A 57,671-nucleotide genomic window follows, 5' to 3' on the forward strand; every position below is an offset into this window, starting at 1 on the left:
CGTCAGATTTTGAACTTCGGGGTGCGTAAGTTAACAGAACGTATTTCGGGTCTAATCCAAGCCGGGCAGCAAGACGGTTCAATTCCAGTGCATATTGACGCTGAAAAATGGCACAGACGATGTATCACCTGTGGTTGGGAGCAGCTTTATTGGCAAGATTGGCCCAAGATAAGCAGCCTCTTTACCTTGCTTTGGAAACCACTCAACAACTATTACAACCGATAAAGGAATAGCAAATGCAAAGTATTATTCATCACCATTTTGGTGAACCTGTTGACGTCTTGGAAGCTGCAGATATGCCGCAACCTGAACCGAAAGCGGGTGAAGTACGTATTAAAATGATTCTATCGCCAATGCATAACCACGATGTGTGGACAGTGCGTGGTAGTTATGGTTATAAACCCACACTGCCTGCAATTGGTGGTAGTGAAGCTGTGGGCGTGATTGATGCGCTTGGTGAGGGTGTACAAGGCATATCGATAGGGCAGCGTGTAGCGGTTGCAGGAATTCATGGCAGTTGGGCTGAGTATTTTATTGCGCCAGCGCATGGCGTTGTGCCTTTAACTGATGCGATTGATGATGAAACGGCAGCGCAGTTGATTGGGATGCCGATCAGTGCACTGATGCTTTTAGATTTTATCGATTTACCAGTAGATTCGTGGTTGATTCAGAACACTGCCAATGGTGCGGTGGGTAAAACCGTGGCAATGATTGCAAAAGCGCGTGGTCAAAAGGTAATTCATTTGGTTCGCCGTATTAAGGCTGTAGCTGAAATGCAGGCCTTAGGCATTCAAAATGTGGTAGCAACAGACCAAGCTGATTGGAAAGAACAAGTCAAAGCGATTCATGCAGATCAGCCACTGATCGCAGGTGTAGACTCCATTGGTGGTCAGGCCAGTGGTGAAATGTTGGCTTTGCTGAGTGAAAATAGTCTATTGGTTTCATTTGGCAGCATGACGGGTGAGACCATGCAGATTTCTTCGGGAGATCTGATTTTTAAACAAGCCACAATCAAAGGCTTTTGGGCGAGTGTGGTGAATAAGCAATTGTCTGCTGAACGCAAAAAGGCGTTAATTGTAGAGTTATTGACGCTTGCTGCACAGAAAAAATTACTGCTGCCTGTTGAAGGCATCTTCAGCTTTGCACAAATTAAAGATGCAGCACTGAAAGCGACGCAAGGCGCACGTCAGGGTAAAGTACTTTTGAAACCTTAACTGTTTTTCGACCTAGATCAGCTGTGAAGCTGATCTAGCATCATTCATCAAAAATAAGGATAAAGCGTATGATGGGACAAATTTTGATTGCTTTAATTGCACTGTTGCATGTGTATATTTTAGTTTTAGAGATGTTTTTATGGGATAAGCCATATGGCTTAAAGGCCTTTGGCAATACGCCTGAAAAAGCACAACTGACCAAAGTTATGGTGCAAAATCAAGGCTTATACAATGGTTTCTTGGCCGCAGGTCTATTTTGGGCGTTATGTGCACCCGAAACTTATGCACTGCCACTGGCCAATTTCTTTTTAGGCTGCGTTTTGGTTGCAGGGATTTATGGTGGCCTGACCGCCAGTAAGAAAATTATCTACATCCAAGCCTTACCTGCGGCTGTGGCGTTACTTGTGGTGAATTTTCTCTAAGCCAAAAGAAAAAACTGCTTGAATTCTGCATTAAAAAAGCCAACGTCTCGACGTTGGCTTTTTATTGTGAGTGATGACTTATTTGACTTCAGGCAAATCAAACCAAATCACTTGTGCATCTTCTAAAGCTTTAACGTCGCTTGCTTCTAAGAACGCAATCGCGTCACCTGCATGAAGAGTATGTTCTGCAATTTGGATTGAACCTGAAATCACATGCATATAGTTAATATGCTGTGTAGCTTTAACTTCTAGTATTTGATCTTTCTCAATCACAGCCGTTTTGACTTCGGCATCTTGACGAATATGCATTGCAGCATTGTCATTTGGACCACAGATCACATGCCATTGATTTGGTTGCTCATGTGGATCAAGACGAATCTGTTGATAGGTTGGCGCTGCATCTCTTTGATTTGGGGTAATCCAAATTTGTAGCAAATGTACTGGCTCATCACCCTGATTCATTTCACTGTGCTGTACACCCGTACCTGCACTCATCAGTTGCCATTCACCTGCAGAAATACCGCCGTGGTTGCCCATGCTGTCTTTATGGGTGATGGTGCCTTTGATCACACAGGTCAAGATTTCCATATTGTCATGGGGGTGTTGTCCAAAACCTTGATGGCCCGCGATCACGTCGTCATTGATGACACGTAGAGCACTCACGCCCATATATTTAGGGTTATACCAACTGCCAAAAGAAAAGCTGTGTTTAGACTCTAGCCAACCGATATTGACATGACCGCGGTCTTGACTGCGATGAATGAAAGCATCCATTTTGAACTCCAATCTTATTTTTAATCTATGGAGTAATTTTAGCGTTTTATATTTATCGCTAAAATAGTGAATTTGCAATGTTGCGTTTCAATATTGAAATGATTAAACGCAACATAGCAGTCTTAGTCTAAATCACAATACCGCACACGGAAATCTTTCCAGACGTAGTTTTTGCCTTGAGCATATTCAGCTAAAAATTGTTGATGCAACTTCGGCTGCTGTTGCATCCAGTCATTGCCCCATTTCACATCGAGTGGAGCTGCTTTGTCTTTAAAAACAAAATAGTCATCAAGGCAAGTACTGCTTTCAACGGAGAGTGGTACATCTTGATCATCGAGATAATTTTCATAATTAATCGAGTTGGGTGGATTCTTTAAGAACACTTTGTCACTGGCGGTGAGCAGAACTTTTTGTTCAAAGTGCTTCAATTGACCTTGTTTGTATTCATAGCGGGTTTCAAGGTTATAAGGGTGTACGGTTTGGTAGTCGCCTGGGTACTTGGTGCTGTATTCCAGTATTACATTATTATAATCCGATGAGTCCTCGTCCCATTTGGGGCCAAAACTCATCCCATCTTCAATGGCAGGAGCCACAAATTGTACGCGGTGAAGCTGTTTGCCATTCGTGTCGATTTCAATAATTTCATAGCTGTATCGGTAGCGATTGTTGGCATAGATGGCGTTCATGGCGGTATTGGCTTTTAACTCTGTAGGAGTATAGGCATAGCGAGTACGAAAAATCAGTGCGAGATGCTTCGCGACGGGCATAATCGAAAACAGTTCATGATCTTTGACTGTATTGTTGAGTTGGGGCTGTAGGATGATTTTTTCTCGATTTTCAGCATAAGCCTCGCCTATTGAAAAAACTGCCGAGTGGGGCTGGTTTAAATAAAGCAGTTTAGGCTTTTGCCTCGTTCGAATCGCGTAATAGTGAATCGGAGATTTGCCTGCGATGACGTAATAGCGTGCATTCAAAAGTGGCTCTCTGAGGCTATCTTGCTCTGGAATGTATTGGGGGTGACGGATTTTTTCATGATCATTCAGACTGTCAAATGGATGGTCAGATTCCACCACATAAGCAGAAGCATCCACGCTGGTCACTATTTCTTCATCTAATTCGGCAAAGCTATAAGTTGAGAAAGATAGTAAGCAGACTACGGGCAGTATTATTTTTAAAGCATTCATCGTCATTTTTATATTGTTGTAATTGAAAAAAGGTGCTCTCAAGAGAACACCTTTTATAGCGTAAATGCCTTAGAAAGCCAATTATTCTAAGAATTTAACCGTTACACCTGACTTCACTTTTTTGCCAAGATCATTGGCATCCCAGTTGGTCAAACGGATACAACCGTGCGATGCTGTTTTAGAAATAGCTGAAGGGTTTGGTGTACCATGAATACCAAATGATTTTTTGCTTAAACCAATCCAGATATTCCCTACAGGACCATTTGGACCCGGTGGTAGAGAAAGTGGTTTTAAGTTTTTGCCCTGTACAAAGTTACTTGGTGAGTAGCTATACCAAGGATTTGGCGCAACACCAGTGACTTTATAAGTACCCGTTGGAGACGGAGTATCTGAGCTACCAATGGTTGCAGGGAAAGAACCGATCATTTGGTTGCGGCTGTTAAATAAATACAGCTGTTTTGCACCTTTGTGCGCAACGATCAAATGAATGTCTTCTGGCACTTCATTGCGGATATTGGCCACAATAATTTTTTCGCCCGCTTTTTTGAAGGTCGCTTTTGGATTTAACTTCTGCAAGAAGTCTTCATCCATATGGAACTTTTCACCCAACATTTCAGTCACACGGGTGTAATACAAACCTTTCATTTTGGCTTGTAGTGCATAATCGCGTGGAATTGATGCAGCATAAGGACCTTTTAGGTCTGCTTCGGTAATGGTGTATTCAATAAATGCAGGCTTAGAACCTTGGCTTGCCAGTAAGGCATCCCAAGTTTCTTTGGTTAAGGTGCCTGTTGCTTTTAAACCGCTCATTTGCTGGAACGAGGCAATGGCTTTGAGGGTATTTTTACCGCTCATGCCATCAATTGCACCCGGAGACGCATGTGCATTATTCAACATCACGTGAGCACGTGCATAGACAGGGAATTGGCCTTTACCAATGTTGTCAAACCATTCTGCACTGTTTAAACCATTTAATGTCCACGATGCTTTTGCTGCAGCAGGATTGGTCGTCGTGGTGGTCGGTGCAGTGGTGGTTTTGCTTGGTGCAGCACCAACGTCAGCTGTTTTATCTTCAGATTGTTCAAGTTGATCTAAAGTTTGCGAAGCTTGGTTTAAGTCTGCTTGTTCTTTTGCTGTAATTTGGCTATTTGCAACCGCAGTAGAAGCTGAAGCGACATCTGTTGCTAAAGGATCAATAGGATCTTGAACTGAAGTACCAATGATCTTTTTGGGCGTCAAAGGTTGTTCAGTAGTAGATGCAGCAAACGCTGTACCAGCAAGAATGCAACTTAAACTCATCGCGAGTATTGTGCGAACGAACATGTAATTCAACCTTAAGAATTATTCATTTACAAAGTAAAAACTAGTCAAGTATTACAGAAAAAAGATGGAGATGCAGTATTTGTTTTGTGTAAATATTCGTTTGCATCTTTGTCCTGATCGAATTTTAGTGTTATGAGAAGTTATTAAAAATTCGACCTTTTTGTTATGATGGTGAGCAAATTTAATTGAGATGGGAAAGTAAATGACGACGCTTAAAAATGATCGTTTTCTACGTGCTTTATTACGTGAACCTGTAGATACCACACCCGTCTGGATGATGCGTCAAGCAGGGCGTTATTTACCTGAATATCGTGCAACCCGTGCACAAGCGGGTGATTTCCTTTCGCTGTGTAAAAATAACGAATTTGCGTGTGAAGTAACTTTACAGCCTTTACGTCGTTATGAGCTCGACGCTGCCATTTTATTTTCAGATATTTTAACTGTACCCGATGCTTTGGGTTTAGGGCTTTATTTTGAAGCTGGGGAAGGGCCTAAATTTCATAAAACGGTTCGTACTGAACAAGATGTGGCGAATTTACCTCAGTTTAATGCTGCATCTGATCTCGACTATGTGATGAATGCAGTCAAGACGATCCGTTCAGCGCTTGGCGGCCAAGTGCCATTAATTGGTTTTTCAGGCAGTCCTTGGACGCTAGCAACTTATATGGTTGAAGGTGGTTCGAGCAAAGATTTCCGTTTCACCAAACAAATGATGTATGCGCAACCTGAAGTTTTACATGCGCTGCTCGATCGTTTAGCTGATGCGGTTATTGACTATCTAAATGCGCAAATTGATGCAGGTGCTCAAGCCGTACAGATTTTTGACAGTTGGGGCGGGGCATTGGCACACCGTGAATATTTAGAATTTTCTTTAAAATACATGCAAAAAATTGTTGCGGGTTTAAAACGTGAAAATGAAGGACGTAAAGTGCCTGTGATCTTATTCACCAAAGGTGGCGGTCAGTGGTTAGAGCCAATGGTGGCAACAGGGGCAGATGCTTTTGGTCTAGATTGGACTACGCCATTAAATGTGGCTCGCCAAACGGTGGCTGGCCGTGCGGCACTGCAAGGCAACCTAGACCCTGCAACATTATATGGTTCACATGAGACCATTGTGAAAGCCACCAAAGCCATGTTAGATGACGCTTATGCAGGCGGTGAGAAAACGGGTTATGTTGCAAACTTAGGTCACGGCATTACTCAGTGGGTTGACCCTGAAAACCCGAAAGCCTTTATTGATACTGTGCATGAATATAGTGCCAAATATCTCTAAGTTTCACAGCTTCAATTCAATTAGGGTTCATGCGTGATCACGATTTTAAAATCATGTTTTGAGTTCTCATCTAAGGCAGCTTCGGCTGCCTTATTTGGGATATTACTGTTATTGGCTTTTGCGTTCACAGCCAGTATGGGAAGTCAGGAATATTTCGGTTTTTTCCGTTATGACTATCTATTGTTTTATGCCGTGTTGATTCAGGTAGGTCTGCTGTATTTAAAACTCGAGTCTTGGGCCGAAGCCAAAGTGATTGCGTTATTTCATGTGATGGCGATGGTGATGGAAATCTTTTTGACCCATCCGCAAATTGCATCTTGGCAATATCCGCATCCCGCCGTGTTTAAAATTTTAACAGTGCCGTTGTTTGCAGGTTTTATGTATTCGGCTGTAGGCAGTTTTTTTGCGCGCTCATTACGTCTCTATCATGTTTCTTTTGAACACTTACCCCGTTTCTCAGCCATGCTAAGCTTGGCGGTGTTGTCTTATATCAACTTTATGTCCAAGTTTTTTATTCCCGATATTCGTTATCTTTTGTTTGCGTGGAGCATAGTGCTGTTTTGGAAAACCAAGATTGGTTTTGAATTACAGCAGCACCGTTTTCAACTGCCGATGTTACCCGTACTTTTACTGTTGGCCTTTATTATTTGGATTGCGGAAAATATCAGTACGTTTTACCAAATCTGGCTGTACCCAAGTCAAGTCGATGCATGGCATATGGTCGGTTGGGGTAAGTTGGGTTCTTGGTATTTATTGCTACTGCTCAGTCTGGTGTTGGTGCTGAAGATTTTAGGGAAACGAGACTTACGTGGCAGTTGGTCTTTATACCGCTAAAGCACATTTTTAAATATTCACTTCACTTTAGTATAATTTGTTTTGCGTTATGCGCTTGTTACCGCTATCTTACAAAGGTGTAGCTCAAAATACACACAATGGGAACAATAAAAATACTCGGAGATAATCGAGTCTGGAGAAACCTTATGTTGAAAAAAATAGCATTGGCTGCGGTTTTGGCTGTTGGTTCTACCGCTACATTTGCAGATAATGACGTCGGTTGTGGTATTGGTTCACAAATTTGGGCTGGCCAGTCTGGTAAAGTCGCTAAAATTTTAGCGGGTACAACCAATGGTCTTTTTGCTAACCAACTTTTCGGTATTACCTTTGGTACTTTAGGTTGTAGCGGTACAGGTACTGTGACTGCTCAGGCAGTAACATTTACCAACGAAAATGCGGAAGCATTGGCGCGTGATATGGCAGTCGGTGAGGGCGAAAGTCTAAATGTACTGGCTGAATTACTGAACATCCAGTCTGAAGATAAAGCACGTTTCTTTGAAGTGTCTAAACAAAACTTCGCAAAAATCTATTCAGCTGAAAACCAAGATGCGCTTCAAGTATTAGCATCTTTACAAGCAGTCATGGCAACGGATAGCGTATTAAAAGCATACGTTTAATTGCACCATAAAACCCTGCCATTCAGGCAGGGTTTTTCATATCTAAAAAAGAAGAATAGCTAACACTGCATGAAATCTGTTGTCCTCCTCTCAAGTGTGCTATTCAGCACCAGTATCTTTGCTCAAGCACCTAGCTCAGCCGAGTTTTATATTGAAAAAGCACAGCAGCTTAAGCTTGCTTCAAATGTGACGTGGCAACGTTTGATGTATGCCAATGCTTCAGGACAAAGTGAAGTCACCTACCGTCCATTTTTTTATAACGAATACGGACAAACTCAGCTCAAACAAGAGCTTGATGCCAATATTGCTGCACTTTTTACCCCAGCCGAAGCCAATCAATCGATTCAGTGTCGCTTTCCGGCACGTTCAAAATGGCTCATAGGACAACTGAATATTGCATCAAACCAACTGCCTAAAGCCTTATGTCCTGAGCTGGATGAGTGGCTTGGGCAAATTAAGCCGTATAAGGCGACTTTAATTTACGCCACGGACTTTATGGGCAATCCCAGTTCGATGTTTGGGCATACCCTGTTAAGGCTCGATCCTAAAGACCAAAAACAGCTGAACTTAGTTTCTTATGCCGTGAATTATGCAGCGACAGTGGCCAATAGTGACAGCTTTTCTTTTGCATGGAAGGGCTTAACCGGGCAGTACCCAGGTGAGTACTCACTCATGCCGTACTATCGAAAAGTGAAAGAATATGGTGATTTGGAAAGTCGCGATTTGTGGGAGTACGAGTTAGCCCTGACGCCAGAAGAAACCAAAACCATGGTTGAGCATATTTGGGAACTCAAGCATGTGCAATTTCCTTACTATTTTATCAGTGATAACTGCGCCTATCGTTTACTGGGTTTAATTGATTTGGTGCGGCCAGAGGTCAACCTACAAAAACAATTTAAAACCGCTGCGATTCCTGTTGAGACTATTAAGGCGGTCGATGAAAACCATCTAATTGCAGAAAGTGTTTACCGTCCAGCTTTAGAAACTCAGTTGTTGGCACAAGCCAAACAACACGGACAAGCCTTGGCAGCGGCTGCGCATCAGGTTGCGCAACTTAAACCTGCTCAAATGCAAGATTATTTGAATCGCTATGCCTTGGTGGATCAGGCACGTATTTTAGAAATGGCCTATGACCATGTGTATTTACAGTTAATTGCACAAAAGATTGCGGCAGAAGACGCCCAACCGCGTATTCGACAACTGCTGGGTTTGCGGAGTCAGATTGACTTGGAAAAGCAACGTCAAGTGGTCGAAGCGCCAAAAGTAGATCCAGTAAAAGGCCACCATGCGCGAACCGTTCAGCTTGAAGCAGGTGAGATACAAGGTGACACTTATTTCCGACTGAGCCATCGTCAGGCCTATCATGACTTGATTGACCCACAAGGCGGCTTTCGTTTGGGTACACAGCTTAAGTTTCTAGAAGGTAGCCTCGAATATCGCGATGATCGACTAAAACTGCAAGAACTAAATGTGCTGAAGGTCAATGCCTACAGTCCACTGACTGCCTTTAAAACACCATTAAGCTGGGGTTTTAACATGGGTTGGCAACAAGAGGCACTACTAGATCGAGATGGTGCATTTAGTGAACAGGATCAACACGGTGTATTCAATCTATCCAGTCAGTTTGGCTATAGTGTGGCAGATCAAGAGCGTCAACATTTATGCTATGCACAATTGCAAAATCATGTTCAAGCAGGCAAAGCTTTAGACCGAGGTTGGCGCGTGGGACTTGGGCCAACGGTAGGCTGCCAGAACATCTGGAGCGAACATATCAATAGTTTGGTACAGGTCGAGCTGCCATATTGGGAAGATAGCCATCAATGGCAAGTCAGACTGAATACACAGTTGCAATATTTATTCAATCAGCAAAATGCGTTGAGGCTTCATTGGCAGTATCAACAGCAAAAAGGCAAAGATTGGGATCAGACGGGTTTGAGTTATCTCCATTTCTTTTAGTTCGATCCTCTTTTCAAAGCTCCAATAAAGGGGCTTTTTTTATGAAAGTCATTGCTGTTAAAACAACCAAACGTGAGCCTTGCTTTTTATAAAGCGCTGAAAATGAAAGCTGATGGTGAAAATAAGTATTGAAATTTGTTATATTAATCACATAAATATCTAGTAAGTCTCAAAAATATATAATAGGTAAATTTTATGAATGATGAATGCATGGCTAAATTGGCCGAGCAATGGGGGAAAATTTGCCAACATTATTCAGTGAATGATCACGTTAAAGCGCAAAATTTTATTCAGAAGCATTCGTCTGTATTGGTTAATGAATTTTATAGCAATATTGTCTTGGAGCCTGAGGCTGCAGATTTTTTAAAGATGACATCATTCAACAACGTTTAAAAAACAGTTTAAACCAATGGCTCATTGAAAGTTTCGACGTGGCCGTGAATGAAGCTTATTATGCAGCAGTTGAAAAACAACAAAAAGTTGGGCAGGTACATGCGCGGGTGGGCATTCCTTCTTGGTTGATCATGCGCGGTATTCGTGAGATTGAGAACAAGATCTTGGAACTCTTGGCTGGACTTCCGCTAGAAAATAACCACCACATGCTAAGTTATATGCTGCAAATTATGGGTTTTGCGACAGAAATTATGTGCAGATCCTATGAAGCCAATACAGAGCGAAGCCATGAAGTTAAGCATAGCTATCGCTTATTTTCTGCAATGCAAGATGTCGCGGTACAAAAAGATAAGCAGCGCAGTATTTTGCTCGACTGGGAAAATGAGTTGATGTTCAAAGTCTTCTCCGAACACCCGCAGTTGCAACACATTGCTTTGTCTAAGTCGGAATTTGGTCTATGGTTTGTGCATAAAGCAGCGTATGCGTTTACAGGTGCAGAGCAGGTGGAGACCATTATCAGGCTGATTCAACAGGTCGATACCCTCAATTTTGACGTGCTCGACTGTCAGGATCAGGCTCAGAAGGTAGAACGCATTCAAGAAATTCGTGACGTGAACCGACAGATTCAGCATTTGGTCGATCAACTGTTTCAAGTGACCGAATATATAGACTCAGGCAATGACTCACTGACTCAGCTGTTAAACCGTCGTTATTTAAGTACGATTGTGTCGCGTGAATTTAATTTTGCCCGTAAAAATGATGCTGCGTTGAGCCTACTAGCAATTGATGCGGATTATTTCAAACGTATCAACGATAAATATGGGCATACCGCAGGGGACTTGGCACTGCGTTTTATTGCGGAAGTCTTGTTAGATGTAGCGAAGGGCAGTGACTATGCCTTCCGTGTCGGTGGCGAAGAGTTCTTATTGCTGTTGGTCGACAGTGATCTCACGCGTGCTTTACAAGTCGCTGAAACGATTCGTATGCGGATACAGGAAACCCCAATTCGCACCGCTCATGGGCAAAGTTTTAGTTTTACCGTCAGTATTGGCTGTACGGTTTATAATGGTCATCCTGACTATCAGCGCTTTTTAGACACTGCTGATTCGGCACTCTATGCCGCCAAAAATAAAGGGCGTAACTGTATTCATGTGACTGAAAAAGTCCTGAGTGTTTAAATCTCAGACTTAAACACGAACTGTTCTAAGACGTTTCAAATCGGTTGTTGAGGTGCTTATACCTCAACAATCACATAGTATTTTTTTACAGCTTCAACCACTTCAAATGTGCCGATAAAACTCGGTGGAATAATTCCTGCCTGACCTACTTTGACTTCAATGTAGTCTTGAGTGTGGGCATCATGAATACGGATGCAGCCTTCCATCACTTGAAAGAATTCTTGTTTATTGTCGGCAAATTGAATATTCCATGAGCCAACTTCACAGTGCCAAATCCCGCAGCCCATGTGTGGATGCTCGTACAGATTATAGGTCAAGCGCTGTGGGTTACCTTGAACTAAACGGTCTGAACGTGGAAAATCAATACTCTGTTCGCCTTGGGTCAAACCATGACCTGCTAACCAAATTGCTGACATTGCGTATTCCTCTAAACAAAAAATGAATCGTTCAATGATATATGCATAAAAAAAGCCCCAACAGAGGTTGAGGCTTTATGTTTCAATTAATAGCTTTCAGGGACTGCACTTAAAAACTCACGACGCTCTTCTTTATTGGTTTTAAAGTCACCAATAAAGGAAACGGTACGTGTAGTCGATTCTTGCTTGCCGACGCCGCGCATCATCATACACATATGTGCAGAATCAATCATAACCGCCACGCCACGTGCGCCTGTCACTTCTGCAACCGCTTCTGCAATCTGCTGCGTCAGATTTTCTTGAATCTGTAGACGACGTGCAAACATTTCTGTGATGCGTGCAAATTTAGAGAGTCCAAGGACATTGCCTTCAGGTAAATACGCAATATGTACGCGACCATAAAAAGGCAATAAATGATGTTCACAGAGTGAATAAAATTCGATATTTTTAACCAGCACCATTTCACGGTTGTCCGATGGGAACACCGCATTATTGGTCACTTCTTCTAAGCTTTTGCTATAACCAGACGTTAAATACGAAAAAGCTTTAGCAGCACGCATAGGCGTATCGAGGAGACCTGGACGGGTTAGGTCTTCACCAACGGCAGTTAAGATGTTAGCGTAGGATTGCTGCATAGACATAAGACGTGTTCACTTACACTGATATTGAACAAGGACGGCATTGTAGCAGAAAACTATTCCAATGCCTTATTTTGGACAAAAATCCGATTACTGTTTAAACTTTGGGTTCTTTTCAGCACGTTTTAGCAACACTAAAACTGCACCTGTGCCACCTTGTTTCTCTGGTGCACTTACAAAAGCCAATACATCGCGGTGTTGACGCAGCCAACCATTCACATAGGTTTTTAAAATGGCTTCTGGACCTTTGCCGTGTACAATTTTAATGACATTTTGATTTTCATCTTTGGCCATTTGAATGACTTGTAAAACTGCGACACGGGCTTCTTCAACGGTGCAACCATGCAAGTCGACTGCTTCAAACCAACGGATGTTCCCCGCTTTTAAATCTTCAAATACTTTGTGTTGCAGCGTAGCAATGCGATAACTGAGCGCGGCTTGGCTTGCTACAGGGTTGAGCATCGCTTGAGTATCGGACAGCTCAGTTGCATCGGTATGTATTGGGCCTTCAGCCGCTGCACGTTTTGCTAAAGTTTGTGCATCGATTTTTTTCTTTGGATTTTTTTCTATTTTGGCAATGTTCGCGGTCTCCATCTTTTGGACACCTTGCATTTGTTTTTGAAACAACGCGAAATCATCTTCTGGCTCGGGTGGAGCAACTTGAGCTTGGGCCTCAGACTGTTTGATGGCAGTCGAATGCGGATTGGTGATTTGCTTTTTAAAGTCTTTCAGTAAATTAAACTGTTCTTTAGAAAGCGATGAATCATGTTTGCTCATAGTGTCAGAAAAATACGCAAAATAAGAAATTAGGCGATAATTATAGTCTGATTTTCCCTATATTTGAACTGAATTGCATTCATAGAGATTTGCAAAAAATTGCATATCAAATGGCGAATAGTATTCTGCGGGGTGCTCAAGAGCACTGCTGTTCTGGAATAACTTAAAATGATTGAACCCGAGCAACCATTCTATCTAGATAGACAAATGATCCACTCGGGTTCAGGTTTGGCGTGCTAAGTCAGTCGTGACTTAACTTGCGCGTAAAGTACGGATGATTTTATCCAGTTTTTTATCGATTTGGTTACGATAAAGGTCAGGCAAGACCCGCGAAATTTTCGCAAGAATACGTGCTTGAGTACTTGGAATAATCATAAATTGGGATGAGAAAATGCCGTTGTAAATTTCCTGACAGGCCTTCTCTAGTGGGAGGCTGCCGCCAAGTTGTTTTAATGCCGCTGTGACTGGTGAACCATTTTTACGTTCGTCAAATACCATCGGTGTTTCAATTTCTGGCGGGCAAACCACGGCAACTTTAATTTTCTGACTGCGCAGTTCCATACGTAGCACTTCAGCCAAACCGACCACGCCAAATTTAGATGAGCAGTAACCCGTATAACCATAGCAACCGACCAACCCAGATGCTGAAGCAATGAAGACAACTTTAGGGCGTCTGCCTTGTTGGGTAGTTTGTTTTAAATAAGGTAATGCAGCATGAGCAACGTTACGGCTACCGACCAGGTTAATATTAATTTGACGTAAAAACTCTTCAGAACTCATGTCTTCAAAAGATTTTGCAATCACAATACCAGCAGAATTGATTACAAGATCAGGTGTACCCGCTGCAGTAACTGCTTCAGCAAATGCCTTTTCCAAATTGCTTTCATTTTGTACATCAATTTCAAAACCATGTACCGATGGTGACTGTTTTTTTAATTCAGTTAGTGCTTGCTCAATACCCGTATGGGCAAAAATACAAACCTGATATTTATCTTTTAATAACAGTTTGCTTAATGCAAGGCCGATACCGCTGCTGCCGCCTGTTACCCATGCTGTTCTAGATGTATTGTTTTTCATTTAAGAATCCTTCTAAATGTTTTAAGTTGGTTTTAAACAACTTCTTCTTTTAGCAAAACATCGCTAAATTTTGTACGAAGTTCTGCCTTCACAATTTTACCTGTACCGTTGATTGGCAGTGCATCTACAAAAATCACCACGTCAGGAATCTGCCAGCGGGCAATCTTATTATCAAAGTAAGCCAGCGCTTCTTCTTCAGTCAGTGTTGAGTTTTCCTGTCTTACGGCAATCAAAATTGGGCGCTCATCCCATTTCGGATGACGTGCTGCAATTGCGGCAGCCATGCGAATTTCAGGGTGACCTACGGCAATATTTTCAAGTTCAACCGAAGAAATCCATTCACCGCCTGATTTGATCAAATCTTTGGCACGGTCGCAAATGGTCATATAACCGTCTGCATCTAGGGTCGCGATATCCCCAGTGTCGAACCAACCATCGGCTGTGGTGGCACTTTTTTCTTGATTGAAATAATGATCGACAATCCAAGGCCCGCGGATTTGAAGATTACCTTGAGTATGACCATCGTTTGGTAAAGGATTTAGGCTACCCGAAATAGCATACCAAGATTCTAAATGACGGTGGTTGTTCCACGCGATCGTTGCAAGACGATCACCTTGGTTAAGATTAAATGATGTGAAAGCATTGGCTAAACGTTTGCTATTCTGTTGGACCTGTAACCAATTGGTGGTGGTCATTTGTCCAGTTACTTCACGTGAAAAAATAGAAGTATCTGCGTGGTACTTTGCCGCATGTTCGATTAAATTACTAATCAATAAAGATTGGTGCATCATTTTGCCAAACATTTCATTTATCCTTGGTGACTATTTTTCTAATAAAAAAGGCTATTTGCTGAAGCAAAAAGCCTTTTGGAATTTATTTGTCGCTAAATACAACATCCGAACCTGGTTTAATATAACGCGGCATTTTTTGCCCTGTATGTTCAGCCACGACGTGAAGAGTGAGCTCGATCCAACCTGCATCCATAATAAACATCAGTGAATCATCATCATTTAAGTTGACGTTCGCACCATTAATGACCATAAAGCCTTCAGCACCTTCTGGTGTTGCTAAAGTATGGATCGAACCTGCTGGTTCAAATAAATAGCTGCCAGCCGTTTGAACATCTTCAGGATATTCGACATAATGCCATGAACCTGCTGTTGTATAGAAATGTACAACACCGGTATGGAAGTGACGTGGAAGGATAGTACCCGGTTCAAAACGGGCATGAATGACCCAGACGCCATTATCAGGGTCTAAAAAGCAAGGTGTGACATGCACACCCGGTAGTGCATTTTTGATTTCGCCATCTTTGATGTTAATCGTTAATAATCGATCCTGATGTTTAACTGATTGTGCGATGCTCATGACAAACTCCTTGTATGTCTTGGAATCAGAATATGATATGAGATATCAATATCTAAGATTTCCTTAAGCCTGAGCATAACAATGTTTCAGAAAATGCAAACCACTCGAAAGAATGGAATTTACATTGTTTGATAAATGCGCGAATGAACAGTTTAAAATAGGGATTGGAATGGTTTTTGATGCTATTTCATATTGCTTAACTGCGGTGCCCCTACTAATTTATAAGTGTTTTAGACTGATGAACGGCATAACATGATTCGTAGAGGATGATGTTTTGCCAAATGCAAAATTCAGGGAAATGAATGTTGCAGATGTAATTGAATAAAAAGATTGGATGAATATACATGCAAGTGTTGAAGACTAAACTCAGTCGTCCGAGCATGCTGAATGGCAGGGCAATGCAACGTCCCCAACTGTTAAGTCAGATCGTGGACTATTGTCAGTCTTCTTTGGTTTTTATTCACGCCGCGGCGGGTTATGGAAAAACCACGCTGATGCATCAACTTTCAGAGTCTCTTTTAGCAAAGGGAAAGAAAGTCTGTTGGTTAACTTTGGATGATGATGAAAATGATCCTATTCGACTCTATCAATACTTGCGTTTAGCGCTTTTAGATTTAGAACCACCGCATTCGATCTCTTATGGACAGATCCATAAACAACACATCATTGAACTGACGCAAAAAGTTGCAGAAGAGGATGCTGACACAGTTTTATTTATCGATGAGTTTGAAGCATTAACAAACCCAGAATGTTTAAATATCTTTTGGTGGTTATACCAGTCTTTACCTGAAAATTGTCATTTGGTGATTGCTTCAAGGGTCAAACCCAACTGGAGTTTCGCGAAAGAATATCTATTAGGTCGTTTAAAGTGGGTCACAGAGTCTCAGCTGAGTATCAAACAGCAAGAAAGCAGTGCGCTTATTCAGTTTTTACAACCGCAGATTCAAATCCCAAGTGCGACACATTTGTAGTTAGTTGAAAAAGTTAGGTGTATTCGTAGAATCATTGGACTTTTTCAACTCGCAATTGGAAAGCACACAATGAAGAAATACACCCAACTTTCTCAAGATGAAAGATACGAAATTTATGCTACTTTGAAAAGTAAAAGTTCAATCGCTACCCTTGCTCGGGAGTTAGGGCGTTCACGATCAACCATCTACCGTGAATTAAAAAGAAATACTGGACAACGTGGATATAGAGCTCAACAGGCAGCTAAATTTGCAAGTCAAAGACGGTACCGTCCTTCATCACCCATGACAGCGTTTGCCTTCGCTTATATTGATTATTTGATTGGCTTGGACTGGTCACCAGAACAAATTTCAGGTGCTTTAACACAACGCTGTTGGCTGGATGTACCTTCACATGAGTGGATTTACCAGTACATTTATCAAGATAAATCAAAAGGCGGTAAACTCCATCTACACTTAAGGCATCAGAAGAAATATCGAAAACGAGGTTACAAAAACACGGATCGTAGGGGTCAAATCATTGATAAAACAAGTATTCATTGCCGAGACCAGGTCATTGATCAACGACAACGTTTAGGAGATTTCGAAGGTGACACGGTGATTGGTAAACATCATAAAGGTGCTTTATTAACTCTCGTTGATCGAAAGAGCCTGTACGTACATATTGTTCATTTAGGGTCAACGAGAGCATCCTCTCAAACGATTACTTGTGCATTAGATCGTTTACAGATGAGCCATGCTTATAGTGTGACATTTGATAATGGCAAGGAATTTTCCGAACACAAAAGAATTACTGATGCTGGCATAGATACGTATTTTGCTGATCCTTACAAGTCTATTCAGCGAGCTAGAAATGAAAATACGAATGGTTTAATCCGGCAATATCTGCCAAAATCGTCATCGTTTGATGACGTGTCAAACGAACAAATAGAGCAGATAGAATTTGCACTCAACCATCGTCCTAGAAAAACACTAGGTTGGCATACACCGAGTGAAGTTATGGCTGGTTTTTATACTGTTGCACTTGCCGCTTGAATCCGCCAACAACAAAACTTTGACCAGCTTGCTTTAAGCACTGAGCTTGCAGAACAACTGATTGATAAAACTGAAGGCTGGTTTACAGGCATTCAGTTCACCAATTTATATTTGAAAGAACATCAAGATATTCATGGCTTTATTCAAAACTTAAGTGGTGCGCACCATCAGATTGTAAATTACCTCAGTGAGCAGGTTTTTTACAACAAGACCCTGAAATTCAGCAATTCTTATTGCAAATTAGTGTACTGAGAAAAATTAATCCAGCTTTGGTCATCGCTTTAACGGGTAATCATGCTGCACAGCAGATTCTCGATGTCATCAGCCAAAAAGGCTTGTTCATTCAAGCGATAGATGAACAGCGTACGTGGTATCGCGTGCATCATTTATTTCGAGACTTTTTGCAATCGAAGTTTAAGCTTTTACAACCCGATGCATATCAGCAAATGCATCGTAAAGCGGCAGAATGGTTCAAACAACAGCGTTATCTGATGGAAGAGATTTATCACGCCCAACAGGCAGAAGATCAGCAGCTGATTTTATCATTGCTCAACACGGTATGTCGTGAACTGATCTTAGAAGGCCGACACTATACGTTGTTGGAGTTGGTCAAACAGATCCCTGATTCTGTCTTGCTGCAAAATCCAAATTTGCTCTATGACATTATTTGGACCTTGGTGCTGACGCATCAAGTGACCCTAGCCAATCATTATTTACAGCTCTGGCATAGTGTGGATCAACATGAAACCTTATTACAACATGAGGACCAATTAGGTTTAGCCCCTCTCATTGCTGTTTTAGAAGACAAGTTAGATGTGGCTTATCGCTTAGCGCAACAAAACTTAGCACAACTGCCAAGTACCGTTTATTTTGCCCGTGCTCTACTGATTGGGATTGGGGCTTTACATCACATTTGTTTGGGGCAAATGAGTGAAGCACGAAAGCTATTACTACAAACGCGCATTATCTATTTGCAAGGTCATAACCTATATGGTTTGGCAATGGTCGATTGTATTGATGCCCTTTGTGATTATTTATTAGGAAATTTAACGCTCGCGGCAGAAAAATTTACTCAAGTAGGGCAGAGCGAGGAATATCGTAACTTAGGTCTAGATGAAGACAATCAAGTGACCATTCTGAATATTCTGAGCAGCTTTAAAGCAGACCTATATTATGAAATGAACCAAATGTCACAAGTCGAAGCGGCATTAATGGATTTTAAGGGCGGCGGTAATCTGGCAATGCCTGATATGGTGATGGTCGGCCATATTTTGCAAATGCGACTAGCGACCTTGCATCAAGATCAAAGCGCGATACAAATGTGCTTGCACCAAGCACATACGCGTAGTAGCCAATGGTCATTACCTAGACTCGCACAAACTATACAAGCCTATGTGCAACAAGCAAGCCCGCTTTCTGCATTAGCTGATTCTGAGCAGGCAGCATTTCAGCCGTATCTAAATTTTACCCATTTGCTGCGTGGCGATGATTTAATGCTGGTGCGTCAGCAAATTTTCATGGGGCAAGCCGAGCAAGCCAAAGAATATTTAAGCCAACAGTTAGCATTTTTTAGGATTTATCCGATACGTTTTGTGCGTGTTCAAATCTTGTTTGCACTGGCTCTGTATCAATTGAAACAACATGAACAGGCTTTTGAAGCGCTACAACAAGCACTTGAAACCCTCATGCCGACTCAAGCGGTGCGGGTGATTCTAGATGAAGACCCTTTAATTTGGGATATGTTAAGTGGTCTAAGTCAGCATTTAAGTCGACAGAAGCAAAAGCATACAGTTGTATTGCTAGAATATATCCAGCAACTTCAAAAGCTCAATCAAGCTGAAAGCAGTGCTGAAGCTTTGATCGGAAGTTCTGGCCTTGAGGCTTTATCAAAACGTGAAGTCCAAATTTTAGAAAAATTAAGCCGTGGCTGTACTGATGCTGAAATATCCGAGTCGATCTTTTTGTCCATCAATACGGTGAAATGGCATCTGCGTAAAATCTATAACAAGTTGCAGGTCCGCTCTCGAATGGAAGCGGTGAATGAGGCCAAGAAGCAGGGCTTAATTGAGTAATTTAAAATTGAACAATTTTTTATATGTTACTGTTTAACCAGATCTTCAACAGCTTTTTGAAAGGACATATCACAAAGTATTCAGGGCAAGAGCATGCCTTACCCTGAATGTGCGATTAAAGTGTTTGAGGTGTTCCAAACAGCTCAGTAAAGGCGTGGTCTGGATGCGGCTGCTTCATAAAACTTTCACCGACCAAGAAAGCATGAATGTCATGCTCTTGCATCATGGCAACATCAGCAGGTGTTGCAATGCCGCTTTCAGTCACCAGTAGACGAGATGGTTCAAGCAGTTTTTTCAGACGAATCGAGGTGTTTAAGTCAACATCAAAGGTTTTTAAGTTGCGGTTATTGACACCCAATACGCAACGCTCAGATAGACGCAAAGCACGTTCAAGCTCTGCTTCATCGTGTACTTCAACCAAGACATCTAAATTCTGCTCAAAAGCTGTTTTCGACATTTCTTCGAGTTGTTGATCGGACAAGGATGCCACAATCAGAAGAATACAGTCCGCATGTAAAGCACGTGCTTCAATCACCCCATAAGGGTCAATCAGAAAGTCTTTGCGTAATGCAGGTAGGGCACAGTGAGAACGTGCAATTTGAATATTCTCATCGGCACCTTGGAAAAAATCGACATCGGTTAAAACTGATAAACATGCTGCACCTGCGGCTTCGTATTGTTGTGCGATTTCAGCAGGATCAAAGTTTTCACGAATGATGCCCTTAGATGGTGATGCTTTCTTAATTTCAGCGATCACACCCGGTTGTCTGCTCAGTAAAGACTTTGCAAAACCACGCACAGGAGTTGCCTCAAATGCCCATTCTTCAACATCTTTATAGCTACGTTGTTTGAGGCGTGCAGCAAACTCTTCCTGCTTGCGATCCACAATTTTGCCTAAAATCGTATTTGCGATATCTACCATGACAAAATCCTGTCTATCAAGCGTCGTATTGTTTAAGGGTTTTGCTGAATTCAGCAAGGATGCTCATCTTTTCTAAGGCTTGTCCGCCGTAGATGATGTCATGTGCTAAAGCCACGCCTTGTTTATAGCTGGTACAAAGTCCAGAGATATATAAACCGGCACCTGCATTTAAAGCAATCATGTTTGCTGCTTTTTCGCCTTTATCGGATTTGTTTTTACCTAAGGCATCTTTAATTAGGCTTAAACTTTCAGCAGAATCTTGAATGATTAAACCAGTTAAAGTTTGCGATTCGATCCCAACATCTTCAGGTTGAATTTCCCACTCGGTGACTTCGCCATTTTTAAGTTCGGCCACATAGGTACTTGATGCAAGGCTAATTTCATCTAAACCATCTTTAGAATGAACCACCATGACATGTTCTGCCCCCAGTTGTTTCATCACTTCTGCAATTGGTCGACATAATTCAGTCGAAAACACCCCAATCACTAGACGTTTTACTCCAGCCGGATTCGTAAGCGGGCCAAGTAAATTGAAAATACTGCGAATGCCTAATTCACGACGTGGGCCAACCGCATATTTCATCGCTTTGTGATGATTCGGGGCAAACAAGAAACCGACACCCATTTCACGAATACAACGTTCAGTTTGTTGCATGTTTAAGTCAAGTTGGATGCCTGCTTGTTCTAACAAGTCCGAGGAACCTGATTTGGTTGAAACACCACGGTTACCATGTTTAGCAATGGTTGCACCTGCCGCTGCAATCACAAAAGCAGACGCTGTCGAGACGTTAAATAAGTTCTGACCGTCACCACCTGTACCGACGATGTCGACTAAATAAGGAACATCACTGACATCAATTTTGATGGCAAACTCGCGCATGACACGAGCCGCTGCGGTAATTTCATCAATACTTTCGCCTTTTAAGCGTAGACCCATCATCAGTGCACCAATTTGGGCATCTGTTGCTTCACCATTCATGATGGTGCGCATGACGTCTTCCATTTGCGGCTGCGTCAACTCAATATTTTTAGTGATGTTATTTAAAGCTTGTTGCATATTCATTTTTCACTGCACTCATTTATGCGTAAATTTCTAAAAAGTTCTTAAAGATTTGATGGCCATGCTGACTCAAGATTGATTCAGGGTGAAATTGCACGCCTTCAACGGCAAGCGTCTTATGCTTTACACCCATGATTTCTTCAATTGAGCCATCTGCTTCATTGGTCCAGCAGGTCACTTCTAAGCATTCAGGCAAGCTATCTTGATCAATCACCAGTGAGTGATAACGCGTTGCTGAAAACGGAGAAGGGAGGTTGCTAAAAATGCCTTTATTCGAATGGTGCATGTCAGACAAACGCCCATGCATCACTTTTTTGGCACGAATGATTTCGCCACCAAATGCTTGACCAATGGCCTGATGTCCTAAGCACACCCCTAATAATGGAATTTTTCCAGCAAAATGCTGAATGGCTGGAATAGAAATTCCTGCTTCCGAGGGTGAGCATGGGCCAGGGCCAATCACAAGATACTTAGGTTGCCATCGCTCAATATCTTCCAATGTCACGGCATCATTACGTACTACTTTTACTTCTTGATTTAACTCGCCAAAATACTGGACGATGTTGTATGTAAAAGAGTCATAGTTGTCGATCATTAAAAGCATGAGCTTAACCTATTGAAATTTATGCACATAAATGTGCTTGAAGAGTCCTGTGGTATTCGTGCAATTACATTATAAAGCTATAAGTAAATTATTTTTCTCATTCAATGACTTGAATGGAGGCACAAAACCGAAATTATCATAGCAAAAAATACACAGCTAGGGCGCGACATTTTTTTGTGGGTCTAAAAATTACAATGGGTTTTGTTACTAACTGATATAGAGTTTATTAATATCTCAGATTCAAATCCTAACGAGAAACCTCGTGGATTATGTGTAAATGTCATGAAGCATGCACATTCAAGGAATATAAAAGAATATCTCTTAATGCAGTGAGCCAAAAATTCCCCTAATGTCACCAAAACAGAGCATATTTTTTTGCTTGCTCACATCTGAGATATTGGCTTTAGATTTAGTTTGAAAGGAGAGGTTTTTACTTTTTTAAAAATCAAATAAAAACAGTTAATTGTGCTACTTATATTTGATTTCAGGTATATCGCTCGCCGTGATATGAGGTGTGGAAGTCAAATCAAGGCGAAAATAACAGCTTAAACAGCACTCTAATTTATAAAAAATGTGTGGAAATTGCACAGTTAAATTTAAAAATGCACCATTATGATCCACACTCAAAATCTTTTAGATTAAATGTGAAGAAGCATGCTTGAATATGGTGCATTTACTTTTTAGCTCAGTATAATAGAGCCAAAGCAAACAGCTTAAAACTGTTATTCTGATAATGAATTCAACATTTTAGCTAAGCTTTTTAAAGTTGGTACGGTAATTGCTTTAGAACAACCAACTACTAACACGCACTAAAGAGTGCAACAAAAATTCATCGGAGCAAAATGAGCATGGCGAACAAGGTCCTACAACTCATCCAAGAAAGTGGCGCAAAATGGGTCGATTTCCGTTTTACGGATACTAAGGGTAAAGAACAACACGTAACTTACCCAGCAGATACTATCGACGAAGATACTTTTGAAGACGGTAAAATGTTTGATGGTTCTTCTATTGCTGGTTGGAAAGGCATTGAAGCATCTGACATGATCTTACGCCCAGATGCTGCAACTGGTTTTATCGACCCGTTCTTCGCTGAGCCGACAGTAGTTGTTACTTGTGACGTTATTGAGCCATCAACAGGTCAAGGTTATGACCGTGACCCGCGTTCGATTGCTCGCCGTGCTGAAGAATACCTAAAATCGACAGGTATTGGTGATACTGCATTCTTTGGTCCAGAACCAGAATTCTTCGTATTTGACGAAGTAAAATGGGAAATTGATATGTCTGGCGCGCGCCATACATTGATTGCTGAAGAAGCTGCTTGGTCAACAAACAAAGACTATGAAGGCGGAAACTCTGGTCACCGTCCACGTGTTAAAGGTGGTTACTTCCCAGTTCCACCAGTTGACTCTTCACATGACATGCGTGCTGATATGTGTGCGCGTATTGAAGACATCATGGGCCCAGGTCGTGTAGAAGTACACCACCACGAAGTTGCATCTTGCCAATTAGAAATTGGTGTGAGCTTCAACACAATGGTTCGTAAAGCTGACGAAGTACAACAGTTCAAATATGCTGTTTGGAACGTTGCGCACCAATATGCAAAAACTGCGACTTTCATGCCTAAGCCAATGGTTGGTGATAACGGTTCTGGTATGCACGTTCATATGTCAATCTCTAAAGATGGCAAGAACTTGTTTGCTGGTGATGAATACGCTGGTCTTTCAGAAATGGCGCTTTACTTCATCGGTGGTGTAATTAAACACGCTCGTGCATTGAACGCAATTACGAACCCATCTACAAACTCGTATAAGCGTTTAGTTCCACACTTCGAAGCGCCGATTATGTTGGCTTACTCAGCACGTAACCGTTCTGCTTCTATCCGTATTCCTTACGTTTCTAGCCCTAAAGGCAAACGTATCGAAGCTCGCTTCCCAGATCCAATGATGAACCCGTACTTAGGTTTCGCTGCATTGTTAATGGCGGGTCTTGATGGTATTCAAAACAAGATTCACCCAGGTGAAGCAGCTGACAAAAACTTATACGACCTTCCTCCTGAAGAAGAAGCGAAAATCCCTACAGTTGCGCACAGCCTAGATATGGCACTTGAAGCGCTTCAAGCGGATCATGAGTTCCTTCTTAAAGGTGGTGTATTCACTAAAGAAATGCTTGATGCATATATCGAACTTAAAACTGAAGAAGTGCGTCGCTTGAACACGACAACTCACCCAGTTGAATTTGATATGTACTACAGCTTGTAATTCTGAACTGAATTTCACTGCAAAAAACCCGCGCTAGTCGCGGGTTTTTTTGTATCATCTGTTTAACTTGAAAAAAATTGATGAGAGCAATGGCACAGCGTAAGAAGCACACCAGTTTTTATCCTTGGATTGACCCTAAAGATCACGATAAAGGTTTTAAGCTAAATTTTTCGATGGTGACTTATATCGAAGTTGGTCGCACCCCTGAAGGTTATAAGCATGCAGAATTTGTTGCATTGAAAAGCCCGGAGTTGGCACTGGATTATGATTATCCTCAAAGTTTTTATTTGAGTGCTGAAGGTTTTATTTTGGTGAAAACTCCGCAAGGTAAATTTGAAACCATTGCAAAAACAGATAATTGATAAATTTTTATTTTACAATTGAATACATTCTTCATAACTCAAAAAGCGTTTAAGCGCACAGTAAATCAATGGTACAGGTAGGCTTATGCAGCAGATTCCAGCTGAACTGAAAACATGGTTATATGCTTCAGGTTCACTTACTCAGCAACTGACGGATTTGGCTGATGGGGCGTTTAGGGTTCAACCGACCAAAGAACATTTTCAGCGTCTTCAGTTTATCGATGCAAAATGGATGGGCATGCCGTTTCAGCATACGTCATGGGTGCGAGAAAGTTTTTTATATGGCAGTGATGCAGAGCCTTGGGTTAAAGCCAAAAGCATTTTCCCGATCTTAAGTTTGCAAGGCCGCGCACGGCTTTTTAAACATATTGGTAAAAAACCGATTGGCTGGTTCTTGTTTCAGCGCACCAATCCAGCATGTGAACGTCGTGTGATTTGGCTAGAAGATGGCTGGACTAGACAGAGCTGTTATACTTGGCACGGCTGCAAGTTTATTGTTCAAGAAACTTTTTTAGCGAGTTTTGAGCAATTTTTGCAAAAGCAGAATTCAGCATCTGAAGGACAGTCATGACAACTGCGCATCAAATTACTTGGCGTGAACGTTTAGAAGCCTATTATTATTTATGTCGTTTTGATAAGCCTGTTGGCACAGAATTGGTATTCTGGCCTACCATGTGGGCACTATGGATTGCAGCAGAGGGTATACCGCCAATTGGTATTCTGATTCCGATGGTACTTGGCACGATATTTATGCGTGCGGCTGGGTGTGCAATTAATGATTTTGCTGATCGTAAAGTCGATGCGCATGTAGAGCGCACGAAAACGAGGCCTTTAGCAACAGGGATTATCACGGCCAAAGAAGCCATTTATGTGTTTCTAGCTCTAGTCTTTGCTAGTGCTTGTATGTTGTTGTTTCTACCGATTGAAACGTTTTATTGTGCTTTAGGTGGGCTTTTTCTCGCATTTATATATCCTTTCATGAAGCGCTATACCCATTTGCCTCAGGTTGTTTTAGGCATGGCTTTTTCGTGGGGAATTCCGATGTCATTTACGGCCATGGGTAAGCCATTAGATTTAACCTGTTGGTTGCTGTATTTTGGCAATCTGACTTGGACTGTGGCGTACGATACTCAATATGCGATTACCGACCGGGAATATGATTTAAAAATTGGGGTGAAGTCGACAGCCATTTTGTTTGGTCGTTTTGATATTCAAATCATTGCACTTTTACAGGCGATGAGTGTCGTTTTAATCGGTGCGGCGCTTTACCTTGAAAATTTATTGATGCCATTGGGTTTAATCGCATTGCTGGTAGTCGTGGCTGATTTTATTTATCAATGGTCAAAAACCAAAGACAGAGATCCACAGCGTTGTTTTTGGGCATTCCGTCACAATCGTTGGGTGGGATTCATTATTTTTACTGGAATCTTTTTAGAATTAATTATTTAAAGTGATTGTTTGGTTGAAAAGCGTCTTATACAGGGTGCTTTTTTTATGTCTTAATAAAACGGCATGTAGTTTCATGCTTAAAAAAACAACGAATAAAAGGATATTTTATGAAACGCTCGAAAATAGCATTAGCCCTTACAGTTGCCGTTTCAATGCTGTCTTTAACTGCTTGTAATGACGATGATGATTCGCCCGCTTCAAATCAAAAACAGACCTATGTTTCTGAAAGTGCCTATTCAGAAGACACATTAACCACTGCAGCTTCTATTAAGGTAATGATGTATAACATGGAAAATGTTCAAGGTCAGACCGCTAAAGCAACGGCGCTGGTGATGTTCCCTAAAGTAGCACCACCTACAGATGGTTATCGTGTAGTGGTTTGGGAGCATAGCACGGTCGGAGGTGGAGATGATTGTGCACCAAGTAAAAATGTGATTCATCCACGCTTTAAAATTTTAGCAGACAGTCTACTAGCTGCTGGTTATGTGGTTGTTGCACCAGATTATGAAGGTTTGGGCACGCCAGGGATTCATCCATATTTAAACTTATCTAGTGCTGCGAAGTCAGCGCTTTCTGCTGTACAAGCAGCAAAAGATCATTATGGTAAGCAATTGAATGGTGCGTGGATGTCTGTGGGGCAATCTCAAGGTGGGCATGCCTCATTAGCGACCGCAGAATATGCAAATACAGATGCAACCTATAAAGGTGCTGTGGCAGGTGCACCAGCTTCGAGTTTGGGTAAAATTATTCTTGAAGTTGCGCCTGCTGCATTGGCAGACATCGAAGCACGTGAAACGGCAGCTAATGTCCCTCTAGCATATCGAACATCAGTGGATACTTATGCAACTTTATTGGCTTATGCAGCGTTAACAGGGGTGGGTATTAAAGCTTATGAGCCGCGATTTAGTTATCAAGATATTTTCCAATCACGTGCCAAATCTTTGGCTGAGTTTGCAGAAGGTTCAACAGGGGATAATGGTCTGTGTTTAGACAATGATAATGACCCAAGTTTAAGTCTAATTAATAAGTTTAAAGACGATATTATTCAGTTTATGACTGAAAATCCTGATAAAAAAGTCATGGATTATCCTGGTTTAGATACTAGTGTGTTTGCGACCAATGAAACCGTAAAAAACTTCTTAATCAGTAGTCAGCCAGGTACTAAACGAATTGATAAACCAGTTTATGTAATACAAGGCACAGCAGATACAAATGTACCCTATCCAATCACCCAAGCTTTGGTTGCAAACTTGAAAACATTGGGTTCACCAAATGTGACACTTGATCCAGTTATAGGTGCATCTCATACCCAAGCCATAGTTTGTCGGAATGCGGAGGCTGTAGACTTTATTCAGACCCATATGGCTGCGGGTACGGGTATTGTGTTAACTGATGCGCAAAAGGATGCGAGCCAGAACGTCAACTGTACAGGCATAGCACCCTAACTGGCATTAAATTAAATATTTATACTGAAGACAGAGCCTCATGATTGAGGCTCTTTTTTTGTTATAGTATTGGCCCATCAAAATCTAGATATTGGGAATAGGCTGGCTATGACGAAATCAACTAAAAAACTAACGCCGAAAGTGATGTTTTTGGCGAGTCTTGGTATTGTGATTCCATTGCTTATTTTAGGGATTGCTTTTTTAGCGGTAAAAAGCGATGCAAAAAACCAAGCGGAATATCAGCGTATTAAGGAAGAACAACAGCAGCGCATTCAAGAAAAGTTGGCTGCCGAAAAGCAACTCACACAGCAGGAAGCGAGCAGCGCGGTTTCAAAATAATTCAAGCACGCATTGCAGGTGTGATACCAATGTGTTTGTGCAGTTGGCGAATGCTTGGAATTTCAGTAAAACGCAGAACGATGTAACCTGCTTCATTGAGCATGGCATCACGTTCTGCATCTTCTTGTTCTTTGCCGAAGTGTGAGGGGTCGTCAAGTTCAATAATGACGATAACCTCTAATTGCTCATTTAATAAAACGAAGTCGGTGACTTTACGGTTAAATTTGGCCCGTATTTTATAGTGATTACTGGTAATCAGCGAACTAAATGAAACTTGAGCTAGAACATGATGGCGTGGAAAGGCTTCTTTTAAGCGAATAAACATTTTACGTTCAAACGGCGTAATGACGTGTTTGGCATAAAACTTTTGTTTACGGCGAAACAGGTCAGGGTAGACCATCATCACTAACGTAATAGTGGCGAGGCAGCCGATGATAAAAAAGATGATTTGACTAAGATCGAACACTATATTTTCTTGTGCAAAGAAAAAACCCACTCAAATGGAGTGGGTTTTTAGAATTTTGGCTCTCCAACCTGGGCTCGAACCAGGGACCTGCGGATTAACAGTCCGTCGCTCTACCGACTGAGCTATTGGAGAATCTGCACGCATTCTATGTGGCAAAGCTCAAAGGGTCAAGTCTTTGGCCTGATATTTTTATATAATTTGCTTTAAATGATTTAAAAATAAACGGTTTAGCTTTTATTGGTGCGATTTGATTCAGCCACACACTTTTCATGAAGATGTTTTGGGGGAGTCAAGATGAGGAGGGCCTGTATGGAGAGCTGCTTTGGAGTGATTTTGGTTTTACTTATTAGGTGAATATCATCTATATGGATAGAAAAAAGCCCAAGTCATAATGCTTGGGCTTTTTAAAATTTGGCTCTCCAACCTGGGCTCGAACCAGGGACCTGCGGATTAACAGTCCGTCGCTCTACCGACTGAGCTATTGGAGAATCTGAAATGCAGTATAGAGAAATTTACACATCGGTCAAGTTACAATGCTAAAAAAAGTCGAATTTTAGATTAAATGTTTTTTTTATAAACAATTTGATATGTCATAACTGTATACCAGAATGGTATAGGTTTGTGGATCAGAACAATGAGCGATAAAAAAGCCCAAGTCACGATGCTTGGGCTTTTTAGAATCTTGGCTCTTCCACCTGGGCTCGAACCAGGGACCTGCGGATTAACAGTCCGTCGCTCTACCGACTGAGCTATGGAAGAATAGTGGCTCTCCAACCTGGGCTCGAACCAGGGACCTGCGGATTAACAGTCCGTCGCTCTACCGACTGAGCTATTGGAGAATCTGATGCGCATTTTAGGGAGGAAAGGAAAATGGGTCAAGCAAAAAATATTGAGAAATGAATTGTTTGCTTTATAAATATGCGTTTAGACAGCAAAAACAAAAAAACCGCTCAAAAAGAGCGGTTTTTTAAACAAGACGAATCTTATTTTTCAACGCCAGCAGCTTGACCTGCAAATTTCGCGTTTGCATAATCCCAGTTTACAAGGCTTTCAAGGAAAGTTTTGATGTAAACAGGACGCGCATTACGGAAGTCGATGTAGTAAGCATGTTCCCAAACGTCAATGGTTAACACTGCAACTTTACCGTGTGCAAGTGGAGTGTCTGCATTTGAAGTTTTAAGAATAGAAAGGTTGCCATTTACTTCGTCAGCAACTAACCAAGCCCAACCTGAACCGAATTGAGTTGTTGCAGCAGCAGCAAATTCTTCAGCGAATTTTTCGTAAGAACCGAACGCTTCATCAATTTTAGCAGCTAAAGCACCTGTTGCTTTACCACCACCGTTTTTAGCCATACAGTTCCAGTAGAATGTGTGGTTCCAAACTTGTGCTGCGTTATTGAAGATACCTGCTTTAGCTGCATCACCAGCAGAAGCTGTGATGATTTCTTCTAAAGTTTTGCCTTCAAGGTCAGTACCCTTGATTAGGTTGTTTAGGTTAACAACATAAGTATTATGGTGTTTGTCGTGGTGGAATTCTAAAGTTTCTTTGCTGATGTGCGGAGCAAGATCTTCGTAGCCATATGGAAGTGCAGGTAAAGTAATGGTTGTCATGTTTCATTCCTTGCAGATTTGCTGGGTTTTACTTTAAGTGCATTTATTGTAAATGATTCTATAGACAATAGGGCAGTCTTTTAATACACAAAATATGCAAAAAACTTCGCAAGGAGACATATACGATACACAAGATATCGTTAGAGCCTTTCGTACAGAATATATTCATTTTAAAAGACTCTAAGCTCTAGATGGATTGAGGTGGTTGATTAATTTTTAGCTTGTAACGCAGTATGGTAACGTCGATTTACTTCATCCCAATCGACCACATTATAAAAGGCATTAATATATTCAGGACGGCGGTTTTGGTATTTTAGATAATACGCATGTTCCCATACATCTAAACCGAGAATAGGGGTATGACCGTGCATCAGTGGGGAATCCTGATTTGCACTGCTTTCAACAATCAGCTGGTGCTCAGGTGTCACGCTCAGCCATGCCCAACCACTGCCAAAACGGCTAATCGCGGCTTTGGTAAATGCATCTTTAAAAGCATCAAAACTACCGAGTTGCTCATCAATAGCCTTTGCCACAGCTCCAGTCGGTTGGCCACCACCTTGTGGACTCATGACCGTCCAAAACAGTGAGTGGTTGGCATGACCACCTGCATTATTGATCACCATATTTTTAAGATCAGTAGGGACTTCATTGACTTTGGCAACCAAATCTTCCACAGACAGTTTCTCCCATTCTGTGCCTGCAATCGCGCCATTAATGTTATTGATGTAGGTTTGATGATGTTTACTGTGGTGAATTTCCATCGTTTTCGCATCAATATTGGGTTCGAGTGCATCATAGGCATATGGAAGAGCGGGTAAAGAATAAGCCATGTGTTTGATTCCTTTAATCATCAAAATTGTTTTATTGGGATTTTTTAAAGCAGTTTCATTATCTACTTAAAAGTTAATGAGAATCAATATGTTTATTATTTGCAATTTTAAGGTAGAAGATAACAAGTTTTATTGTTCATATTGGGTTGGAAGTTCAGTATGTATAACAAAGATCAAATGCAAAGCGTTTTTGAACTGATGCTATGTTTTGATTTAAAAAGATGAAAGACTAGGAATAATATTTTAGAAAGTAATAATTTGCTTAAATGGAGGTAATGTCGGATGCCATGCGATGTAAGCGCATTGAAAGGACTGGGATGAAAGAGGTCTCATCCCAGTGATTGCTTAGATTGGGTTGTTTAACTCGAAATAAACATATTCAATATTAAATTGTTCTGAAATGGCTTGACCTAATCGCTGCACGCCATAGCGTTCAGTCGCATGATGTCCGCAAGCAAAATAATGTACGCCTAATTCTTTAGCTTCATAGAAGGTACGTTCACTGACTTCGCCTGAAATATAGGCATCACATCCTTGTTCTGCGGCTTTTACAATAAAATCTTGTGCACCACCGGTACAAAAACCGACTTTTTCAATCATGGTCTTGTCCGCAGGAAGATGGGTGACATCAAACTTTAATTTCTCAGACACAAACTTTTTAAACTCTTCCACAGGCATAGGCTGGTTTAAATAACCAATATTGCCAATAGGATGACGCTCAGATGGGTCAAGCGCCTCAATACGTTCTAGTTCGAGCAAATCTGCAATAGCTGCATTATTTCCAAGACTCGGATGGCTGTCGAGGGGGAGGTGATATGCCAACAAAGAAATGTCATGTTGAATCAGACTCTTGATCCGTTTACCGCGCATACCTGTGATGGGATAGGCTTCACCTTTCCAAAAATAACCATGATGCACTAGTAAAAGATCCGCATTTTCTCGGATCGCGGCATCTATGGCATCTTGCGATGCTGTCACCGCAGCTAAAATTTTACGTACTTCGGTCTTACCTTCAATTTGAAGGCCATTCGGTGCATAGTCCTTAAACTCAGGTGATTTGAGGGTTTGATCACACCACTGAATAATGTCTTGTAATTTTGCCATATCGACTTAAAAACTCTTTTAAATTGATTACATCGGAACCTATTGTTTATTGTAACTAAAGCATGACAAAACTCTTGCTTATTTTTGTGTTTCGGCTTGAATTTCGCTTTACAATAGGCATAAATTACTTAGTCATCAATGAATTAAAACATTTTAGAGGGTGAAATCGTGCGCAGGACCTTTTCCTGGTTACCTTGGGTATTACTCATTTTAGTCATTGCTGGATTTTTTGCTTGGCAGCAGTATCAAAAGCCAAAAGCGCCTGTGGCGTCGGATGGTATTAAGATGCCTGCTGAAAAGGTTGAGCCTTTAATTAACACCACGCGTACCGGTGGGGTGGTTTCTTATAGTGCCGCCGTGAAAGTGGCTGCGCCAGCAGTAGTGAATATTTTTACCACGCAAAAAGTCAAACAACTTGACCATCCATTACTCAATGATCCTGCGTTCCGTGAATTTTTTGGCAATCAAATTCCAGATCAGTTTAGCCAAAATAAAAATGAAAACAGTTTGGGTTCAGGTGTGATTGTTCGCCCTGATGGTTATATTTTGACGAATAATCATGTGATTGCTCAAGCCGATCAAATTGTTGTGGCATTACAAGATGGCCGTCGTGCAGTGGCAAAAGTGATTGGTGCCGACCCCGATACCGATTTGGCTGTGATTAAAATTGAGCTGGCGAACCTGCCTGTTTTACCTTTTAAGCTAAGTGGCAACGAAGTGGGTGATGTAGTTTTGGCCATTGGCAACCCATTTGGTGTAGGTCAAACGGTTACGCAAGGTATTGTCTCTGCTACAGGACGCTCTGACCTAGGTATTAATACTTATGAAGACTTCATTCAAACCGATGCTGCGATTAACCCAGGTAATTCTGGTGGTGCTTTGATTGATGTCGCGGGGAATTTGATTGGAGTGAATACGGCGATTTTCTCTCAGTCAGGTGGGTCTTTAGGTATTGGTTTTGCCATTCCTGCAAGAATTTGTCAGCAAGTACTGAACTCCATTCTTAAAGATGGTCGTGTGGTACGTGGTTGGCTAGGTATCAGTTTATTGCCTGTTGAACAAGTCAATATCTTAGAGCCTAAAGGGCCAGGTGTGGTTGTCGCGGATGTGTTGAAAACGGGACCTGCTGCAAAAGCTGGTTTAATGAAAGGCGACAAGATTGTGAAAGTGAATGATGAAGTGATTACTTCAACCTCACATTTGATTAATTTTGTGGCTTTACAACCGCCAAATAGCACCATTCAGATTTCACTTGAGCGCGATGGTAAACCTTTAGATGTTGCTGTGGTTGTTGGGGAAAGAAAAGAGCAAAATCAGGACTCTCAATTTATCCCATTACCTGAATAAGACTAAAAACGTAAATAAAAATGCCTCTTATATAGAGGCATTTTTTATGAGTAGATGATTTACAGTGTGAATATTAAATGCAGAGCATGATCAGTAGAAAACCTTGTGCATTTTAAATGCCTAAGATTGGTAAATGATGATCTCAGTTTTAGTCGAAAATCAAAGCTCACTTATTTTTAGATCTTGCCCATTCGCATCAAGCATGAATAACGCGATTAACTTATGTGGAGTGGAAGTGTAGGTCTAAGCTAAAAGAAGGCGTGTGATTGAGGATGCATTGTACAGCCTTTCATTACGCTTCTTATTTAACATAGATGTTACAGGAAATGTTGAGCGTAACTTTTAGGACAACCATTGCTGTTATCGTTTTAAATGGTGTTTTTGTTTAAGCGAGTCGTTGATGGCTAGGTTGAATCGACAGGTGGATTTATAAGCACAAAAAAACAGCAACCGAAGTCGCTGTTTTTATATATCTGGAAATTACGCTTCTTGTTGGATACCCGCAACGAGCCAGTCTTGGGTAGAACCCGCTGGTTTTACAAAGTGCCAAACTTCAGCAAAAGGTTGCGGTAAGCTGTTGAGGTCTTCACTTACTGTACCAGTAAAACGTACGCTAACCACGTATTGACCATTTTCTGTCGCAGAGTCCGCAACCATCGCATTAAGGTTTGAAAACTCAGCTACATCTTGATCTTGGTTTGCCATAATGTCTTGATACATAGACTGGTAAAGATCAGGTGTTAAGTAACGCTGAATTTCAGAAATGTTACTTGCCGTGTTCATCGACTGAATATGATTGAAACGTTGACGAGCAATACGTAAGAAAGCCGCAGGTTCTGTACCGTCTGGCAGCTGACTACCACTATTGGTATAGGCAGCGCCAAAAGGTGCATTGTTTTGTGGTGTAGCAGCTGAACCACCTACAGACTGACCAAAAATGTTACTGTTGTCATTTGATGTACGTGGTGCAGCTTGTTGGCCAAACGGTGCTTGAGTTGAACCATTGTTTGGCGCGTATGGATTAGGTGCTACTTTTTTTTTTGCGCCCATTTTACGGAAAATGAAGAAGGCAACAGCAGCGGCAAGAAGGATCCAAATCCAGCTCGGAATACCGCCTTTTTCTTCCTGTGCTTGCGCTTGAGAAGCAGAGTTATCATCTGCCAATGCATTTGCAGCTACAGCACCAATTGCAGCACCCGCTACACCAGCCGCAACCATACCACCGACGCCTGGACCAGATTTAGCTGGAGCTGTAGCGGGCGCGGTAGGTTGTTGAGCTGGAGTTGCTTGACGAGGTTGTTGATAAGACTGAGTTGGTGCAGCTTGACGGCTCATGCCGTGGCTTTTACCACCACCTGCACGTTTAGCTTCTGCGGCTAAGGGTGCAACTAAAAGAGCCGCTGTTAAAAAACCAGCAATCAAACCACGCTGTCGAACTTCCATCAAATTTTCCTACTCTATAAATAATAAATTTTAACTCTACCTTTATGCAGTCTTTCATCCTAAATTTCAATAAAAAACGTGTTTATTTTATGAGAAATCCAATTGAATGGAATTTAGCTTAGTTGAGTTCGTCACATAAGCTCATGGCTTCAGTGAGTGCCTCATGTAAGCGCGCCACAGCGATGACCTTCACCCCAGCAATGTCTTTTTGCGGTGCGTTGCCTCGCGGTAGAATAATGTATTTAAAACCATGTTTAATGGCTTCTTTTAAGCGTTCCTGTCCATTGGGGACTGGGCGAATTTCTCCAGAGAGTCCTACCTCGCCAAAAACAGCCAATTGTTGTGGTAGTGCTTTACCTCGCAGGCTAGAGGCACAGGCCAATAGGACGGCCAAGTCAGAGCCTGTTTCCGTGATTTTTAAACCACCGACAACGTTGACATAGACATCTTGTCCAGATGTTTGCACGCCACCATGGCGATGCATTACCGCCAAGAGCATATTTAAACGGTTTTGTTCTAAACCTAAGGCGACTCGGCGCGGTTGACCGTGTGCATCATCAACTAAAGCTTGAACCTCAACCAACAGAGGACGTGTGCCTTCACGGCTGATCATCACGATTGAGCCTGCAATGGCTTCATCATAACGACTTAGGAAAATGGCTGAAGGATTCGCTACTTCTCTTAAGCCTTTATCGGTCATGCCAAAAACCCCGAGTTCATTGACTGCACCAAAACGGTTTTTAACAGCTCGAATCATCCGATAACGTGAGTCGGACTGACCTTCAAAGTACAGAACACAGTCCACCATATGTTCAAGCACACGTGGACCAGCCAGTGCACCTTCCTTGGTGACGTGTCCGACAATGAACAAGGCTGTGCCACTATTTTTAGCAAAACGTGTTAGTAAAGCAGCAGATTCGCGAATTTGAGAAACGCCGCCCGGCGCTGACTGGAGTGTTTCGGTATATAGGGTTTGAATGGAATCTAAAATTGCCACGGCGGGACGCTCGTGGGCAAGCATTTCACATATCCGCTCAACACAGGTTTCTGCCATGACTTTGAGTTTATCTGTAGGCAGATCAAGACGATTTGCACGTAAAGCCACTTGAGAGAGTGATTCTTCACCTGTGACATACAATGCCGCACTGTTGGCCGCGGCCATATGCGTTGCCGTTTGCAATAAAATGGTCGATTTCCCGATACCCGGATCACCACCAATCAGTACCACAGAGCCCGTGACGAGACCACCGCCAAGCACACGATCAAACTCACCAATTCCTGTAGCCAATCGAGTCTCATGTGAAACTGAAATTTGATTTAAGGTGCTAATAGCAGCAGCTTGACCTGCATAGCCGCCACCCATTTTGGGCTGCGCACGATGTGTGACTGCTGGTGCAATATTGACTTCAACCAGACTATTCCATTCTCCACATTCAGAACATTGACCCGCCCATTTTGAATGGTCAGCGCCACATTGTTCACAGCGGTAAACACTTTTTGCTTTTGCCATGCTTTATTTGATGCACTATTTGGAGTATTCGATGGTTCAACAGCATACAGAGGATTGGATTTGAAATGAATGCTCTGAATCAAAAAGCCACCCGAAGGTAGCTTAACGATTGAAGATTTTAAAAATGTGCGTTGAAAATAACCTTAGTACAACTCACCTGATTTACGCTTTTCGACAAAATCACGTGACTCTTTCACAATCACCGTCGACAGCAATAACAAGGCAATTAAGTTTGGAACCGCCATTAAACCATTAAAGGTGTCGGCAAATAGCCAGACTAAATCAAGAGATGCCACGCAACCAATAAAGACTGATGCGATGTAAATGAGACGGTACAACAGAACATACTTTTCACCGAGTAAATAAGTACAGCATTTTTCGCCGTAATAGCACCAACCTAAAATGGTGGAGTAAGCGAAGAACACAATACCAAAAGTCACGATCCAGCCTCCGACACCCGGCAGTAATTGGTTAAAAGTATGGGTAGTTAATACCGCGCCTGTTTCGCCACCAAAACTATTGCCCGCCATGATGAAGCCCATGACCAAAACGATCCCTGTAATACTACAAACGATAATGGTATCGATAAACGTACCTGTCATTGAGACTAAGCCTTGACGTGCAGGGTGGTCGGTTTTTGCAGCAGCGGCAGCAATGGGTGCTGAACCCATCCCAGCTTCATTTGAGAAGACGCCACGAGCGACACCGTAACGAATGACAGCACCAATTGCGCCACCTGCTACCGCTTCACCAGTAAAGGCATCACGGAAGATCAGTTCAAGTGCAGGCATGACGAGTTCAAGATGGTTGAAGATAATAATGAGGCCACCGAGGACATAGCCAATCGCCATAATCGGCACGATGAAAGAAGCAGCTTTAGAAATCGATTTAATCCCGCCTAAAATAACCAAAGCGGAGAATACCGTAATGACGATACCTGTGATCCATGTTGCAACTCCCGTACTGTTTTCAACAGCAAGGGCAACTGTGTTGGATTGCACTGAACTGCCAATCCCAAAAGATGCCAAGGTGCCAAATAGTGCAAAAATCAGTGCCAACCACTTCCATTTTAGGCCGCGTTCAATGTAGTACATTGGACCGCCAGACATTTCACCTTTTTCATTTTTGATTCGGTATTTAACTGCCAGTACGCCTTCACCATATTTGGTTGCCATACCGAACAGTGCTGTCATCCACATCCAAAACACCGCACCTGGGCCACCAAGGACACAAGCGGTTGCAACACCAGCGATATTACCCGTACCAATGGTGGCAGAGAGCGCTGTCATGAGTGATGCAAAGTGGGAGATATCTCCGGCATGGGAATGTGCTTGGTTATGTTTGCCAAAGACTTGTTTAAAGGCAAGAGGCAACATGCGGATTTGCCAGAAAAATAAGCGTAATGTGAGGAATATCCCTGTTCCGACAATGAGGACCAACATATAGGGTCCCCAGACCAAACCACTGATAGTTTCCATAAAAGTTTGTAAACTTTGTGTATTCATTTTTCTTTTAGTCCTCTATGTTTTAAAACTTGAAATTTCTAGAAAAATTTTGAGTTTTATTAAGCAATTGATATGCCACAGTCATGCTTCCTGCACGATTTTTTATTGATTTTTAGTCTTGTTGTATTTGTTACACGGAAATTTATTTTTGACAAGTGTTTTGCTGATTTTTTCAACAGGAACTTTCACGTGTCCTTTGTCGTATTAAATATAAGAAAAATTAATTAACTTTTCAAAAGATGTTGAAAATATAGATTAATACAATTTTATTTTTATTTTTTGTTCTTTTCGGGTAATTTTGGCGACTGGAAATAAAAGACGACATCAAGAATGAGTTTAGAAAATACAGAATCGACCTCTGAACAAGGCGATTTAAAACGGAGTTTATCCAACCGCCATTTACAACTCATTGCGATTGGCGGTGCGATTGGTACAGGTTTATTTATGGGGTCGGGGAAGACGATTAGTCTCGCTGGGCCATCTATTTTAATCATTTACATGATTATTGGTTTTATGGTGTTTTTAGTCATGCGTGCGCTTGGCGAATTACTGCTGTCTAACTTAAAGTACAAATCGTTTATCGATTTCTCTACCGATTTGATTGGGCCGTGGGCAGGCTATTTCGTTGGTTGGACCTATTGGTTATGTTGGATCACGATTGGTATCGCGGACTTATCAGCCATTATTTATTACCTTCAGTTCTTTAATGGAGGGATGCCGTTCACACCTGGGGAAGGGGTGATGATCAGTGTTGCGGCCATTGTGTTCATCATGGGCTTGAACTTGGTCACGGTGAAACTGTTTGGTGAGTTAGAGTTCTGGTTTGCACTGATTAAGATTATTGCCATTGTGGTGTTGATTGCCGTTGGTCTATGGATGATCTTTACAGGGTTCACTTCAACGACGGGTGAAATTGCATCATTTAGTCATCTTTGGTCACATGGAGGAATGTTCCCAACAGGTGTGACAGGCTTCCTTGCGGGTTTCCAAATTGCGATCTTTGCCTTTGTAGGTGTAGAGCTGGTCGGTACCACGGCTGCTGAAACCAAAGACCCAGAAAAGAATTTGCCTAAAGCGGTGAACTCGATTCCAATTCGTATCATTGTTTTCTATGTGCTGTCTTTAGTGATTGTAATGTCTGTGACACCATGGAACGTGATTGATCCAGCGGTATCGCCTTTTGTGAACTTGTTCAGTCAAGCGGGTATTGCAGCAGCAGCAATCATCATGAACTTGGTGGTATTGTCTTCTGTGATGTCATCAATGAATAGTGGTGTGTTTTCAACGTCGCGTATGTTGTTTGGTTTGTCTCGTGAAGATCAAGGGCCAAAAGCATTTGGGCATTTAAACAAGCGTGCTGTTCCTGCAAATGCATTGTACTTTTCAGCAATTTGTTTACTGTTAGGTGCTGCACTGCAGTACTTTGTACCGAATACCGTTGAAGCCTTTACTTTAGCAACCACACTGTCGACGATCTTGTTTATCTGCGTCTGGATTATGATTATCTGGAGCTACATTGTGTATTACAAAACACGTCCAGAGTTACATGCAAAATCGACCTTTAAACTACCAGGTGGTCTATTTACCTGTTGGTTTGTGATCGTTTTCTTCATTGGCGTGATCTATGTGTTATCACTAGAAGCAGATACCATGAAAGCTTTAATGGTGAGTCCAATTTGGTTCATCATTTTGATTATTGGTTATTTTGGTTTCTACAAACCGAAACATAAATAATCGATACCATTTAAAAAAACGCCAGTCTTTAACTGGCGTTTTTTTTTAACTCACTATAATCTTTAGCGCTTAGTGGTTTGGTCATGCATGTTGATCAGGTTATACTTCTTCAAAATATCAAATAGGTGATCAGATGCGTTCTGTCATTTGCTGCATCAGTGTCTTGGTGATGAGTACTGCATTCGTCGGTTGTGGTCAGTCTGGTACATTACATATGCCAAATGATCCAAACTACGACAAGCGAGCGAAATATTTGCTTTATAAAGACGCAGCATCTAAGCCGTCTGCACAAAAGGAAGATACAGCGCCCGTGAAGCAAGAGTTTGCTGCACCTTCAGTTGAAACCAATCAGCCTTAATACCTTAAACGCTTCATAGAAAGGATACATTCATGAGTTTTACCCGCAATCATGGGGTTTTGCACGCTGAGCAATGCTCGCTGCAACAGCTTGCGCAGCAATTTGGTACACCACTGTATGTTTATTCAAAAGCGACTTTTGAAAAACACTTTACAGAGATGGATCGTGCTTTTGACTTTATCGATCATCAAATTTGTTTTGCGGTTAAGTCAAACTCAAACATTGCGGTATTGAATGTCCTTGCGAAGCTCGGTGCGGGTTTTGATATTGTGACCGGCGGAGAACTGGCTCGTGTACTAAAAGCGGGTGGCGATGCTTCTAAAATTGTCTTTTCGGGTTTAGGTAAAACTGAGATCGATGTTCAAAAAGCATTAGAAGTGGGTATTGCATGCTTCAATGTCGAGTCTCATGCAGAGCTGGATCGGATTCAAAAAGTTGCAGCGAAGCTCGGCAAAAAAGCACCCATTTCATTGCGTGTCAATCCAGATGTAGATGCGAAAACGCATCCTTATATTTCAACAGGGCTGAAAGAAAATAAATTTGGGATTCCGTCAGATACAGTTTTTGAAACCTATCAATATGCTGCAACGCTGCCGAATTTAGACATTATTGGGATTGACTGTCATATTGGTTCCCAGTTGACCGAAACACAGCCTTTTGTGGATGCGCTAGATCGTGTGATTGTGATGATCGATCAGCTGAAAACCATGGGTATTCAGTTGAAACACATCGATATTGGTGGTGGTTTAGGCGTGACCTATAAAGATGAAGTGCCGCCTACCGTTTTTGAATATGCCAATGCAATGAAGCCCGCTTTAGAAAAATTGGGCTTGAAAGTGTATATGGAACCGGGACGTAGTATTTCGGCAAATGCAGGGGTACTCCTGACCAAAGTTGATTTACTCAAACCGACTATTCACCGTAACTTTGCGATTATTGATGCAGCCATGAACGACTTGATTCGTCCTGCACTGTATGAAGCATGGATGGATATTCAGCCCGTTACACCGCGTTCAGATGTCGAGGAAAAAGAGTGGGATGTGGTTGGTGCGATTTGTGAAACAGGTGATTTCTTAGGGAAAGAGCGTGTGCTTGCACTCAAAGAAAATGACGTACTGGCTGTATTGGGTGCTGGCGCTTATGGTTTTGTCATGAGTTCTAATTATAACAGTCGCGGTCGTGCCGCTGAAGTGATGGTGGATGGTGAAAACGCACATTTGATTCGTGAGCGTGAAACCATTGAGTCGCTTTGGGACAAAGAACGTTTATTGCCTGAAGGATAATTCAAGATGTTATTAGAATTTACCAAAATGCATGGTCTAGGCAATGACTTTATGGTGGTTGATTTAATCAGCCAAAGAGCATTCCTTGATACTGTTACGATTCAGCGCTTGGCGGATCGTCATTTCGGCATCGGTTTTGATCAGTTATTGATTGTTGAGCCACCCGATTTACCCAATGTCGATTTCAAATACCGTATTTTTAATGCTGATGGTTCTGAAGTTGAACAATGTGGTAATGGCGTGCGCTGCTTTGCGCGTTTTGTACATGAGCGTCAGCTCACGACAAAGACCAAGATTAAAGTGCAAACCAAGGCAGGGATTGTAGAACCCGAACTCGGTCAAAATGGCTGGGTACGCGTGAATATGGGCTATCCAAAATTCTTACCACAGGAAATTCCATTTATTGCGGATGCACCAGAAGCTTTGTATGACATTGCTTTGACGAACAATGAGCAATTGACCATTGATGTGGTGAATATGGGTAACCCTCATGCAGTTACTATCGTTCCTGATGTAATTACAGCTGATGTTGCGCGTCTAGGGCCTCAGGTTGAATCGCATGAGCGTTTTCCACAGCGTGTGAATGCTGGGTTTATGCAAATCATTGATGAAAAGCATGCGCGCTTACGTGTGTTTGAACGTGGAGTAGGCGAAACCTTGGCCTGTGGAACTGGAGCTTGTGCGGCTGCGATTTCAGGTATGCGCCGTGGTTTACTCGATTCATCTGTTGAGATTGAGCTCGCAGGTGGTAAGTTGCATATCGAATGGCGTGAAGGTGAAGTGGTTTGGATGACGGGACCAACTTCAAATGTCTACGAAGGACGTATCGATCTGAGTTACTATCAAAACTAAGTTTAGCGTCACACAAGAAGCACTGATTCATCAGTGCTTTTTTTATGAAAAATGAAATAGGCATATAAAGAGCTGAGACAGTGCTACTATGCAAAAGAAAATCAATCTTCCACAGAATAGAACTATAGAGGCTGACTTGTGACTTTTGAGCCGATGCAACTGCTCGCGATGTGGTTAAAACAACGAGAAATACAAAATCAATCTGCCCATACTTTGCAGGCCTATGAACGAGATGTGTCTGATTTTCTGCTATTTTGCAAACAGAAAAAGCTTGAGTTGGGCGATGTTGAAGCCACTGATTTACGCGAATTTATTGCGCAAAAAGTTGAATATCAACAGTTGAGCTCTAGTAGTTTACAGCGGATGTTGTCCTCTATTCGTCAGTTTATGAAATGGGCTGAGCAGGGGCAACACTTGGCTTTTAATCCTGCCGATGACTTTCAACTTAAACGTAAACCTCGCCCTTTACCAGGTCTAGTGGATATTGAAACCATCAATCAAATTTTGGATCAGGCCTTGCCTGAGAAAGAAGTCGAACAGCAAATGTGGTATCGAGACAAAGCTTTGCTTGAGCTGCTTTATGCCAGTGGATTACGCTTAGCGGAAGTGCAGGGCTTAAGAATTAAAGATATCGACTTTAACCGACAGTTATTACGTATTACAGGTAAGGGGAATAAAACTCGGGTTGTGCCTTTTGGTTCTAAAGCCAAAGATGCGGTAATGAAATGGCTGAGCATTTATCCGCTATGGAATGGTGATTTTGTGCCCGATGCACAAGTTTTTATTACTCAAAAGGGCAATCCTTTGGGGATGCGCCAGATTGAAAATCGGGTTAAGTTTCAAGCACAGCGTGCAGGTGTAAATATTGATCTGCATCCGCACTTACTGCGCCATTGTTTTGCTAGTCACATGCTGTCAAACAGTGGTGACTTGCGTGCAGTGCAGGAAATGTTAGGACACAGTAACTTAAGCACCACCCAAATTTATACCCATGTCGATTTTGACAGACTGGCTCAAGTGTATGATCAGACGCATCCACGAGCACAGCAAAAGGTGAAAACTTAGTTTATTCATACTGTAAAAATAGTGTCACATAATGCATGCACTATAGCGCTGTGTTTTAGGTTAAATGCCAAAGGTCAGAACAAACGGCGTAAACACATCCGTAGATAACTATTGTACGGATGTACGCACTAGGGCGGTCTGTGAGATTCGGCATTATTCTTGCTTTAATAAACTTGATCAATAAGTAGCAATGATCGCTCACTTTTGTTAGAAAAAGTGTGATTATGAACTTTTGTAGAATAATAAATCGGCAAAAAATAGAGTATAAACTTAAAAGAGGATGGGCTTAATGTTCCAGTTTAATGAAACGGTAGATTTAAGCTTATATTGAAGATGACAAATGCGAAAATAGGTCAGTATATGATTTCAGATATACAAGCAAAGTATGATCAACTCAGCTCCGCGCAAAAAGATATTTTTGCTGGCTATGGTTTGCGTCAGGTCAAACACTTTGTTGAAATTAGTTTAGCCAATATTGAACCTGTATTGCCTGAAAATGCATTTGTTCAAGGCGTCAATGCAGCAGGTAAAGTTCAAGCTTTTAATGCAGAGACTGGGCAATACTATTTATGGATTTCCGATTTACAGTGGCAAGCGACCGCACAGCCCTCAAATAGCATTGATTTGAAAGACGACTTTCTTGAAGTCTGGAAAATTTTTAATCTTGGACAATATGAATTGATTGATTTAAGTCATATTCATCGTGATTTTTTAGAAAGTCAGTTGGCTTAATGGCATAGAGTGTATGTCGAAGTAGTGGGCTATTTTGGTCGAGTTTAGGATGATTAAAATAGCCACGATGTTGCATGCCAAGACGTTTCATTACCGCTTCAGAAGCCCTATTTTGAACTGTGGTAAAAGCAACAACCTTATCCAAGTCTAAAACCGAAAAAGCGAAATATAGGCAAGCCTGTGCAGCTTCTGTGGCATAACCCTGATGCCAAAACTTCGAGTCCAATCGCCAACCAATTTCGACACAGGGTGAAAAACCAAAGCACTCAGCTTGAGCATGTAAGCCTGTAAACCCAATGAATTCCTGACTATGCTTCAGTTCGACTGCCCAAAAGCCCCAACCATTTTGATTGATGAATTGCTGAAACGTTTGCGCAAGGGCATCGCTTTCTGTTTGCGTGAGTGGACTAGGAAAATAACGCATCACTTGAGCATCGGCATTTAACTGCGCAAATGCAGGAAAGTCATCTGCGCGCCAAGCTCTTAGACGTAAACGCGCCGTTTCTATCGCAAAATTGAAATGCGCTGACATTAGATTTCATCGAGCGGGAGTTGGAAACTTTGTTTAATGATTTGACTTGGCAAGTCTGTTTTGACACTGGTAATGCCATTCTTTTTGGTCAAATGCGTGGATTGGAATTCACGATAGCTTTCTAAATCAGGTACTACAACTTTCAGCATTGCATCGCATTCCCCTAAAATAATGTAGCATTCCATGACTTGAGGGAGCTCTTTCATGGCTTCAATAAAGGTGTCGATGGTTTCGGCATCTTGACCGACCAGCCAAATACGCGAGAACAGAATCAGTTGAAGGCCAATTTTTTGTGGATCGACCACTGTGGTATAATTTTGAATAACACCTGCTTCTTCTAATAGTTTGACGCGTCTTAGGCATGAAGACGGTGATAGACCGATTTCTCGTGCTAAGTCATTATTTTGAATACGGCCATTGTCTTGTAAGTGGCGAATGATATTTTTATCAATACGGTCAAGTTTTATGCGCACAGACTTTGGTGATTGTTTCATATCTTAGAATATAATTTGAAAAATACGTTTTATTATAGAATAAATTGAAAGCCAATTTTGTATTATTTCGCACATACTAATTTTCACTTTCTAATGGATGAAAGGGGAAAAGAAATGTCTGTATATGTACTCTTTGCACTGACCGTGCTGCCGCTGATTTTTACACCTGGGCCAGATATGTTATTTATTCTGTCTCAAGTTATGGGCAAAGATGCAAAAGCAGGCATGATGGCGACTGTCGGCGTATGTACAGGCTATTTACTACATTCAATTTTAGTGGCTTTGGGTATTGCTGCCATTATTGTGTCTTTCCCGCTTTTATTTGAAACCATCCGCTGGTTGGGCATTGCATATTTGTTGTATTTGGCCTTTGGTTTATTAAAGTCGGTTTTTAGCACTAAAAAATTGCAACTAGACCGAAAAACGGAAAATAACCCGATCAAAAAAGGCTTTTTTACCGCACTATTAAATCCTAAAGGTATGCTTATCTATTTTGCAATCTTGCCGCAATTTATCGATAAATCTGCCAACACTGTCAGTCAAGGTTTGATTTTATCTTTACTCTTTATCGCGATGATTTTTGTGGTCTACTGTAGTTTGAGTCTGGTTTTTGCAAAACTGACACAGAAGGCCCCAATAGATGAACGTAAGCAAAAATGGATTGATGGTACTTCAGGTGGGCTGTTGGCATTGGCCGCGACATGGCTGATTGCCAATTAAACCCAGAGAAGCATGTCAGAATGGCATGCTTTTTTTGAGGAATTTTTTTGGATTGGCTAATCAAACAGCAATATTGTGTCATCGTATGTCTAGAATAATGAGTATTTGAATCTAAGGCTGTCTGATCTATCTTAAATGACAGATTTATGAAGCCTGATAAAGATGTGAACAGACAGTCAATAATCTATTTAATGGTGAATATTAGAGAAAAGAAATCAAATCTTTGAATAATGTAAATCAGCTAAAAATATAATAAAAATCATAACTTAATCTGAGTGCGATTTTGTGCAAATATAGTGCGTACAAAAAAGTATGAACGCGTCGTTCAGCTAAATTTACGCATTTTTACAGCTCTTTGGTGAATTGTGACTTGACCGAAATGCCATACACATTGCAAGATAGGGCACCTAAAAAAATTTAAGTGAAGAGTTAAACTAACTTTTCTCAACATTTACATTTGCTAAAACAGCCGAGGATTACATGAAGGCTCTTGTTGCTGTAAAACGTGTGGTTGATGCCAACGTTAAAGTTCGCGTTAAGCCGGACAACAGTGGTGTTGACTTAACCAACGTTAAAATGTCAATTAACCCATTCTGTGAAATCGCAGTGGAAGAAGCGGTTCGCTTAAAAGAAAAAGGAACTGTTTCAGAAATCATCGTAGTTTCTATTGGTCCTAAAGAAGCGCAAGAGCAAATCCGTTCTGCAATGGCGCTTGGTGCTGACCGTGGTATCTTGGTTGAAGCTGATGACAGCCAACTGGGTGCATTAGAAATTGCGAAAGTGTTGAAAGGCGTTGTTGACGCTGAACAACCTCAGTTGATTCTTCTTGGTAAGCAAGCAATTGATGATGACTCTAACCAAGTTGGCCAAATGCTTGGTGCGCTTCTAGGTGCAGGTCAAGGTACTTTTGCTTCTGAAGTTAAAGTTGATGGCGACAAAGTACAAGTAACTCGTGAAATCGACGGTGGTTTACAAACTGTTGAACTTGCACTTCCAGCGATCATCACCACTGACTTGCGTTTAAACGAGCCACGTTATGCTGCTCTTCCAAACATCATGAAAGCGCGTAAAAAACCACTGGATACGAAGTCTCCTGCTGATTTTGGTGTTTCTACAACAACTAAACTTAAAACAGTTAAAGTTGAAGCGCCTGCTGAACGTAAAGCGGGCGTACAAGTGAAGTCTGTAGACGAACTTGTAGAAAAACTAAAAAATGAAGCGAAAGTGATCTAATACAGAAGGATAAAATCATGAGTATTTTAGTTATCGCTGAGCACGACAACAAAGCACTAAATGGCGCAACTTTAAACGTTGTTGCTGCAGCTCAAAAAATCGGTGGTGATATCACTGTATTAGTTGCTGGTTCTGGCGCTCAAGCAGTTGCTGATGCTGCTGCAAAAGTTGCGGGTGTAAGCAAAGTATTACTTGCTGACAACGCAGTTTACGCAAACCAATTGGCTGAAAACGTTGCAGCTTTGGTTGCAGATATTGCTAAAGGTGGTTTCAAGCACGTATTGGCTGCATCAACTACAACGGGTAAGAATATTCTTCCACGTGTGGCTGCACTTCTTGACGTGAGCATGATCACAGACATCATTGCTGTTGAATCGGCAAATACGTTCAAGCGTCCAATCTATGCAGGTAACGCGATTGCAACAGTTCAGTCTGATGAAGCAATCATTGTTGGTACTGTACGTGGTACAGCATTTGACCCTGTCGCTGCTGAAGGTGGTTCTGCTGCGGTTGAAGCTGTAAGCGAAGCAAAAGATGCGGGTATCTCTAAGTTTGTTGCTGAAGAGATCGTGAAATCTGAACGCCCAGAATTAACTGCTGCGCGTATCGTGGTTTCAGGTGGTCGTGGTGTGGGTTCAGGTGAGAACTACCATACTGTTCTTGATCCATTGGCTGACAAATTGGGCGCCGCTCAAGGTGCATCACGTGCTGCGGTTGACGCTGGTTTTGTTCCAAACGACATGCAAGTAGGCCAAACAGGTAAAATTGTTGCGCCTGATCTGTATATCGCTGTAGGTATCTCTGGTGCGATCCAGCACTTGGCAGGTATGAAAGACTCTAAAGTGATCGTTGCGATCAACAAAGACGAAGAAGCACCGATCAATGCAGTTGCTGACTACTGGTTAGTAGGTGATTTGAATACCGTTGTTCCGGAGTTAGTATCTAAAATCTAATTCCTGACAACGTTTCAAAAAAACGCTTTTGTGCAAGCAGTTTAAGCAATGCTTAACTGCCATGTGCAGGAGCGTTTTTTTATGCGCGTAAATCATTCTCAATATTATAAAAAATCAAAATCACTTGATATTTATTTTGTTATTTTAAGTCCTTGTATTCTGAAAATAATAATGAAAATTTAAGCATTTCTTAAGATGAGTATGCATCTGAATATTCAGATTTATGATACTATTTGCCATCCATTTTTAAGCTTAACTTACATAAAACTTTTTTTGTTAAGTTAGGGGTTGTAATCTTGCTGATTGATACTCGCGTATCTTGGTCTGTTCTGATCCTTGCTGTTCTGTGTTTAATCTTTCCATTTTTAGCTGATCTACAGTTTCCACTTTTAGGTGGTGCTGTTGTACGTGGCGTGGAAAATATTCAAGCGTTACTTTTATTGATATTTGCTGTATTTAGTTATTTTTACATGCAACCGATGCGTCTGCCTGAGGGTAAAAATTATTTTTGGATTTGAGCTGTACTGTGGTGGTTGCTTCTATTTGGGCGTAGCACCAGTTGGGGCAGAGACTATTTTCCTGAAGTCCCCAAAGTATATTTTCGTGGCAGCTCGGTGGTTTTGATTGGTTCAGTTGTATTTATGTTGTTGGTTAAACCACTGCGCGATGAGATTGCGATAAAAATGAAGAACATTGCGATACCTGCTTGGGCAATGCTGCTCACAGTGTTGGGATTGATTATTTCTGACGGCATTGAGCACAGCCGTATTTATGGTGGAATTTTCTTACATCAAATTGCCTATAAAGACCTTATGGAGGAGCTGCATGAGTTTCCTTTAATACTGGGTTTGTTTATGGTGGCATTTCACATTATGCAGCGCGATAAGCAGGACATTGATCATTAAGTCCAAAGATAGGCGAGACATGACTTAAAGCTCTCAAAAATGAGGGCTTTTTTGCATTTTATGCGATGTTAATAGGGAATGTGATGGAGCTGTAAATGTACATACTATACATGTGTAAAAAATAACCCCTAAATTAAAGAAAATTAACGAGATTAACTGTGGTGACGTGACACAAAAATCAGAGTGTTTATGCTATAATTTACGGCTATATTTCAGTTTTTAGTTCAGTATTTTGAACTAATAATTTTGCAAGTTTTACGACATATAAATGCAAGCGGTTTTACGTTTGTAGAATAAGGAGTATGCATGAGCGTATCGGAAATCAGACCGATTGCGATTGAGGATGAACTCAAGAACTCGTATCTTGACTATGCAATGAGCGTGATTGTTTCTCGTGCTTTGCCAGATGTTCGAGATGGTCTAAAACCTGTTCATCGTCGTGTGCTTTATGCAATGCACGAATTGGGTAATGACTACAACAAAGCTTATAAAAAGTCTGCCCGCGTGGTTGGTGATGTGATCGGTAAATATCACCCACACGGTGATTCTGCTGTTTATGAAACCATTGTTCGTATGGCTCAAGACTTTAGTTTGCGTTATCAATTGGTTGATGGTCAGGGGAACTTTGGTTCGGTCGATGGCGATAGCGCAGCTGCGATGCGTTATACCGAAGTTCGTATGCGTAAGTTGACTCATGAAATCCTTGCCGATCTTGAAAAAGATACGGTGGATTGGGAAGACAACTACGACGGCTCTGAACGTATTCCGCAAGTGATGCCAACGCGTATTCCGAACTTACTGATTAACGGTACTACAGGTATTGCTGTGGGTATGGCGACCAATATGGCGCCGCATAACATGACTGAAGTAGTGAACGCTTGTTTGGCCTATGCTGAAAACCCAAATATTTCAATTGAAGGATTGATGGAATATATTTCGGGTCCAGACTTTCCTACTGGTGGCATTATTTACGGTAAAGCCGGCATTGTTGATGCTTACCGTACGGGTAAAGGTCGTTTGCATATTCGTGGTAAATACCACTTTGAAGAAGACCAAAAAACAGGTCGTACCACGATCGTTTTCACAGAAATTCCATATCAAGTCAACAAAGCGAAAACCATTGAACGTATCGCTGAGTTGGTGAAAGAGAAAAAACTGGAAGGTATTTCTGAGCTACGTGACGAATCTGACAAAGATGGGATGCGTATTGCGATCGACTTAAAGCGTGGTGAAAACGCTGAAGTTGTGGTAAATAACTTATTCCAAAACACGCAGTTGGAAAACTCTTTCAGCATTAACATGGTGTGCTTAGACAACGGCCAACCAAAGTTAATGAACTTGAAAGACATTGTTGCGGCATTTATTCGTCACCGCCAAGAAGTAGTGACGCGTCGTACCATGTTTGAGTTGCGCAAAGCACGTGAACGTGGTCATATTTTAGAAGGTTTGACGGTAGCATTAGCAAATATTGATGCGATCATTGAAACCATTAAAACTTCTGCAAACCCGGCTGAGGCGCGTGAGCGTTTACAAGCAGGTGAGTGGGCAGCAGGCAATGTAATTGCACTGCTTGAAAAAGCAGGTTCTGTTTCTGTACGTCCCGACGAAATTGAAGGTGAAGATCCAAGCCGCCCGTTTGGTTTAGATGGTCAGATTTATCGTTTATCGCCTGCGCAAGTCGGTGCGATTCTTGAGCTTCGTTTGCACCGTTTAACGGGTCTTGAACAAGACAAGTTACAAGCTGAATATACTGAAATTTTAGGTCAAATTGCTGAACTCACAGCTATTTTAAATGACTTCAATTTATTGATGGCAGTGATTAAAGAAGAATTAGCTTTAATTTTGCAACAATACGGCGATGCTCGTCGTACCGCAATTGTTGAGTCTCGTATTGACTTCTCGCGTGAAGATTTAATTCCTGAAGAGCAAGTGGTACTGACTGTTTCAAAAACAGGTTATGCGAAAACACAACCGCTTTCAGACTATGCTGCGCAGCGTCGTGGTGGACGTGGTAAATCTGCGACCTCGATGAAAGAAGATGACTACATCCAGCATCTGATTGTGACATCTAACCATGCCACAGTGTTGTGCTTTACCAATGTTGGTAAAGTCTATCGCCTGAGAGTGTTTGAAGTGCCTCAAGCATCGCGTGGTTCGAAAGGTCGCCCAATGGTGAACTTATTGCCACTGGATGCCGATGAGACGATCACAGCAATTCTTCCTGTGATTGATGCGCCGAAGAAATTTAAAGAACGCTTAGCTGAGTTCAAAAACTTTGTGCGTAGCAATGTCGCGATATTACGTGAAAATAGTATTATCGACGCGCATTATGAAGCGTTAAAAGCTTCATTCGATGAGTTGGCTGAAGATGCTGATGAACTCTCTGATGCATTACGTAAGCAATTGAAAGAGTTGGGTGTTGAGCTTTCAACAACAGATTTGGACAATGAAACCGTTGTTGAATTTGCTGATCTTGCAGAGAAAATGCGTAAGAACTTCTTTGTATTTATGGCAACTGCATCTGGTACGGTCAAGCGTGTTGAATTAGAACAATTTAGTAATGTTCGTTCAAATGGCTTACGTGCAATTGAGCTAAAAGAAGAAGATACCTTGATTGGTGTTGCAATCACCGATGGCGAACAGCAAATCATGTTGTTCTCAAATGAAGGTAAAGCAATCCGCTTCTCTGAAACTGATGCACGTGTGATGGGGCGAACTGCAAAAGGGGTACGTGGTATGCGCGTCACTTTAGCTGCAGCCCAGGCCGAAGATGATGTTGAAACTGACACAGATTCAGATGATGAAGAATCTTCTGATTTAAATGTGGCGAGCCGTATTGTTTCATTAGTTGTTGTACCTGAAACTGGCGAAGTACTGTGTGCTTCTGCAAATGGTTATGGGAAACGTACGCCTGTTGATGACTTCCCAACCAAGAAACGTGGTGGTAAAGGTGTTATTGCCATCAAAACATCTGAACGTAACGGTGAGTTGGTCGGTGCGGTTGCAATTGATGAATCTAAAGAGTTGATGTTGATTTCTGATGGCGGTACTTTAGTTCGTACTCGTGCTTCTGAAGTTGCTAGAACGGGTCGTAATGCACAAGGTGTACGTCTGATTCGTTTAGGTAATGAAGAAATCTTGGTCGGTGTCGTTGCTGTTGAAGCAGTTGAAGTCGAAGATGATATTTTAGATGCTTCTATTGAAACAACTGAAGAAACTGTGGTTGACGAAGTAAATGTAGATGCATCTGAAAATACTACAGATACCAATACATCGAACGAAGACTAACTGAATGAAAAAGAAAAGGGCGCTTCGGCGTCCTTTTTCATATTGGCGATGACCTAGTGGTGGATAAGATTTTATGAAAGCAAAATTACTGGTTTTGAGTTGTGTGTTGGCTTTAACAGCGTGTGATAAATTGGGACAACAGGCATTGGATTCGATCCCAAATCCGAGTCCTGCTCAAGAGAAAGTGGCTCAGCAAGCTTATCAAGCCTTTACTCAGGGTGATTTTCCGCAGCTCTATACTTATTTTGAGCCAGAGTTACAGCGTGAATTTAAAACTCATGAAAAAGACATGCGAAAATTTGCAAAATCGATTCCTAAACAAGCCATAACGACTCAAAAAATTGTATCAAAACACATTGAAAAATCGACAGAAAAGCCAAGTTTGTACGCAGTTACCTATGAGTATGCTTATAGCAATAAAAACCTAGTTCAATACGATGTTGGTTTTGACAAAGCCGGCGGAAGCACAAAAATTCGTAGCTTTGATGTCAAACTTTATGGGGCTTCAACGGATTAAATGGGTAGGATTGCTATCAATACGTTCTAAAATTTAGCGACGCTTGAGACGCCAATAAGCAAATGCTGCGCACGCTATACCAAACACAAAGAGATACAGTAGTTTAGGCAGAATAAGTGCAGTTGGTACACCCATTTGGTTCAGTTGAATAAACATTTGAATCCCTTGGGTCGATGGCAAAACATTGCCCAAGTATTGCATCCAAGCGGGCATTGCGGCGTGTGGCCATGCTGTTCCTGAAAGTAGAAATAGCGGAATAGAGGTAAATACAATGACATGTCCTGCACGTTCAGGCATATCGAAAAATGTTGAAATTAACATGCCTAAAGCCACGATACAGCCTATAAAAATTGGCACGGCCAGTAACATACCACTAAAATTTCCCCCATGTGGGTAGTCATTTAACCAATAAATAAAGCCAAATAAATATAAACAACCGAGCATACCAATGGTCAGAATGGCGCAAAAAATCGCAAAAAATTCCGTCGTCGTTGGTCGCCATTTCTGTTCGCGGTATCCGCCCAATAACATCCCTAAACCGAGCACGATGGTTTGATGAATAATCAGCGGAGCAATGGCGGGGAAGATATAACTGCCATAACCCGACATGGTGTTAAAAAGCGGCGTTTGATGAATGGAAATGGCTGGGGAAAAATGCGAGATATTGCCAAATTTTTCCACGTGCTCGCGTACAGCATTTTCAATTGAGGTAGCGAGACCTAGTCCAATTTGCTTGGTTTTTAAGAAGTTTGCCGCGCTGAGATAGAGCCCAATCCCACCGACTTCGCCATGCCGAAGACTGTTGGAAAGATTTACGGGTAAGAGCAAAATACCATCGGCTTGCTGTTGTTTAATCATATTTTCAGCATCGAGGAAATTGCCCGTCACAGCTTTCACTTCAACATTTGGACTGAGCGAAACTTGCTGAATGATGTTATTGGTCACGATACTTTGTTCTTCATCCACAATTACAATCGGCAAAGCTTCTGCTTGCTGTGCTTTGTAGGCAGTCGGATAGAAAACACTATAGAAAATTACCGAGAGGATGAGCGTGGTTAAAATCGACTGATTAGCGATAATGTCTTTAAATGTCTTGAGGTAATAGTGCAAAAATGACTTCATGATACTGCTCCTTTGCTTCGTTTTTTGAGCAGCAGGACAGAGGTTACAGTGTAAAAGACCACATAGAGGAGAAGTATGAGTAAAGGCAACAGCGATGAACTGATTGGGCTACCAATGACCCATTGTTCGGTTTGTAATTTTGCATAGGGTGTGTAAGGGATAATATTGGCCCAAAATTTGGTAAACAGTGGTGCGTTATTTAAGGGGAGGGTCACTCCTGCAAAACTGAGTGATGAGCCGCCGTACACAGCAATTAAACCAAAGGTTTTGGATAAGTTGTTGGTGGCTAAAACAATGGTGCTACTGATCAAGGCATAGGCGCTATAAAATAAAAGCTGTGCCAACATGATCAACCAAAGCTGACCTGCAACAAACCAACCGCGAATTTCAATCAGCCAAAACATCCACGCCCATGTCCATAAGCTAAAAATAAGTACATAGGTCAGGTTTTTAGTGAGGATGGCTTTAAAAGCAGATTGGTTGTTTAGCCAGTTTTGTGTTGTATGAAACTTAAATTCCTGACCGACTGAAAATGCGACACAACAGCAGAGCAATAAATGTAAAATCGCAGGAATCATAAAGGGTTCTAAATAGAACTCATAACTCAAATTTGGATTGTATAAGGTCGAAATTTTAACGTGTGGCGTAGGTACATCTAAATAAGGAATAGTATTTTCTAAATAGCTTTCACCAGCATAGTCCGCCATGGCTTCAACTGTACTGAGTAACATGGCTGATGAAATGGTGTTACCCACACTAAAGTAACTTTGGTTATAGGCTATGCTGATTTCAGCATCTTTAGCTTGAACAAAACGTTGTTCGGCGCCATTGGGGATACTGACGTAACCCCAAACTTTGGTTTGGTTCAGCAGCTTTTCAACTTCGGTATTTTGATCACTGACGATGGCGACATCTAAGGTATGGTTGAGTCTTAAGTAGCGCTGTATGTTTTGGCTTAGCTCACTTTGGTCTTGGTCAATAATCGCAATAGGCAAATGTTCAGGCTTGCCTTGGGCAAACATGCTGGAAAACAGCACGATAATAAACAGTGGGGCAAGCGTGACTAAACATAGATCCCACTTATGTTTGAGTAAATAGTTCAGTTCCCGCAGTAGCCCGCTTAGCATTATTTGCTCTCTTTGACTTTAAACAACACACTCATGCCAACTTTTAGGTCTGGAATGGCTTGCGTAGGCGTCAAATGAACTTTAAAGCTACGAATGTCATAGCCTCCTGTTTGGCGTGTAGTCTTAATAGTGGCAAATTCGCCTTCGGCATCAATATTCTTAATATTAAAGTTGGTATGTAGATTTAAGGCTGGAATAAAGCCTTCAATTTGTTTTGCTTGATAGATGTTGGCGTATTGGTCTTCACGAATATTCAGTGATACCCAAAGCTCGCGATCTTGAATAATACTGACAATCGGTACCCCCATCGCTACCAATTCAGAGGGTTTGCCATAGGTTTTAGACACGGTACCGTCAATAGGTGAGAGTAGTTTGGTTTCAGCTTCAAGTGCATTGACTTCAGCAACAGCTGCTTTTGCAATTTGCACTTGCGCATCTGCTGAACTTTTTTGCTGTGGAGTGCTGCCACGTTCAGCCCGAGCATATTGTTGATATGCGGCTTCTGTCATTTGAGCAGCTGATTGCGCCGCAGCATGCATTTCATCGCGGCGTTGGCGTGAGATGACACCTTGTTGGTACAAGTTTGCACCACGTTGATAGGTGGTTTGTGCCAAAGTTTGCTGTGCTTTCAGTGCTTGCCAGTTGGCGTATAAACTCGCAATATTTTCTTCCTGAGAGCCACGGTCAGCGGTGGACTGGAGTGCTAAGGCAGCCTGTAAGCTGGCCAGTGCTTGCTGTTTTTTGGCATCGACTTCAGGGCTATACAGTCGAACGAGTTCTTGGTATTTGCTGATCTTCTGTCCGTCATGTACATAAATCTCATCAATTCGGCTCGGTACTTTGGTACTGACATGGATCGTTTCTGCCTCAACCCGACCTTGGATTTCAACCGTTTTCGGTTGATAGGCCTTCCACAGTCCAAAAGCAATCACGATGAATAGAATAATAAGAGCGAGTCCCCCAATCAGCTTGATCGCTTTGGACTTTTGCTCGGGGTTTGTATTGGCTAATGCTGGCTCAGTCTGTTCGCTCTCAGTCTGTGCCTGCTCTTGAGTATCATTTGTGGTTAATTCCTCTGTTGATGGCACCGCTTGATCTTCTTGTTTTTCAGGTTTTTGCGGATCAGATTGGTTTTGATCTTGATTCATTAAATGGCTCTCATCAAAGAATTAACGAATAAATCGCGTATTGGGTTGCAGAAAATAGGTTTGGAACTGATGGATCGAACCATGACTTTGTAGAAGCGTCGCCAGTGACATGACATATTTATAGGCATTCAGTGCGGTTTCTGCTTTTAAGGCGCTGAGCATATTTTGTGCATCGATCACTTGGGTCGCTGTTCCCATATCTTCTTTAAAGGACAGTTCTTGTATACGTAAATTTTCTTGCGCTGCTTTTATATTTTGCTGTAATAACTGATCACTTTGCTGCGCTGTGGTGGCTTCGCTATACGATTTATAAATCACATTTTCAATTTCTTGTTTAGTCCGTGCTGTCATCAGTTCAGAAGCGTAGCGTTGTAACTCTGCTGCTTGGACATTTTTGTTTTTATCAATGCCTGAAAACAGATTGTACTGTGCGGCTAAGCCAACGATCCAGTTATTTTTATCGTCCAGACTATATTCACCAAAGGCAAAAATATGGGGTTTCTTGGCGGCGTTTTGTGCCGTGACATTGGCTTGTGCCAGTTGGGTGTCCATTTGCAGTTTTTGTACTAAAGCCGATTGATCTGCATATGACTTGAGTAGAGTATTTAAATCTTGGTTTTGGGTACTGTTAATAAAGAGTGGTGTGGTTAGCTCAGTAATTTGGCTGCTTTGTAAAAGGTTATTCAGCTGAAATAAACTGGCTTTTAAATTGGCCTGACTGGCTTGTTCACTCCGCTGTGCATTGTTTTTTGCCACTTCAAATTGCATGCGCTGGCCTTTACTAATAAAGCCCTGTTGTTCAAGTTTAAGTGCATTGTCATAGTGTTTTTGCATTGCATGCCAATTATATTGGCTAGACGCGAGTAACTGTTTTTGCAGTTGAACATTGAAATAGGCTTGAATCAGCTCAAAGCGTTGTAGGTCTTGCTGTTGTTTTGTATTGAGTTCGCTACGTTTTGCTTTGATATTGGCGACTTGTTTCGCACTTGAGGTTAACCCACCTGTATAAAGCGGCATCATTGCAGAAATGGTCGGGCGTATGACTTGATCTTCTAAGGTAATTTGAGAGTTATCTGGAATAAGCCCGACACCATTATGGATGGTCTGATTAATACCTTCTTTTAACGGGTCAGAAATATTAGGTGGCAGATTTTGTTGATTTATACGGTCATTAATGTTTTGAGAAAGTGTGTGTTCTAAATTATTTTTGAGTGCACCAAGAGGCACATCAAGTTCATTATGAAAAGCATAGGCACGTACGTTTAGATCGATACGGGGGAGCCCCAAACCTTTGACCGCTTCAGCTTCTAGTTTTGAGGCTTGTTGTAAGGCTTGGGTGGCCTGTGTGCTAAACGAGTCTTGTAACACACTTTGCTCAGCTTGTTGATAGCTGATGGATGCAGCAAAAGTTGTCGAGCTGATTCCGAGACTGAGACCGAACATGCTTAATGACAAGATTGATGGCAGTGATGTACGCAATAAGAATTTGTTGGCTGGTGTATTAAGCATGTTGAATAGTCTTTGTGGCATGAGCACGACTCTTTTCTATGTTTTGCACATTATACGCATAATCTAACTGTTCTGAATGCTGACTCAGTTACTGAATTGTTTAATTTGCAAATGTATATCAATAGATTAGCGACATTTTTAAGCAAAGGAAATGCTTTCGTTTGAGCTTAGGTGAATGGGAAAGCGCTGCTGTAATTGATTGAGCAGTGCTGAGTTAAAACTGGATCGTTGATCTTGATTGAGTTTTTGACTGTAAAGGTGAGATTACATTGAAATATTTTCAGTTGAATTTACTGCAAGCACTGGCTATCTGTGGTTAAATGCCA

51 protein-coding genes, 4 tRNA genes and 4 pseudogenes (1 of these 59 cut by a window edge) are annotated in these 57,671 nt (G+C 41.7%); 30 read left to right on the forward strand and 29 right to left on the reverse strand.

Features of this window, described 5'->3' with window-relative positions; genetic code table 11:
* The 3 genes and pseudogenes from AC4MC0_RS04530 to AC4MC0_RS04540 all read left to right on the forward strand — a co-directional run.
* Positions 1-233 (forward strand): annotated as a pseudogene (locus AC4MC0_RS04530) (TetR/AcrR family transcriptional regulator); it begins 399 nt to the left of the window's first position.
* Between the two features lie 3 nt (positions 234-236).
* A complete protein-coding gene (locus tag AC4MC0_RS04535; protein ID WP_335997389.1) occupies positions 237-1,214 on the forward strand; it encodes a zinc-binding dehydrogenase in 978 nt (325 codons plus the stop codon).
* 68 nt (positions 1,215-1,282) lie between these two features.
* Entirely contained in the window at positions 1,283-1,636 is a 354-nt protein-coding gene (locus tag AC4MC0_RS04540; protein ID WP_335997387.1) for a DUF1304 domain-containing protein, read from the forward strand.
* Between the two features lie 78 nt (positions 1,637-1,714).
* Here the strand turns inward: AC4MC0_RS04540 and AC4MC0_RS04545 are convergent, their stop codons facing one another.
* From AC4MC0_RS04545 to AC4MC0_RS04555, 3 genes are all read right to left on the reverse strand, one after another.
* Positions 1,715-2,410: a pirin family protein gene (locus AC4MC0_RS04545; protein ID WP_335997385.1), complete on the reverse strand. Its 696-nt coding sequence runs from the start codon at positions 2,408-2,410 to the stop codon at positions 1,715-1,717.
* A gap of 122 nt (positions 2,411-2,532) precedes the next feature.
* Positions 2,533-3,594: a hypothetical protein gene (locus AC4MC0_RS04550; protein ID WP_491887296.1), complete on the reverse strand. Its 1,062-nt coding sequence runs from the start codon at positions 3,592-3,594 to the stop codon at positions 2,533-2,535.
* 81 nt (positions 3,595-3,675) lie between these two features.
* Positions 3,676-4,917: a L,D-transpeptidase family protein gene (locus tag AC4MC0_RS04555; RefSeq protein WP_125273251.1), complete on the reverse strand. Its 1,242-nt coding sequence runs from the start codon at positions 4,915-4,917 to the stop codon at positions 3,676-3,678.
* 202 nt (positions 4,918-5,119) lie between these two features.
* Between AC4MC0_RS04555 and hemE the strand changes: the two genes are divergently transcribed.
* From hemE to AC4MC0_RS04580, 5 genes and pseudogenes are all read left to right on the forward strand, one after another.
* Entirely contained in the window at positions 5,120-6,190 is a 1,071-nt protein-coding gene (gene hemE / locus AC4MC0_RS04560) for a uroporphyrinogen decarboxylase (protein ID WP_058870041.1), read from the forward strand.
* 33 nt (positions 6,191-6,223) lie between these two features.
* Positions 6,224-7,024, forward strand: coding sequence for a DUF817 family protein (locus AC4MC0_RS04565; RefSeq protein WP_418655257.1), 801 nt, complete (start codon positions 6,224-6,226; stop codon positions 7,022-7,024).
* A gap of 146 nt (positions 7,025-7,170) precedes the next feature.
* On the forward strand, positions 7,171-7,641 hold the full coding sequence (locus AC4MC0_RS04570) for a DUF3015 family protein (protein ID WP_004695672.1): 471 nt from the start codon (positions 7,171-7,173) through the stop codon (positions 7,639-7,641).
* Between the two features lie 69 nt (positions 7,642-7,710).
* Positions 7,711-9,597 carry an Lnb N-terminal periplasmic domain-containing protein gene (locus AC4MC0_RS04575; RefSeq protein ID WP_335997375.1) on the forward strand — a complete coding sequence of 629 codons (1,887 nt, stop codon included), beginning with the start codon at positions 7,711-7,713 and terminating at the stop codon, positions 9,595-9,597.
* Positions 9,598-9,792: 195 nt separating this feature from the next.
* Positions 9,793-11,168 (forward strand): annotated as a pseudogene (locus tag AC4MC0_RS04580) (diguanylate cyclase).
* Positions 11,169-11,224: 56 nt separating this feature from the next.
* Here AC4MC0_RS04580 and AC4MC0_RS04585 read toward each other — a convergent pair.
* The 6 genes and pseudogenes from AC4MC0_RS04585 to AC4MC0_RS04610 form a co-directional block, all read right to left on the reverse strand.
* Positions 11,225-11,584 carry a cupin domain-containing protein gene (locus tag AC4MC0_RS04585; RefSeq protein ID WP_335997371.1) on the reverse strand — a complete coding sequence of 120 codons (360 nt, stop codon included), beginning with the start codon at positions 11,582-11,584 and terminating at the stop codon, positions 11,225-11,227.
* Positions 11,585-11,670: 86 nt separating this feature from the next.
* Positions 11,671-12,219 (reverse strand): GTP cyclohydrolase I FolE, encoded by a 549-nt coding sequence (gene folE / locus AC4MC0_RS04590; protein WP_171054237.1) that lies wholly within the window; start codon positions 12,217-12,219, stop codon positions 11,671-11,673.
* 93 nt (positions 12,220-12,312) lie between these two features.
* Positions 12,313-12,999, reverse strand: coding sequence for a Smr/MutS family protein (locus AC4MC0_RS04595; RefSeq protein ID WP_335997369.1), 687 nt, complete (start codon positions 12,997-12,999; stop codon positions 12,313-12,315).
* Between the two features lie 252 nt (positions 13,000-13,251).
* The gene (locus AC4MC0_RS04600; RefSeq protein WP_335997367.1) at positions 13,252-14,076 is read right to left on the reverse strand and encodes an SDR family NAD(P)-dependent oxidoreductase; all 825 of its coding nucleotides are present in this window, start codon (positions 14,074-14,076) and stop codon (positions 13,252-13,254) included.
* Positions 14,077-14,108: 32 nt separating this feature from the next.
* A pseudogene (locus tag AC4MC0_RS04605) lies at positions 14,109-14,615 on the reverse strand (AMP-binding enzyme); the annotation flags it as partial.
* Between the two features lie 334 nt (positions 14,616-14,949).
* Entirely contained in the window at positions 14,950-15,444 is a 495-nt protein-coding gene (locus tag AC4MC0_RS04610) for a 2,4'-dihydroxyacetophenone dioxygenase family protein (RefSeq protein ID WP_335997363.1), read from the reverse strand.
* Positions 15,445-15,788: 344 nt separating this feature from the next.
* Between AC4MC0_RS04610 and AC4MC0_RS04615 the strand changes: the two genes are divergently transcribed.
* The 3 genes from AC4MC0_RS04615 (at position 15,789) to AC4MC0_RS04625 (ending at position 19,519) form a co-directional block, all read left to right on the forward strand.
* Positions 15,789-16,415 carry an AAA family ATPase gene (locus AC4MC0_RS04615; RefSeq protein ID WP_491887297.1) on the forward strand — a complete coding sequence of 209 codons (627 nt, stop codon included), beginning with the start codon at positions 15,789-15,791 and terminating at the stop codon, positions 16,413-16,415.
* A 69-nt stretch (positions 16,416-16,484) separates the two neighbouring features.
* Entirely contained in the window at positions 16,485-17,447 is a 963-nt protein-coding gene (locus tag AC4MC0_RS04620) for an IS30 family transposase (RefSeq protein WP_005401265.1), read from the forward strand.
* Between the two features lie 233 nt (positions 17,448-17,680).
* The gene (locus AC4MC0_RS04625) at positions 17,681-19,519 is read left to right on the forward strand and encodes a winged helix-turn-helix domain-containing protein (RefSeq protein WP_335998507.1); all 1,839 of its coding nucleotides are present in this window, start codon (positions 17,681-17,683) and stop codon (positions 19,517-19,519) included.
* Positions 19,520-19,634: 115 nt separating this feature from the next.
* Here AC4MC0_RS04625 and trpC read toward each other — a convergent pair whose 3' ends face one another.
* From trpC to AC4MC0_RS04640, 3 genes are read right to left on the reverse strand one after another with little or no spacing between them, the layout of a single operon-like run.
* Complete coding sequence (trpC, locus tag AC4MC0_RS04630) at positions 19,635-20,441, reverse strand: indole-3-glycerol phosphate synthase TrpC (RefSeq protein WP_335998506.1); 807 nt, start codon at positions 20,439-20,441, stop codon at positions 19,635-19,637.
* 16 nt (positions 20,442-20,457) lie between these two features.
* Positions 20,458-21,504: an anthranilate phosphoribosyltransferase gene (trpD, locus tag AC4MC0_RS04635; RefSeq protein WP_335998505.1), complete on the reverse strand. Its 1,047-nt coding sequence runs from the start codon at positions 21,502-21,504 to the stop codon at positions 20,458-20,460.
* A 16-nt stretch (positions 21,505-21,520) separates the two neighbouring features.
* Positions 21,521-22,105, reverse strand: a complete 585-nt coding sequence (locus AC4MC0_RS04640; protein WP_335998504.1) for an anthranilate synthase component II — start codon at positions 22,103-22,105, stop codon at positions 21,521-21,523.
* 842 nt (positions 22,106-22,947) lie between these two features.
* On the opposite strand from AC4MC0_RS04640, the gene glnA reads away from it, so the two are divergent.
* The 6 genes from glnA (at position 22,948) to AC4MC0_RS04670 (ending at position 27,958) form a co-directional block, all read left to right on the forward strand.
* Positions 22,948-24,363 carry a type I glutamate--ammonia ligase gene (gene glnA / locus AC4MC0_RS04645; protein WP_005400480.1) on the forward strand — a complete coding sequence of 472 codons (1,416 nt, stop codon included), beginning with the start codon at positions 22,948-22,950 and terminating at the stop codon, positions 24,361-24,363.
* A gap of 89 nt (positions 24,364-24,452) precedes the next feature.
* Positions 24,453-24,725 carry a hypothetical protein gene (locus tag AC4MC0_RS04650; protein WP_491887298.1) on the forward strand — a complete coding sequence of 91 codons (273 nt, stop codon included), beginning with the start codon at positions 24,453-24,455 and terminating at the stop codon, positions 24,723-24,725.
* A gap of 85 nt (positions 24,726-24,810) precedes the next feature.
* A complete protein-coding gene (locus AC4MC0_RS04655) occupies positions 24,811-25,296 on the forward strand; it encodes a chorismate--pyruvate lyase family protein (RefSeq protein WP_010327240.1) in 486 nt (161 codons plus the stop codon).
* A complete protein-coding gene (gene ubiA, locus AC4MC0_RS04660; RefSeq protein ID WP_335998502.1) occupies positions 25,293-26,174 on the forward strand; it encodes a 4-hydroxybenzoate octaprenyltransferase in 882 nt (293 codons plus the stop codon). Before AC4MC0_RS04655 ends, ubiA begins: the two co-directional genes overlap by 4 nt.
* A gap of 107 nt (positions 26,175-26,281) precedes the next feature.
* Positions 26,282-27,619, forward strand: coding sequence for an alpha/beta hydrolase family protein (locus AC4MC0_RS04665; protein ID WP_335998501.1), 1,338 nt, complete (start codon positions 26,282-26,284; stop codon positions 27,617-27,619).
* Between the two features lie 108 nt (positions 27,620-27,727).
* Positions 27,728-27,958: a hypothetical protein gene (locus AC4MC0_RS04670; protein ID WP_178928167.1), complete on the forward strand. Its 231-nt coding sequence runs from the start codon at positions 27,728-27,730 to the stop codon at positions 27,956-27,958.
* A 1-nt stretch (position 27,959) separates the two neighbouring features.
* Here AC4MC0_RS04670 and AC4MC0_RS04675 read toward each other — a convergent pair whose 3' ends face one another.
* From AC4MC0_RS04675 to AC4MC0_RS04710, 8 genes are all read right to left on the reverse strand, one after another.
* A complete protein-coding gene (locus AC4MC0_RS04675) occupies positions 27,960-28,424 on the reverse strand; it encodes a DUF2726 domain-containing protein (protein ID WP_178928168.1) in 465 nt (154 codons plus the stop codon).
* A gap of 56 nt (positions 28,425-28,480) precedes the next feature.
* Positions 28,481-28,556 (reverse strand) — tRNA-Asn (locus AC4MC0_RS04680).
* Between the two features lie 280 nt (positions 28,557-28,836).
* Positions 28,837-28,912: transfer RNA gene (locus tag AC4MC0_RS04685), tRNA-Asn, on the reverse strand.
* A 195-nt stretch (positions 28,913-29,107) separates the two neighbouring features.
* A tRNA-Asn gene (locus AC4MC0_RS04690) sits at positions 29,108-29,183 on the reverse strand.
* Between the two features lie 4 nt (positions 29,184-29,187).
* Positions 29,188-29,263, reverse strand: a tRNA-Asn gene (locus AC4MC0_RS04695).
* A gap of 144 nt (positions 29,264-29,407) precedes the next feature.
* A complete protein-coding gene (sodB, locus tag AC4MC0_RS04700) occupies positions 29,408-30,034 on the reverse strand; it encodes a superoxide dismutase SodB (RefSeq protein WP_004982600.1) in 627 nt (208 codons plus the stop codon).
* Between the two features lie 209 nt (positions 30,035-30,243).
* A complete protein-coding gene (locus AC4MC0_RS04705; RefSeq protein ID WP_335998500.1) occupies positions 30,244-30,864 on the reverse strand; it encodes a superoxide dismutase in 621 nt (206 codons plus the stop codon).
* Positions 30,865-31,209: 345 nt separating this feature from the next.
* Complete coding sequence (locus AC4MC0_RS04710) at positions 31,210-31,968, reverse strand: Nif3-like dinuclear metal center hexameric protein (protein ID WP_078388626.1); 759 nt, start codon at positions 31,966-31,968, stop codon at positions 31,210-31,212.
* 168 nt (positions 31,969-32,136) lie between these two features.
* Here AC4MC0_RS04710 and AC4MC0_RS04715 point away from each other — a divergent pair, with 168 nt between their 5' ends.
* Positions 32,137-33,315 (forward strand): S1C family serine protease, encoded by a 1,179-nt coding sequence (locus AC4MC0_RS04715; RefSeq protein WP_335998499.1) that lies wholly within the window; start codon positions 32,137-32,139, stop codon positions 33,313-33,315.
* Between the two features lie 480 nt (positions 33,316-33,795).
* On the opposite strand, the gene AC4MC0_RS04720 is transcribed toward AC4MC0_RS04715, so the two are convergent.
* The 3 genes from AC4MC0_RS04720 to AC4MC0_RS04730 all read right to left on the reverse strand — a co-directional run bounded on the left by AC4MC0_RS04720 (position 33,796) and on the right by AC4MC0_RS04730 (position 37,773).
* Positions 33,796-34,758, reverse strand: a complete 963-nt coding sequence (locus AC4MC0_RS04720) for a Tim44 domain-containing protein (protein ID WP_004695769.1) — start codon at positions 34,756-34,758, stop codon at positions 33,796-33,798.
* A 118-nt stretch (positions 34,759-34,876) separates the two neighbouring features.
* Positions 34,877-36,268, reverse strand: coding sequence for a DNA repair protein RadA (gene radA, locus AC4MC0_RS04725; RefSeq protein ID WP_491887299.1), 1,392 nt, complete (start codon positions 36,266-36,268; stop codon positions 34,877-34,879).
* 143 nt (positions 36,269-36,411) lie between these two features.
* Complete coding sequence (locus AC4MC0_RS04730; protein ID WP_335998498.1) at positions 36,412-37,773, reverse strand: alanine/glycine:cation symporter family protein; 1,362 nt, start codon at positions 37,771-37,773, stop codon at positions 36,412-36,414.
* 330 nt (positions 37,774-38,103) lie between these two features.
* On the opposite strand from AC4MC0_RS04730, the gene AC4MC0_RS04735 reads away from it, so the two are divergent.
* The 6 genes from AC4MC0_RS04735 (at position 38,104) to AC4MC0_RS04760 (ending at position 43,797) form a co-directional block, all read left to right on the forward strand.
* Positions 38,104-39,507, forward strand: coding sequence for an amino acid permease (locus AC4MC0_RS04735; protein WP_004695775.1), 1,404 nt, complete (start codon positions 38,104-38,106; stop codon positions 39,505-39,507).
* A 133-nt stretch (positions 39,508-39,640) separates the two neighbouring features.
* Positions 39,641-39,865, forward strand: coding sequence for a hypothetical protein (locus tag AC4MC0_RS04740; RefSeq protein WP_004982578.1), 225 nt, complete (start codon positions 39,641-39,643; stop codon positions 39,863-39,865).
* Positions 39,866-39,897: 32 nt separating this feature from the next.
* Positions 39,898-41,148: a diaminopimelate decarboxylase gene (gene lysA, locus AC4MC0_RS04745; RefSeq protein ID WP_279734476.1), complete on the forward strand. Its 1,251-nt coding sequence runs from the start codon at positions 39,898-39,900 to the stop codon at positions 41,146-41,148.
* Positions 41,149-41,154: 6 nt separating this feature from the next.
* Entirely contained in the window at positions 41,155-42,000 is an 846-nt protein-coding gene (gene dapF, locus AC4MC0_RS04750; protein ID WP_004982574.1) for a diaminopimelate epimerase, read from the forward strand.
* 153 nt (positions 42,001-42,153) lie between these two features.
* Complete coding sequence (locus AC4MC0_RS04755) at positions 42,154-43,065, forward strand: tyrosine recombinase XerC (protein WP_335998516.1); 912 nt, start codon at positions 42,154-42,156, stop codon at positions 43,063-43,065.
* Between the two features lie 333 nt (positions 43,066-43,398).
* The gene (locus AC4MC0_RS04760) at positions 43,399-43,797 is read left to right on the forward strand and encodes a hypothetical protein (protein WP_087013279.1); all 399 of its coding nucleotides are present in this window, start codon (positions 43,399-43,401) and stop codon (positions 43,795-43,797) included.
* Here the strand turns inward: AC4MC0_RS04760 and AC4MC0_RS04765 are convergent.
* Both AC4MC0_RS04765 and AC4MC0_RS04770 read right to left on the reverse strand, forming a co-directional pair.
* The gene (locus AC4MC0_RS04765) at positions 43,724-44,329 is read right to left on the reverse strand and encodes a GNAT family N-acetyltransferase (RefSeq protein ID WP_335998496.1); all 606 of its coding nucleotides are present in this window, start codon (positions 44,327-44,329) and stop codon (positions 43,724-43,726) included. The two genes, AC4MC0_RS04760 and AC4MC0_RS04765, sit on opposite strands and share 74 nt — an antisense overlap.
* A complete protein-coding gene (locus AC4MC0_RS04770; protein ID WP_004695793.1) occupies positions 44,329-44,823 on the reverse strand; it encodes an Lrp/AsnC family transcriptional regulator in 495 nt (164 codons plus the stop codon). The genes AC4MC0_RS04765 and AC4MC0_RS04770 overlap by 1 nt, the downstream gene beginning before the upstream one ends.
* A gap of 114 nt (positions 44,824-44,937) precedes the next feature.
* On the opposite strand from AC4MC0_RS04770, the gene AC4MC0_RS04775 reads away from it, so the two are divergent.
* The 6 genes and pseudogenes from AC4MC0_RS04775 to AC4MC0_RS04800 all read left to right on the forward strand — a co-directional run bounded on the left by AC4MC0_RS04775 (position 44,938) and on the right by AC4MC0_RS04800 (position 52,439).
* Complete coding sequence (locus tag AC4MC0_RS04775; RefSeq protein WP_125273272.1) at positions 44,938-45,543, forward strand: LysE family translocator; 606 nt, start codon at positions 44,938-44,940, stop codon at positions 45,541-45,543.
* Positions 45,544-46,023: 480 nt separating this feature from the next.
* Positions 46,024-46,776, forward strand: a complete 753-nt coding sequence (locus AC4MC0_RS04780) for an electron transfer flavoprotein subunit beta/FixA family protein (protein ID WP_005400499.1) — start codon at positions 46,024-46,026, stop codon at positions 46,774-46,776.
* A gap of 17 nt (positions 46,777-46,793) precedes the next feature.
* Positions 46,794-47,729, forward strand: coding sequence for an FAD-binding protein (locus tag AC4MC0_RS04785; RefSeq protein ID WP_004982561.1), 936 nt, complete (start codon positions 46,794-46,796; stop codon positions 47,727-47,729).
* Between the two features lie 296 nt (positions 47,730-48,025).
* A pseudogene (locus AC4MC0_RS04790) lies at positions 48,026-48,634 on the forward strand (hypothetical protein).
* A gap of 306 nt (positions 48,635-48,940) precedes the next feature.
* Entirely contained in the window at positions 48,941-51,922 is a 2,982-nt protein-coding gene (gene gyrA, locus AC4MC0_RS04795; RefSeq protein WP_335998495.1) for a DNA gyrase subunit A, read from the forward strand.
* 73 nt (positions 51,923-51,995) lie between these two features.
* Positions 51,996-52,439 carry a DUF3887 domain-containing protein gene (locus tag AC4MC0_RS04800; RefSeq protein ID WP_335998494.1) on the forward strand — a complete coding sequence of 148 codons (444 nt, stop codon included), beginning with the start codon at positions 51,996-51,998 and terminating at the stop codon, positions 52,437-52,439.
* A gap of 33 nt (positions 52,440-52,472) precedes the next feature.
* Here the strand turns inward: AC4MC0_RS04800 and AC4MC0_RS04805 are convergent, their stop codons facing one another.
* The 4 genes from AC4MC0_RS04805 to AC4MC0_RS04820 are packed head-to-tail and all read right to left on the reverse strand — an operon-like array spanning position 52,473 to position 57,366.
* The gene (locus AC4MC0_RS04805) at positions 52,473-53,561 is read right to left on the reverse strand and encodes an ABC transporter permease (protein ID WP_335998493.1); all 1,089 of its coding nucleotides are present in this window, start codon (positions 53,559-53,561) and stop codon (positions 52,473-52,475) included.
* Complete coding sequence (locus tag AC4MC0_RS04810; protein ID WP_335998492.1) at positions 53,558-54,688, reverse strand: ABC transporter permease; 1,131 nt, start codon at positions 54,686-54,688, stop codon at positions 53,558-53,560. The genes AC4MC0_RS04805 and AC4MC0_RS04810 overlap by 4 nt, the downstream gene beginning before the upstream one ends.
* Positions 54,688-55,836 (reverse strand): HlyD family secretion protein, encoded by a 1,149-nt coding sequence (locus AC4MC0_RS04815; protein WP_491887300.1) that lies wholly within the window; start codon positions 55,834-55,836, stop codon positions 54,688-54,690. The genes AC4MC0_RS04810 and AC4MC0_RS04815 overlap by 1 nt, the downstream gene beginning before the upstream one ends.
* 21 nt (positions 55,837-55,857) lie before the next feature.
* The gene (locus tag AC4MC0_RS04820) at positions 55,858-57,366 is read right to left on the reverse strand and encodes a TolC family protein (protein ID WP_418655263.1); all 1,509 of its coding nucleotides are present in this window, start codon (positions 57,364-57,366) and stop codon (positions 55,858-55,860) included.
* Positions 57,367-57,671: the final 305 nt, after the last annotated feature.

The organism is Acinetobacter sp. CAU_H_S139_7 (assembly GCF_058599305.1).

Bases quoted from the DNA above. Each gene is read 5' to 3' on its own strand.
- AC4MC0_RS04535 (WP_335997389.1), top strand. From the start codon at position 237: ATGCAAAGTATTATTCATCACCATTTTGGTGAACCTGTTGACGTCTTG.
- AC4MC0_RS04540 (WP_335997387.1), top strand. From the start codon at position 1,283: ATGATGGGACAAATTTTGATTGCTTTAATTGCACTGTTGCATGTGTAT.
- AC4MC0_RS04545 (WP_335997385.1), bottom strand. From the start codon at position 2,410: ATGGATGCTTTCATTCATCGCAGTCAAGACCGCGGTCATGTCAATATC.
- AC4MC0_RS04550 (WP_491887296.1), bottom strand. From the start codon at position 3,594: ATGAATGCTTTAAAAATAATACTGCCCGTAGTCTGCTTACTATCTTTC.
- AC4MC0_RS04555 (WP_125273251.1), bottom strand. From the start codon at position 4,917: ATGTTCGTTCGCACAATACTCGCGATGAGTTTAAGTTGCATTCTTGCT.
- hemE (WP_058870041.1), top strand. From the start codon at position 5,120: ATGACGACGCTTAAAAATGATCGTTTTCTACGTGCTTTATTACGTGAA.
- AC4MC0_RS04570 (WP_004695672.1), top strand. From the start codon at position 7,171: ATGTTGAAAAAAATAGCATTGGCTGCGGTTTTGGCTGTTGGTTCTACC.
- AC4MC0_RS04575 (WP_335997375.1), top strand. From the start codon at position 7,711: ATGAAATCTGTTGTCCTCCTCTCAAGTGTGCTATTCAGCACCAGTATC.
- AC4MC0_RS04585 (WP_335997371.1), bottom strand. From the start codon at position 11,584: ATGTCAGCAATTTGGTTAGCAGGTCATGGTTTGACCCAAGGCGAACAG.
- folE (WP_171054237.1), bottom strand. From the start codon at position 12,219: ATGCAGCAATCCTACGCTAACATCTTAACTGCCGTTGGTGAAGACCTA.
- AC4MC0_RS04595 (WP_335997369.1), bottom strand. From the start codon at position 12,999: ATGAGCAAACATGATTCATCGCTTTCTAAAGAACAGTTTAATTTACTG.
- AC4MC0_RS04600 (WP_335997367.1), bottom strand. From the start codon at position 14,076: ATGAAAAACAATACATCTAGAACAGCATGGGTAACAGGCGGCAGCAGC.
- AC4MC0_RS04610 (WP_335997363.1), bottom strand. From the start codon at position 15,444: ATGAGCATCGCACAATCAGTTAAACATCAGGATCGATTATTAACGATT.
- AC4MC0_RS04615 (WP_491887297.1), top strand. From the start codon at position 15,789: ATGCAAGTGTTGAAGACTAAACTCAGTCGTCCGAGCATGCTGAATGGC.
- AC4MC0_RS04620 (WP_005401265.1), top strand. From the start codon at position 16,485: ATGAAGAAATACACCCAACTTTCTCAAGATGAAAGATACGAAATTTAT.
- trpC (WP_335998506.1), bottom strand. From the start codon at position 20,441: ATGGTAGATATCGCAAATACGATTTTAGGCAAAATTGTGGATCGCAAG.
- trpD (WP_335998505.1), bottom strand. From the start codon at position 21,504: ATGAATATGCAACAAGCTTTAAATAACATCACTAAAAATATTGAGTTG.
- AC4MC0_RS04640 (WP_335998504.1), bottom strand. From the start codon at position 22,105: ATGCTTTTAATGATCGACAACTATGACTCTTTTACATACAACATCGTC.
- glnA (WP_005400480.1), top strand. From the start codon at position 22,948: ATGAGCATGGCGAACAAGGTCCTACAACTCATCCAAGAAAGTGGCGCA.
- AC4MC0_RS04650 (WP_491887298.1), top strand. From the start codon at position 24,453: ATGGCACAGCGTAAGAAGCACACCAGTTTTTATCCTTGGATTGACCCT.
- AC4MC0_RS04655 (WP_010327240.1), top strand. From the start codon at position 24,811: ATGCAGCAGATTCCAGCTGAACTGAAAACATGGTTATATGCTTCAGGT.
- ubiA (WP_335998502.1), top strand. From the start codon at position 25,293: ATGACAACTGCGCATCAAATTACTTGGCGTGAACGTTTAGAAGCCTAT.
- AC4MC0_RS04665 (WP_335998501.1), top strand. From the start codon at position 26,282: ATGAAACGCTCGAAAATAGCATTAGCCCTTACAGTTGCCGTTTCAATG.
- AC4MC0_RS04670 (WP_178928167.1), top strand. From the start codon at position 27,728: ATGACGAAATCAACTAAAAAACTAACGCCGAAAGTGATGTTTTTGGCG.
- sodB (WP_004982600.1), bottom strand. From the start codon at position 30,034: ATGACAACCATTACTTTACCTGCACTTCCATATGGCTACGAAGATCTT.
- AC4MC0_RS04705 (WP_335998500.1), bottom strand. From the start codon at position 30,864: ATGGCTTATTCTTTACCCGCTCTTCCATATGCCTATGATGCACTCGAA.
- AC4MC0_RS04710 (WP_078388626.1), bottom strand. From the start codon at position 31,968: ATGGCAAAATTACAAGACATTATTCAGTGGTGTGATCAAACCCTCAAA.
- AC4MC0_RS04720 (WP_004695769.1), bottom strand. From the start codon at position 34,758: ATGGAAGTTCGACAGCGTGGTTTGATTGCTGGTTTTTTAACAGCGGCT.
- radA (WP_491887299.1), bottom strand. From the start codon at position 36,268: ATGGCAAAAGCAAAAAGTGTTTACCGCTGTGAACAATGTGGCGCTGAC.
- AC4MC0_RS04730 (WP_335998498.1), bottom strand. From the start codon at position 37,773: ATGAATACACAAAGTTTACAAACTTTTATGGAAACTATCAGTGGTTTG.
- AC4MC0_RS04735 (WP_004695775.1), top strand. From the start codon at position 38,104: ATGAGTTTAGAAAATACAGAATCGACCTCTGAACAAGGCGATTTAAAA.
- AC4MC0_RS04740 (WP_004982578.1), top strand. From the start codon at position 39,641: ATGCGTTCTGTCATTTGCTGCATCAGTGTCTTGGTGATGAGTACTGCA.
- lysA (WP_279734476.1), top strand. From the start codon at position 39,898: ATGAGTTTTACCCGCAATCATGGGGTTTTGCACGCTGAGCAATGCTCG.
- dapF (WP_004982574.1), top strand. From the start codon at position 41,155: ATGTTATTAGAATTTACCAAAATGCATGGTCTAGGCAATGACTTTATG.
- AC4MC0_RS04755 (WP_335998516.1), top strand. From the start codon at position 42,154: ATGCAACTGCTCGCGATGTGGTTAAAACAACGAGAAATACAAAATCAA.
- AC4MC0_RS04760 (WP_087013279.1), top strand. From the start codon at position 43,399: ATGACAAATGCGAAAATAGGTCAGTATATGATTTCAGATATACAAGCA.
- AC4MC0_RS04765 (WP_335998496.1), bottom strand. From the start codon at position 44,329: ATGTCAGCGCATTTCAATTTTGCGATAGAAACGGCGCGTTTACGTCTA.
- AC4MC0_RS04770 (WP_004695793.1), bottom strand. From the start codon at position 44,823: ATGAAACAATCACCAAAGTCTGTGCGCATAAAACTTGACCGTATTGAT.
- AC4MC0_RS04775 (WP_125273272.1), top strand. From the start codon at position 44,938: ATGTCTGTATATGTACTCTTTGCACTGACCGTGCTGCCGCTGATTTTT.
- AC4MC0_RS04780 (WP_005400499.1), top strand. From the start codon at position 46,024: ATGAAGGCTCTTGTTGCTGTAAAACGTGTGGTTGATGCCAACGTTAAA.
- AC4MC0_RS04785 (WP_004982561.1), top strand. From the start codon at position 46,794: ATGAGTATTTTAGTTATCGCTGAGCACGACAACAAAGCACTAAATGGC.
- gyrA (WP_335998495.1), top strand. From the start codon at position 48,941: ATGAGCGTATCGGAAATCAGACCGATTGCGATTGAGGATGAACTCAAG.
- AC4MC0_RS04800 (WP_335998494.1), top strand. From the start codon at position 51,996: ATGAAAGCAAAATTACTGGTTTTGAGTTGTGTGTTGGCTTTAACAGCG.
- AC4MC0_RS04805 (WP_335998493.1), bottom strand. From the start codon at position 53,561: ATGAAGTCATTTTTGCACTATTACCTCAAGACATTTAAAGACATTATC.
- AC4MC0_RS04810 (WP_335998492.1), bottom strand. From the start codon at position 54,688: ATGCTAAGCGGGCTACTGCGGGAACTGAACTATTTACTCAAACATAAG.
- AC4MC0_RS04815 (WP_491887300.1), bottom strand. From the start codon at position 55,836: ATGAATCAAGATCAAAACCAATCTGATCCGCAAAAACCTGAAAAACAA.
- AC4MC0_RS04820 (WP_418655263.1), bottom strand. From the start codon at position 57,366: ATGCCACAAAGACTATTCAACATGCTTAATACACCAGCCAACAAATTC.